The organism is Pedobacter sp. MC2016-24 (genome assembly GCF_015223055.1).
Lineage (GTDB): Bacteria > Bacteroidota > Bacteroidia > Sphingobacteriales > Sphingobacteriaceae > Pedobacter.
The window spans coordinates 345,507-403,177 of the sequence record NZ_JADFBX010000001.1 but is presented as its reverse complement, the minus strand read 5'-3'; the positions used below and the strand labels follow the sequence as shown (position 1 = coordinate 403,177).

Here is a 57,671-nt window from a genome sequence, read left to right as displayed (position 1 = left end):
TGAGAAACAATAACATCAACTTCAGTTTAGAAGGGGAAACCATGTTAAACCGGATCAAGCTGGATGGAGGGATATTTCTGACCGCTTCAAATTTTGATCAGCGTGCTGCCGCCTATAATTTCATTACAGGAAATGTGCCGCTGACCATTTCTGAAATCTCCGGCGATTATATCCAGGCAACAGGTAGTACCGATGCCAAAAACAATGCGGCACTGTATACCTACAACACGATTGAAGCCAATGATTTTAAAACTCAGGGCACCAATACCGTAGGTCGTATCAACCTGACTTACCCATATAAAATAGGGGATAATGATGCCTACTTTAAAATGGGGGCAAAAATAAAAAGGATGAACAACAAACGTTTCAGACCGGCAAGTACTTTTGTGGCCAACTATAGCGGTCCGGCAGCGACAGGTAGCCTCAACAATTTTAAAGGCGAAAACGAAGTGTCCGCCGACTTTCTGGATGACAATTTAAGTTTTGGTCTGGGGGTAAATAAGGATGCTACGGTCGGCTTTTTTGCCGCAAACCCCGCCTTGTTTACCCAAAGTGCTGATCAGGCACAGATATCCATTGATTCCTATTTTTACGATGCCCAGGAAAATGTAATTGCCGGATACCTGATGAACAGAATCCAATTTAAGAAATTTATGTTATTGGGTGGTTTAAGGGTGGAAAGAACTGCGGTTGATTACGATGCCAAATTGGTCAATCAGGATATCAATGGTAAACTCACCTCCTCTGTACCGGTAAATTCAAAATACAACTACATCAAATACCTGCCAAACCTGCAAGGTAAATATGATCTGGCTAAAAATACAGTGATGCGCGGTGCAGTATCTTTCGGTTATTCCAGACCAAATTTTAATGACCTGGTACCCAGTCGTGTAGTAAGTATCTTAAACAGAACATTAACCGATGGTAACCCCGATTTGAAACCTGCTTTTGCAACCAATTATGATTTTTCTATAGAACACTACCTCAGCAATCTGGGTATCCTTTCCATCGGTACATTTTATAAAAATATCAAAAACTTCCAGTACAACAGTGTGGTTACGCTGACAGGAAACGAATTTCCAGATGCTACCGCTTACAAAGACTATCTGTATTACAAAACTTACAATGGCGACCTGGCAAAGGTATTCGGGGTAGAAGTTAACGCGCAAACCAATTTGACATTTTTGCCGGGCATACTCAAAGGCATATCGTTATACGCCAACTATACCTACACCCGTTCAAAAGCAGATGCACAGGACAGAAAGGGCCTCCGTTTACCTGGACAGGCCGATCATACCGCCAATGGTTCTGTTTCCTACACCTTAAAAGGTTTCACCTTACAGGGCAATCTGAACTATAATGGTGCTTATACCTCCACTTTAGGTACAGACGATGCTACTGATGTGATCCGTGCCGCACGCTATCAATTGGATGTCAATGCTTCTTTCCGGATTACTAAAGGCTTAACCATTTATGCAGAAGGACTAAATCTGACAAACCAGCCGCAAATCGAATATTTTGGCGAGCGGTCACGCCTTTTTACCAAAACGTATTATGATTATTCGGCCCGTGCAGGATTGAAATACCGCTATTAAACCAAACACATGATGAAATTTTTAAAAGATAACCTACTGGTTAAAATTTATCCCAATAGGGGGGATATGGGCCTGGAAGCTGCTAAACTGGCAGCGGAACGCCTTAGTGAACTGCTGCAGCAACAAGAAGAAGTCAACATCATCTTTGCTGCGGCAGCTTCTCAAAATGAATTTTTGGAAGCGCTTACCGAAGAGGCAGGTCTGGATTGGGCGCGGGTAAATGCATTCCATATGGATGAATACATGGGGTTAGCCGTATCACATCCGCAACGGTTTGGACATTTTTTGAATCGCAAAATCTTTTCCAGACTGCCCTTTAAGCAGGTCTATTATTTGAATCCCGATGGAAATGATTCCGAAGCTGAATGCGCGCGTTATTCGGCATTGCTGGAGCAAATGCCGCCAGACCTCTGCTTTATGGGGATTGGTGAAAACACGCACCTGGCTTTTAACGATCCGCATGTTGCCCGTTTTGATGACCCGGTACTGGTCAAAATTATCGATTTGGATGAACCCTGTAAACGGCAACAGGTAAATGACGGATGCTTTGCTACGGTAGCCGAGGTACCTGCTTATGCCTACACCTTAACCATTCCGGCTTTGTTGCAGGCAAAGTACATTTTTTGTATGGTCCCGGGGCAAAACAAAGCAAAGGCGGTACAACATACACTTCAGGAAGAAATATCAGCACGTTATCCATCCACGGCCCTGAGAAATCATGCCCATGCGATTTTGTTTCTCGATCAGGATAGCGCATCACTCATACTTTAATTCCATATGGCAATGAATTTATCAAGCAAAATGCGGTTAAATATCCTGGTTACCACAGGCTTATTCCTTTTGTCTTTGCCCGTATTTTCGCAAAACAAAGAAGCTTTGGCTTTGGCTAAAAGAGTTGCGGATAAAGTCATTGCCGATACTTATTTTAGTTTCAAGCTACAGCCCCAGAAAGATGTACTGGGCTTGCAGGTCATCGATTTTCGAGGTTTAAAACCAATAAAAGGACAGTATTTGTATGGGAAAAGCCAGCTTGTCGTTGAAAAAAAAGATTCGCTGTTGAATTTTGCACTGAGCTACGGTGGCGAGGTTACCATTTGGATCAACAACATGCAGGTATATGCGGCTAAGCATGCCGGTTTACAGGTTCCGAAAGAGACTTCTTATAACCGGTTTACTTTTAGTGAGCAGTTTTCCGGTCGCTTAAAAAATGGGATAAACGAAGTGCTGATCCGGTACACCGCAGAAAAAGACGTTGATCCTGTAATCTTTCTGATGCCCGTTACCAGGGCCGGCGACCTGAATACTGCTGCCAGCTTCAATTCCGGTATGGACAATGACCTGCAAAATACAGCGTGGCTTTTATCAACCGGGCCATTTGATCGTTCAGGCTTAACTCCGCATGCCTGGTGTAAATCGCCACAGCGCTATCTTCCAGAACTGGAAACCCCCAGTCATGCGGCTTACCAGCGTGATCCTTATGCCGACTGGCATTATTCGCATGGATCCATGGTCTGGAGTATCATGGCTTTGGATACTGCGGGTAAGTATTCGGCTTTTGCCAAAAGATATGTAGAGTTTACCCTTCAGCAGATTCCCTATTTTCGCTATCAGTACGACTCCCTTTTTGCATTTAGGGGAAGTTACCACCGCATCTTCAGGCGTACCATGCTAGACGATACCGGTGCACCCGTTTTGCCATTCGCAGCATATTATCTGAAGACAAAGGACGAAGCAGTAAAAAATCTGATCCTGCCTATAGCGGCTTATGTGTCCAAAGCCCAACAGCGTCTGGACGACGGTACCTTTTGCAGGCCAGAACCTGTTGAAGCTACGGTATGGGCTGACGACTTGTTTATGAGCGTACCTTTTTTATTGCAAATGGCTAAAATTACAGGCGATGTGCAGTACTATAATGATGCAGCCAGGCAGGTGCTCAATTTTAGAAAATACCTGCTCGATCCAAAAACAGGTTTATATAAGCATGCCTGGTTTAACCTGAAGCAGGAAAGATCTGCCGCTTACTGGGGCCGTGCAAACGGATGGATTGCCTGGGCAACGGTATCTTTACTGGCAAATCTGCCCAGGAACCACCCTGCCTATACACAGGTATTGCGTAATTTCCAGGAACAGATGAAAACACTGATCCGTTATCAGGATAAAAGCGGTATGTGGCACCAGGTATTGGATCGGCCTGATGCCTATGAAGAAACGTCCTGTACCGCTTTATTTACTTTAGCGCTGGCCAGGGGAGTAAGGGAAGGCTGGTTAAATCAAGACTATAAAAAAAATGCCCTTGCCGGCTGGAATGCCCTAAAAACAAAAATTGATACCGGGGGCGTAGTCCATGGCATTTGTCGGGGTACAGACATCGGTGACGACCAGCAGTTTTATATGGATCGTAAAACGATAGCTAATGACCCCCGGGGATTGGGGGCGGTAATTACAGCGGGAATTGAAATTTCCAGGCTCCAACCTTAAAAGAACCGATATGATGAAGATATACGTATTCCTCTGTATCATTGTCCTGATGTCCTGCAATAAACATCCCGGTCACATCAATTATCTGTATGATTTTGGTACAGCAAGTTCTCCCCTTGAACAAGGATACCTCCGGGTGGATCCGGGAACACTGTACCAGGCAAAAAAGGGCTATGGATTGATGTATAAACCTACTGCTGCTTTTGATACCATCGCCGGAAAATGGAATAACGCTTTAAACAGGGATGGGCTTATTGGTAAAGACAGTTTGGTTTTTAGAACTGACCTCCCCAAAGGAGCTTATGTATTAACCATTACATTAGGTAACAATACAGAAAGTCATTTAAATCAGTCGGTGTATGTAAATGGTGTATTGATTGCCGATACGGTGGTTACGCCCTGGTATCGCATCCCGATTAAAAGCGTGAATAAAAGCATCAACGTTACCGGAGGTGCAACGTTGGTCAGAGTTGTTGCAAATGATGCTGTTGCCGCTGTTCAAAGTATCGAGTTCAGACCCATTGCTCAGATACGGTATGATTCAAAAACCGGATTTGAACCAGATACTACAAAAGTAAAACAAATGGTGGCTGATCTGGAAAGACAGCTTCAGGACCGACCCGGGCAAACCGACTTAGAGAATCAATTGAACACCGCCAACAGATATTTAAAAGCCTGCTATTATTACGATCTGGGTGCCTGGTTACGGGCGGCCAAAACATCGGGGATAAACTTCACTTTCCGGATGTACCTTGCTGCAGATCTGCTGGAGCAGGTTGCGGCTTCAAAAAAAGATCCTTTGTATGACCAGTCCATTTATTTATTGGGAAAGATTCATTATTGGTTAAACAGTGAGGATTATGATCCTTATCATGAAGCCGAATACAAAAAATACTTCAGCATTCTGAAAGCGAAATACCCGGACGCAGATTTGTTAAAAATGTACCTGGGTGAGCGGGTGCCATTTGCAATTGCCAACAGCGTTGATCCCAAAGGCGCTCCGCAATGGGCAATTGGCCAGCACGAAGCCATGCAAAGAATGTTAAAGGTGATCTATTGGTGGGTAAATGAAAGGCAGGAGGCTAACGGAGAGCTCGGCGGTAAATATGGGGATGATGTGGAGATTTTGCGGTGGTGGCTACCGGCAATTTTAGGTGCGGATGATGCTACGGCAAAAAAAGGATACCGCCGGCTGGCGGATGGCGTGTGGAACAGCGGGATCCTGGAACGCGGCTTTGCAAAAAAAATGGACGATGTAGAACATGCTGCAGAGCTGTTCAGGGATACACATCCCTCCATGTTTATGATCGATTACGGTGATCCGGAGTATGTGGAGCGCTGTCTGATCAGTATGCAAAACTTTGGCCAGGTCTGGACCGGCATAACCCCAAATGGGCACCGGCATTTTAAATCCTGCTACCTGTCGGCTACGGCAGTATTGGAAAAATCACCTATGAATGTGGACGTGCCCTTAAATGCCAGGGCGGTATTGCCAGGTTTATGGGCAGCCTGGTACAACCAAAACCCGGAATTGATCAGGCTGTTTAGTGAATGGGGAAACGCCTGGGTAAACGACGCTGACCGTGCAGAAAATGGTAAGCCCGCCGGAGTCCTGCCGGCAGCCATTGCATTTGAAAATGATGGAATCGCAGCACATACCGGAAAATGGTACGATCCGGGACTGGCCTATGATTACTACCGATGGGAAAGTCTTGGCCATGTCAATGAACTTCAGGCGCAGCTGATCGGTATGTATGCCATCACAAAAAATAAAGCTTTTTTAAAGCCACTTAACTTTTGTTATGATTTGATGATCAGTGCAGCTAAAGAAACTTTACCCGAAAATCCCGAACCAGGCTCGCTCAATTGGGTAAAGCAGGTCTTATTGAAAGGTGGCGTAGATAAAGGTGATACGGATAACCCGATGGCCGACGTTTTTGCCATGGCCAGACAGCTGAGCGGGAGCCAAAGGTATGATCAGCTGATTGAAGCGCAGGGTAGCGCTTACAACAAATACTTAATCCATGGGGACACCCAGGTCCTGAACAAAGGTCTGGAAGAGGTATTGGCATCTTTACGCTATAATTTTCCATTGTTGACCAATGAAGTGAAGTATACCGATCGGGTGTATGTGCCTGGCAGCGACTTGCTGTTTGGCATGTATACCGGTCATTTTGGTGCCGGATACGAGTATCCGGCAGTGGTAGCCACCTGGAAAAACACAGGTCCTGATCTCGGCATATTGGTACGCGGCGGTAATGCTACATCAGCCAGGGTATCTTTTTTTAATTTTGGAACTGATCGCGCTGTAACCATGCAGACCTGGCAATTGCAACCTGGGCTTTATGCATTGGAAACGGGTGAGGATCGCAATGATGATGGAATGATAGATGCCAATTTGCAGCGACAAACCCTTGAACTCAAGGAAAGGGTAAATCAGGTTGTACTCCACATACCGGCTAAGAAATCGTTCGTGGCCACACTAAACCAGATCAAAGCAGATGCTAAGCTTGCTGCGGCAGCGGATGCGGCACTTTCTGCTCATGACATTTCAATGCCCGACCGGGAGACGGTGGCTGTGAAAATTCACAACATCGGGAACCTGACCGCAAAAAATATCACTGTGGAACTTTGGGCCGGTGACGAGAAGCTTGGCCTGCAGACTATCGGCCGTATCGATGCACCAAACGATTTAGTGCCACGTGTTAAAGTGCTGACTTTTAAGTTTCCCGGACGCAAATTACCAAAAGGGATACGGGTTCAAGCCAGTATAACAGCGCCAGAAATCAGTACCTTAAATAATAAGGCAGCTTACCCTTAAAAAACGAAAACATGCAAATGAGCAATCCATGGAGATGCATTTTATTGACTGTAGCCGTATCTCTTTTTACACAATTGAACAGCACAGCGCAAAGTCTTGATCTTAAAAAAGAGTATGCAGAAACCCTGTTTAAGCTGGTTGACGCATTGCTGACTCATCAGGTTCAGGATAAAAAGAACAATGACTTTGGGGCCATCAAATGTAATTATGATGGGGTATTACATACCCGGGCTTCCGAATCGGTTTATCCTTTTGCCCTCGCGTACCAGGTTTCGGGTAATCGTAAGTACTTACAGGCGGCAATTGATACCGGAAATTGGTTGATCAAGCAACAGGAACAAAATGGCAGCTGGAAAGAAACACCGGAAGAATGGACCGGAACCACCACTGATCAGGCCTTAATGATGATGATGGCTTATGAAGTCCTCTCCAGCAAATTGAGTCCGGCAGAAAAGCTGAATTGGCGCTTAGCTATGAAAAAGGCAGTTGACTATTTACACCTGGTGATGAATCCTGAATTTGCCAGCATCAATTATGTGGCTACCACATGTGCTACATTGGCTAAAGCAGGCTTGCTTTTAAAATCGGATGCTTATTTAAAACGCGCTACGATACTGGCGCGCCGCTGTATTTCTAAGATGGATGCGGACGGTTTTTTAAATGGAGAGGGCGGACGTACTTATGCCAATAAATTGGGTGCTGATTTGGGCTATAGCATGGAGATGTCTTTATGGGGACTGGGCTTCTATGCCAGATTAACCGGGGATACCCTGGTAAATCACGAGGTAAAAAAAGCTTTGAAGAACCATTTGTATTTTGTCTATCCTGACGGCTCGCTTGACAATTCATGGGGTATTCGCTCCAACAAATGGACCACCTATGGGGGAGCAACATCCGATGGTTGTCAGGTCCTATTCTCGTTGTATGCAGATGAAGACCCCAGGTACGGAACGGCAGCTTTCAAGAACCTGGAATACCTGCGTAAAAATATTTTACCCGGCGGACTGATTGGTTACGGACCCCAACATGCGGAAGTGATGGGGGCTCCATGCATTTATCCAACCTTTACCAAGGCAAAAAACCTGGCCATGGCCTATGCCCTGGAAACCAAAAACAGCCGCGCAAGGGTCAAATTACCTACAGAAGAAATCGGCTGGATCAAGTACTTTAAAACGATGGATGTTGCCTTACTCAGAACGGATCATTTTATGGCTACAGTAACGGCTTATGGTTATAAGGATTATAAGGCTGGATCCAAAAGTAAATACATGTACAGACCGGCAGGTGGTGCAATTTCAAATTTATGGGTTAAAGATCATGGCTATCTGACAGCATCCAGTGTTACGGTATATTCGAGGCCGGAGCCGATGAGTTTCCCAGAAGCACCCGGAATTAAATCATTGACCCCACGTATTGAGTTTAGAGACAGTCTTGGCTATTTTACCAATTTATACGAATTTGATGCGAAGATGGATTATAAAAACACAAGCACCGGGAGATTTGAAGTAGATGTTTCAGGTGAGCTGAAAGATCAAAACTGGCTTGCAGCAGGTGTTGGCTATCAGATGAAGTACTTATTTACCGACAGTACTTTGACGAAATCAATTACATTGGTGTATCATGATCTGAATCCGGTCGTAAAAATTATAGAGCCGATCATCAATTACAAAGGCATGTCTTTTAAGCAGATCAATGCAAATACCATTGTTATCGAAGGTGAGCATAAAAAATTTAAGTTTGAAGTGTGTGCTGGCGATGTGAAACTTGAACTTGGACAGGATCAACAGCATTATTGGGCACCTTACCCGGCTTTGCGGGCCATGCCAATCACGCTTGAAGTCAGCCCTGTGCCCGGAGCATTTTTGCAAACGGTTACTTATCGAATCTCTATGCTTTAAAGTAGAAACAGATGCGGTGACGATAGGCATATTGATTTTGAAAAAAAGTTCATCGGATTGCATCATAGTGCAATCCGATGAACCTTACGTCACTTATTTTTTTGTATAATTTAGCCGGTACATTTGAAAGGCCAGTGAACTGACAATCAGTAATAATCCGATGTAGAAAGCGACAGACAGTTCGCGACCTTCTTTGTAGATCACAATGGCCAGCAATATGGTATACAAAGGCTCCAGGTTAAAGGAAAGGCTCACGGTAAATGAAGGGATGCTTTTCAATGCATCGGTGATTAAAAAGTACATCACTACAGTACATAAAGCCGATAAGACCAGCAGCCACCAGAAATCTGCACTGGAAGGTATGATGGTGCTAACCGGGGTGATCAGGAAAAATATGGGCATAAAAACACTCAAACCGATGCAACCGCCAATCATTTGATACAACATCACAGTTGCGCTCTCGTATTGCCGCGCTACACGCTCACTGTAAACAGTATACAATGCCGAGAAAACAGAGGAGATGACGCCAAGGATGATTCCGGTTCTGTAAGTGGCATCCATGCCAAATATCAATCCTATCCCGCAAAGGGTCAAGCTGCTGAGCAGGAGTTCCTGGTAAGAAAACTTGTTTTTATTGATGATCGGTGCCAGTATGGCATTGAAAAAACTGGTTAAGGCATAGCAAACCACGCCAACGGAAATGTTGGAATACTTGATGCTGCCGTAAAAGAACAGCCAGTGTAAGCCCAGCAAGGTTCCGGTAAATCCAATTTTAAGTTTGTCGGCATTTGAGCCGTTGGGAAATCTACCGCGAACTGCAAAGAGCAGCAACATGATAATTGAGGAAAAGAACAGTCTGTACCAACTGATCAGCCCTTCATTTAGGGTAATGAGTTTGCCAAATATGCCTGTAAATCCGGCGAGGATAATGGAGATATGTAATTTAATATAAGCCTTTTTCATTTTTTATATGCAGTATCTCTTCCGGTGCCTGATGACACATACACAGAAGGATCGTAAATCAATTTGTCATTTGATGGATATCAATAGCATGGCCATACCTATTGGAAAATAGACAAGACCGGCCAGGAGTATATCACTACTTAAGCTATAAAAAATGCGATTGGAGGAGGAAGGCAGCTTACGTTTAACATGATCTTAAAAGACCATAAATGTGCATGGCCGCTGTAAATGTAAGGAATTTAGCGGTGTTTTCAAATGACCATGGAAGGCGTAACCCCGAATTTCTCTTTAAAAGAGGAATAAAAGTGAGAGAGGTTTTCAAAGCCCAGATCCAGGTAAATGTCTGTAGGCTTTTTTTGTTTCTTTTTTAAAATATTGTACGCTTCAGAAAGCCTTTTTTCCTGCAGCCATTTGCGTGGAGAAGTTTCGAATATTTTCTGAAAATCCCGTTTAAAACTAGCCAGACTTCGTCCTGTAAGTTTTGCAAAGTTTTCAATGGGTACATTGTACTGGTAGTTCTTTTGCATAAACTCTTCGAGGTCGATTTTAAAGGGTTCAGAAAAATCGAATAAGAATGTGCTCAGCTCAGGATAAGTCTCCAGTAACAAGGTGAGTATTTCATTCACTTTTACAGTTTCCATTTGCTTACTAACCTGACTGGTCTGTTCTACATAAGGCACCAGGGATTGGAAAAAACTATCCAGGAAGGGATTGGATTGCAACAGAATATTGGGCAGGCCCTGGTATTTTTTATCTAAGGCATAGTGGTGCTCCATACCGAATTTCCGGATCCGTCCGGTATGCAACATCACTGAAAGCGACCGGTATTCTTTATTTTTAGCCGGATATTTAAATGCTTTGGCCAATTGATTGCGGTGTGAAATCATCAGCTGACCTTCTTTAAGAACGATTACACCATTCTGGTGGTCAATATGCGTTTCTCCAGAAATTTGGAAAGAAATAACATGTTCGGATACGAATTGTTCATGCCCAAATGCATTATCTACGTAGCAGGAATAGAGAAAGGCATTTCCAAAGTTAAGGTCGTCCAGGTTCATCGTCAATTTTTTTTAATTGTTCGTGGTAAATGGTGTTGCGCGCATCGGTATTGCTATCTACAGCCATTAGCACTATAGCCAGCAAGCCCAGTGTGATGCCGATTGCGCGCCAGTTGGCTGAAGATAAAAATAATATCATTAGCCCGGATAGTGCCAATAAAACGGGTAGTACCTTGAAGACTGTAGCCAGCTCTTTCTGAGATTTCGCGGTACGCTGCAATTCTTGTTTTACAAAGGCGCTGGCATCCTGGGTGGCGGCCTGTTCAAATTGAGCAATTCGTGGTTTGTTGGCGAAGAATAATCCGGCACCAACAGTCACCAGGAATAAACCGGAGACAACCAGTGGCCAGATAAAAGCCCTGGCCATAGTTGTTTTCCCCCAATACCAAAAACCAAATGCTGACATCAGTATTACGATACTGAGCAGCCCAACCATTTTTGCTGAAAAGACTTCGGCTTTGGCCCAGTCTGTACTTAATTTAAGGATTTCCATCAGTTTTATAAACCCAGTTGTTGTTTAAAATCTGTAATAAAAGCATGATCGCCTTCTTTTTCACGTTTTTCCAGTAAAACTATAGCATCTGGAGTAGCAGGATAACGTAATTTATCGCTGCCATCTGTTGCCGCTTCATATATTTTTTCTGCAACTACCCGGGCTGTTGAACTGTTTCCACTAAGATCTGCGATCATTTTCATCAATTTACCAATTAAACCCTGGTATTCTGCTATACTTTCATCATTTTTGAAATCGAAAGATCTTCCTGCAAAATCAGTTGCAGTGGCACCCGGCTCAATAATCTTGACCTTTACACCAAATGCAGCCAATTCAAAACTCAAAGATTCCGAGATGCCTTCTACGGCAAATTTTGTTCCATGGTACAAGGCTCCGAAAGGGAAAGTTAACCTGCCTCCAACAGAAGATACGTTAATGATTACTCCATCTTTATTTGCCCTGAAATGTGGCAATACTGCTTTAGTTACATCCAGTAAACCGATAACATTGGTATTGAACTGACGGATGATGTTTTCTCGTTCAAATACTTCCAACGGCCCGTAAGCACCATAGCCCGCGTTATTGACCAATACATCTATTTTACCGAAACGCGCAATACCTTCGTCAACAGCTTTTTGAATGCTTGCGGGATCAAGTACATCCAATGGGGCTAGCCACACATTTTCCAAAGCGCTAAGCCCCGTTTCTTCTTCCGGCTTGCGCATGGTTGCAATGACGTTCCAACCTTGCTCTGCAAAAAAAATAGCGGTCGCCTTGCCGATCCCGCTGCTGCTTCCTGTTATTAAAATTGTCTTGTTCATCTTGTTATTCTTAAATTTATAACTACAAATTTCAACCCTTTATCTGAGCTTTAATTTTCTCTAAGGCTCAAGTTTGATTTCCTGTATGGCTCAGCTGTTTGGTATGAATTGAAATTTTATAACTATAATTGCCCCAGGTTGTAAAAATATTTTAGAGGCATGGCGCGTAAAACCCTTCTTAACGAAACCGGGTTACTGGATCAAATCGCAGGTGGAGATGGACGGGCCTTTAGTTTGGTTTACGACTTTTATTACAACCAGATCTACACGTTTGTAGTCCAGTTGTTGAAATCCGATGTACTGGCGGAAGAGGTGGCCCAGGAAACGTTTCTTAAACTGTGGAAACAGGGATATCGGCTAAGGGAGCTGAAAAAATTGGACAGTTTTTTAATTGCGGTGGCGCGCAACAGGTCGATCGACATCCTTAGACGAAATAAACTGGAGCTTAAAACTGCCCGGACGCGCAATCAGGAATGGACCGAAATGCACAATGAAACCGAAGAAAGTATCATTTTAAGTGATACCCGGAAAATGATACAACAGGCGATTGATTTATTACCGGAACAACAAAAACAAGTTTATCAGCTCTGTCACCAGGAAGGTTTAAAATACGAGGAAGCTGCACAGCGCCTAAATCTTTCTGTTTTAACGGTACAGAGTTATATGAAATTAGCGCTTAAAAATCTGCGCAAACAACTGGCTAACCGAGCCGATCTGGCTGCCTTGCTGATTATTTTTAAATTATTTTAATTCAATACCCCCGGCAGGGGATATCTGTACGTCTATGTACTAAAAGGCCTTATTTAATGAATCAAGATTTAGCCCGTTTATGGCGTAATTACCTGGATGATGTATCAACAGCAGCCGAATTGAAGGAGTTGGAAAGCGCATTACGAAATCCGGACCTGGAAGCGGACATGAAAGCGGTGCTTGATGCGGTGTTTTATGACATCCCTGAGCAAGACATCATCGACAGGTCTGGTACAGCAGCTAAAGAAAATTCCCGCAATTACATCCTCAGTCAGCCTCAAATCAAAGCACCTCTGAACAGGTGGTTGCGTATCTCACTGGTGGCGGCTGCAATAGGGGCCATCACTTTGGGATTGTGGTTGTATACTGCCAACCCGCTTTTAAAACCCAACGCAGAGCTCGTCAATCAAAATGACGTGGCACCGGGAAGGAACTCGGCAACCATTACACTGGCCAATGGCAAGACCATTAACCTGAGTGCGCTCAAAACGGGGGTAATGGTTCAAAACTCGGGTTTGCAATACAATGATGGTAGCGCAGTTGAACCTGGTCACGAAGTGGCACCTGATGCTGGTCAGGAGGTTGTGGTCCGCACGCCGAATGGTGGTACTTACCAGGTTGAACTGCCTGACGGCACAAAGGTATGGCTCAACGCGGCATCGTCAATCCGTTTTTCAGTACAGCTTAAGACCTTGGTTAAAAGAAGTGTAGCGCTAACAGGTGAAGCTTACTTTGAGGTGGCAAAAAATCTGAAACATCCTTTTGTGGTGCGCACTAAAGAACAAAACGTGGAGGTATTGGGCACCCATTTCAATATCAACAGCTATCCGGATGAACAAACCATTAAAACCACCTTGCTGGAAGGCCGTGTCAGGCTAACCTGCTTAGCAGAAACCGCACAGAAAATTGTACTTGTACCCAATCAACAAGCCATTTTAAAAGGAAACCAGATCCAGGTAGTTCCAGCAGATCTTGAAAATGTGATGGCCTGGAAAAACGGGGATTTTGTATTCGAGGGCGAAGATTTTAAAACCACCATGCGTAAAATTGCACGCTGGTATAATGTTGAGGTGATTTATGACAGCGATTTAAATGATCACATAGAACTGGGTGGCTGGGTTTCCAGAAGCAGCAAACTCTCTGAGGTATTGCGGCGTATAGAACAGGCCAGTAACGTTCATTTTAAAATTGAAGGGAGGAGCGTGTTTGTGAAAAAATAATTACCAACCACAAAGCGGCTGAAAAAACGAATCAGAAGTGCGCGAACACTCCTGATCTGATTTTGGCTTAGATGAATTAAAATATAAATCAACGTACGCAAATGTGCCCAAGCTTCGAACCTCAAGGCACACTGCTAACCATAAACCTACACAAATGTATAAAATTTATCTCCATAAATTAATGGTCATTATGCGCCTAACCACCGTCATACTTATTGCCACGTTCGTCCAGGTGAGCGCCGCTACCTTTGGGCAGCGGGTTACCCTCCACGAACAGCAGTCTTCCATTGAGCAAGTATTAAAGAAGATACGCATCCAAACCGGCTACGATTTCTTATTTGAACGTAAACTGATCAGGGATGCCGGAACTGTCGATATTAAACTCAATAATGCCAGTTTAAATGAAGCGCTTCAATCCTTATTTAATAAACTGCCACTTACCTATACCATTGAGGGGAAGATTGTGGTTATTGAAGCCAAACAGAAATCTATGCTCGATAAGGTACTGGGTCTGTTTAATGAAATTGATATCAAAGGGCGCGTGCTGGATGAGGATGGCCGCCCATTGCGCGGAGCCAGCGTAAGCCTGATTGTTCAGGAGCGTGATGGCAGTACTCCCGATTCGAAACGGCGTAAAGTGCTGACCATGACTGATGAAGCGGGGGCATTTCAATTGCGGAATATAGACGAAAATGCAACGATAGAAATTTCTTTTACCGGTTACCGGCCGTACAGAACCAAAGTTTCCAGAGAGGTAATGGTTACGATGACGCAGGAAGTAGCCGCACTGGATCAGGTACAGGTGATTGCCTATGGCTCTGTTTCCAGGCGTCTGAATACGGCGACCGTAAGTACCGTGACTGCAGAGGTATTGGCACAACAGCCCGTAAATAATGTGTTAAATGCTTTGAATGGCCGTATGTCGGGCGTTCAGATTAGCAGTGCAGCGGGCGGATTACCCGGCGCCGGCATTTCTGTTAAAGTACGGGGCGAAAATTCCTTTGGACCCCTGGGTGCCAGTTCAACCGATCCTTTGTATGTAATAGACGGTATTCCACAGGCTTCGGGCACGCGTTATGATTCGCAAAATTTCAATTCTAAAGTAAGGGGGATGAATGGCTTTACCAATATGTTCAACTCCCTGAACATGGACGATATTGAACAAATTGACGTGCTTAAGGATGCGGATGCAACCTCCATATACGGTGCTCGCGGGGCCAATGGTGTGGTGGTCATTACCACAAAAAAGGGTAAAATGGGCCGCGTAAAAGTAAATGTCGACCTGAGTGGCGGCGCGGGTAAAGTAGGGCATTTTATTCCAATGCTAAATACCCAGCAATACCTTGACTTCAGGAAAGAGGCCTTTAAAAATGAAGCTATTGAACCGGATGAAGACAATGCGCCCGATTTAACAGTTTGGGACCAGCAGGCCAATACTGATTTTCAGCGCCTGTTGCTTGGTGGTACTGCCAGACAGCAAACGGCAAATCTAAGTGCCTCCGGAGGAAGCGAATTTGTAAATTATTATGTAGGTCTCAATTACCGTAAGGAAGGTACTGTCATTTCTAAAAATCAACATGTGAACCGTTTGGGTGGCTTGATGAACCTGGGTTTCAGTTCTGCCGACCGCAAGTTTGCTGCGCAGATTTCTACCAATTATGCCGTAGAAAAAAGTGATTTGTTGAATGAAATTTATGTTATGGACCTGATTTATACACCACCTAATTTTCCTTTATACAATGAAGATGGTAGTTTATACTGGCACAACAATGCCGATAACCCTTTGGCACAATACCTAACCAGGTACAAGGCAGATCGCAGTTTTTTTTCTGCAAATGCCAACCTGAGCTATAAACCTTTCGAGGGCTTTACCTTAAGAACTACTGCAGGTTACACCTTGAATGGTATGGAAAATAGCTCTCAGTTGCCTGCAGCAAGCAACAATCCAGCTTATCCCATGGCCAGTACAGCTTCCTTTGGCAATTCCCCAAATAGCAATTATACTCTGGAGCCTCAGGCAGAATACATCCTGAAATTGGGCGATGGAAAACTGACTGCACTTGTTGGAACTACATTTAGCGAAGCCGTTTCTAAATATACCCGATTGATCGGTGACAACTATACCTATGACAACCAGTTGGGAACCATTCAGGGCGCGGGAATTGTCAGAACCGAGTATGCGGAACAGAAATACCATTATGCTTCGCTATACAGCAGACTGAGCTATGATTTGAAGCGCAGATACCTGTTAAACCTCACCTATAGAAATGACGCCTCATCCCGCTTTGGAACCAATAACCGCCTGGCTAATTTTGGGTCTGTTGGTGCAGCATGGCTTTTTTCTGAAGAAGCCTGGACAAAGAAAATGTTGCCCTTCCTCAGCTTCGGTAAATTGAAGTTCAGTTATGGTACTACAGGTAATGACCGGATTAACAATTATGCTTATATCCGTACGTATAGTCCCGGACTTTATTACCAGGACATCCGTACCCTAAGTCCGGGCGCAACCGCAAACCCCGACCTGAAATGGGAGAATACCAAGAAACTGGAGCTTAGCCTTAGTCTGGGCTTCCTGAACGACCGCATCCTGTTTACCGGAAATGTGTACCGGAACCGTTCAGGCAATATGCTCAATTACAAGGAGCTCTCGTCTCAGACTGGCGGCGCAACCCTAATTTACAACCTGGATGCCGTGGTGCAGAACAAAGGTTTAGAGCTTGAGCTGAATACCCGAAATATCAATAGCGGTGGCTTTAGCTGGAATACGGGTTTTAACATTTCTTTTGAACGCAATGTCCTGCTCAGTTTCAATGACATCGAAAAGGTCAACAACAAGGCCTACTATAAAATTGGCTACCCGGTTACAGCGGTGCTTAACCAGGCCAAGTATAAGTTTAATGGTGCAGACCCATTAACCGGTGAACCCGTTTTGCAGGACTTTGACGGAAAACCGGGTATTGGAGCAGATGACCGCTACATAGCGGGTCTGGGCCATCCTTTTTACGGGGGCTTAAACAACAGCTTCAGTTATAAAGGACTCACACTGGATGTGTTTTTTAAATTTGAGCACAAAAGGGGAACGGTTAACCAGGTTCCATTAAGTAGTTTACCGGGGATGATGATGAACCAGGATGCCTCTGTGCTGAACAGATGGCAGGAAAGTGGGGATACAGGTAAGAAATGGCCTAGGGCGATTACCGGAAGTGAGTCGGTAAGTAACAATTATTCGCTTTTTACTTATTACTCTGATTTCAATTGGGGAAATACCAGTTACATCAAGTTGAAAACAGCCAGCTTAAGCTATAACCTTCCGCAACGCTGGATTGCACCTGCAAAATTCCACAACGTGAAATTAAGTTTGCAGGGCTTAAACCTGTTCAGCATCGCTAAAAACAAGTATGTGCTAGACCCGGAATATGGTTATAGTGCTTATCCCGGTTTACGTACCTGGATGTTTGGAATCAATTGTACACTTTAAAATGTTTGAGATGAAATCAATTTATATACTGGCCTTTCTTTTCTGTTTTTCTTCCTGTAAAAATTATGTAGACATCGCCACACCGGATGGGCTGCAGGACTGGGCCACTGTATTCAGTACAGATGGTTCTGCTACTGCGGCAGTACTGGATATTTATAGCTATTATGACAATACTACTTTTCCGACCTTCAATTACATGGGCGCCATCAGCGCTGATGAGCTTTTTACAACAACCGCTGCCTATACTGAATTTTTAAACAACAATGTGGCCATTGCCAGTACCACAAATGCCACCTCGCTCTGGAGTACACATTATATTGCCATTCGTAAATGTAACCTCGCCATTGAAGGCATCAGGTTATCTAAGGGGATGAGTGCCGCAGTAAAAGATCAATTGTCAGGTGAAGCCAGCTTCATGCGCGCAGCCTTGTTTTTTAACATGATCAACCTCTATGGAAAAGTACCGGTCCCGCTTGCGGTGGTTGAAGCGGAAAATTCTGGTTTGGCCCGTGCCGAACTGGAGGACGTATGGAGCCGGATATTTACCGATCTGCAAACAGCAAAAAGCTTGTTAAAACCCGAATACCCATCTGCTGAGCGCGCAAGGGTCAATAAATATGCTGCTTCGGCATTATTGGCGCGGGCCTATTTGTACCAAAAAGAATGGGCAAAGGCCGAGACTGAAGCTACATCGGTTATCGGATCAAACGTGTATGGCCTGGATAATCCGGCGGTTGTTTTTAAGAAAAACAGCAAAGAAACCATTCTGCAGTGTTATTCGCAAGCCGGAAGAAGTCCCCTGGCTGCCTTTTTTGTGGCCAGCGGACCTACGGTTACACCGAGGTATTATTTTAGAACGGGCTTCGACCTTGCTTTTGAGAAGAACGGCGCTGGTGCTGATGATTTGCGCAAAACCAATTGGACCGGGAAAAACAATGCCGGAATCTATTACGTAAACAAGTATAAAATAATGTCCGGTAGTGGTGATGAATATACCGTATTGTTCCGACTGGCAGAGCAATACCTGATTCGTGCGGAAGCCCGTGCCCAGCAGGATAAACTGAACGGAACAGGAAGTGCAGAGCAGGATCTGAATGCGATCAGAGGCCGCGCTGGCTTAAACGCTAAATTGGGCTTAGGTAAAGCGGCGATGCTGCTGGCCATTGAACAGGAACGCAAAGTGGAATTGTTTGCAGAATACCCACACCGCTGGTTTGACCTGAAACGCAATGCTGGCTTTTCTGATCCTTCCAAAAGTAGGGCCGATGAAGTGCTGGCTCCTGTAAAAGGATCGTTCTGGCAGTCTACCGACGTGTTATTCCCGGTACCTGCCCCTCAAATCCGGGTTAACCCGGCCTTAACGCAAAACCCGGGGTATACAAACTAGGTTAAATTAAGCCTCAATAATAAAAGTCATATCACTTTGATTATTGAGGCTTACATTTTGCCATGCATCGATAGCAGGATAGTCTATGCGATGAATTTCACGTAAATAATCAATCCAAAATACAGCACGATGGCGATACTGAAGAGCACAGCCATGATGATGCCCATAGTTTTCCAGAATCCGATTTTTTTTACAGGTGTCTGCGTATTTTTTGGGAAATAATAATTGACAACACAGGCTCCGATTACCAGCAGCAGAAAAAAAGCAGGGACATACCAGGTTCTGGATGCCCAGTCTTTCAGATGTACCCATCGGGCATGGCCTCTTTCTCCAGGCTCCAAATCCAGGTCAGTCACAAATTGATTGCCTAAAAAGGAGGTCGCTGTACTGATTTGCAAAGTCTTCTTATGCTCCAGTAAAAAAAATGTGTTTGGCCTGGCCTCAAAGGTTAAAGGTTGCTGGTTCCATAAAATAGTTACGTCGGTATGATCGAAGCCCATTTTTCGTTGAAATACCTTTTTTACCTCCAGGATCGAAACTTGCTGAACACTGATTGGCTTTAATGCCGCACTGAGCAAAAGGTCTGTTTTTAACACGACAAAAGTACCACTGATGACCAGGGCAAAGAAAGTAACAACCAGGTAGCCGATGTATCCATACCATTTTGCTCCGTTCATGGTGGCCAGACGTAAAGTGGTATACAAAACAAATGGCGCCATGAATGCAGTCACCCAAATGTATACCGGCCGGGGCGTTTGGTTGGTGTACAGCTCCAATACGTTTCTGCCAGCAAAATAAACAAGCAGTAAAATAACTAAGTAGCCAATTGCGAAGGGGATTTCGAGTTTGCGTATTTTTTCTTTGGGTATCAAAGTAGCTTATATTTTTAGGCGTTTAGTTTTGTCAGTCTGTTCAGTTCATCAAATTCGGCACTTATGGTATGCCCATTTTTTGTTCCGGTTAATTTAAGCGCCTCATCCACAATATCGTATTGTTTTGCCGACAAATAATTTAATAAAGCAGCTTTATGATTCATTTCAAACTGAGAAATCAATTGCGGAAAAACGGTTGCAATACGCAAGTGCTGATCTTTCTGGTTTTTATCCAGCGTGTTGCTCTTGATCATAACCACCATAGCACCCTGACCATAATCTGCAATATAATACGCACTGGAACCGAACATTCCAGAAGCTGTCATTCCGATCAAATGTAAATCATCCATGGTGGCATCAAATTGACTATTCCTCAATAAATCAATTTCATTTTCCTCACCATATTTTTTTAGCTGCAAGGCCTGCTGCAGGACGCTTTCAGGAAGTGCAGACTGTGTATTGGCCCAGGCCCATAACCAGGTTTCTGAAGCATGAGAAAAAGAACCAAGAACCTGAATGGGGTAGATCAGGTCTGCTCCAAAACTAATTTCTGCCTTTTGTATGTCAATGTTCCAGCCGTTGTTGCCAATAACTTCAGCAAAGTCCAGTTGTCTTTCAAATCCAATGCCTCCAAACCGCTCAATCAATTCCTGCTCAGTTTTACAAGGCTCTGAATTGCCTGGTGCTGTTGGTTCTGCAGGTTGGTTCGTGGTGTCGTCTTTTCCGAATAGTTTATTTAGAAATCCCATGTTGATCGTCTTTTTGTAAAATCATTACAAAATTTGAGCCACTGGTTTCCAGTTTGCTGAAAACTGTATTTCATCAATTTAAACTGGGCTGATGTCTGGAAATTTAAAAACGAATGGATCTCAAAAAAAACCGCCTATGATTGATCAACAGGCGGTTTTTAAAGTTATATTTATGCTCTCACTATTTTAAATGCTCCTGTAGCGTCTGATGTAAATTTTCACCCCGTAAATTCAGCGCGATGATTTTTCCGGACGGATCGATTAGGTAGTTCATTGGGATGGCATTTACGGCATAAAGTTTTCCGGCCTGATTGTCAAACCCTTTCAAATCGCTCACCTGTAACCAGGGTAATCGGTCTTCCTGGATGGCTTTAACCCAGGACTTCTTGTCTTTGTCCATGGAAATGGCAAGTATGGTGAAATTCTGGTTTTTAAATTTGTGGTAAGCTTGCAATACATTTGGATTTTCTGCCCTGCAAGGCCCACACCAGCTGGCCCAGAAATCGATAAGCACATATTTTCCCCGAAGACTTGAAAGTGCGATGCGCCGCCCGGATGTATCTTGCTGGAAAAAATCCGGGGCAATAGCACCCACGATGAGCCGACGATGTATATCTAATTCTTTCCGGAGTTTTAATCCGAGGTCATATTTACCCGCCGGTGTCTTTTCAATTAGGCGCATCAGACTGTCTGCAGTTGCTATGCGGTTGTATTTCATTAAGGTCTCCAAAAGTTCTAATGACAAGGCGCTGGAGGGATGCTTGCTGACAAAACCAGCTATCATTTCTGATACCCCATCAATCACTTTTCTGTCGGCAATTCCGCCTTCTCTTAACATTGCTGTGCTGTCGTTTTTTGCTTTGGCAGCCTGGTATGGTTTATATAAATTTGCCGTAATGGTTGCCAGGTTTTTATTGAACTCCGGCACAAAGGTGTTTAACAATGCCTGATCAGCAGATCCTGTTATTTCTGCCTTATAAAGACTATCTGCATTGCCTTTTAACGAAACAACGCTATTGTTTTCCAGGTATAAGGTAGCCATCTCGCGCATTTGTTTACGTCCTTCAATACGCAAGTTAAATAACCTGGATTCGGGGATATGACCCCGGATTGTAAAATATCCCGCCTCGTCGGTGACGGTGCTGTCTTTATAAAGTATCCCGGAAACCTTTTTGGCTTCTTCCAGGTATAGTTTCGTTTTTGGTGCATCAGAAATATGACCTTTAAGGGTAAATGAATTCTGATTTTTATGTTGTGCGTAAGCTCCGGCTGAAAATAATACCGCAAGCAGGAAGGTATACTTTGTCATGATTTTTTTTCTAATTGTATCCTGAATTTTGATCGAGGAATTTGTCTAAACCAATTTCAAATGCCGGAATGGGAAGTAATTGCTTGTAAGATTCCCATACGCCTCCTTTGGTTGGTGTGATCACTTTCATCACGTCATCTATACGGCCAGTGCGTTTCAGATCAAACCAGCGGTGGCCCTGTTCGCAAAATAACTCAACCTGCCTTTCCTTCATGACTGCATCAAGAAGACCTGACGGGGTATTTGCAGCTGTATTTCCAAGTCCGGCGCGGGCACGAATGGCGTTGATGTCTGATTGTGCACCATCAATGTTATTTTGCTGTGCGCGTGCTTCCGCACGTATCAAATACTGCTCTGCTAAACGCAACAGCGTCAGGTACTCTGGTTTAGACGCTGCCAGTGCAGCCGTGTTTGCTTTATACTTATAAGGGAAACGGTAATTTACGCCTGAAATGGTAGCTACACCTGTCCAGTTTGCTTTTCGTTGGTCATTTGTTTCAAATGCCTGTTCAAGTTGTGGACTGATGGATGCTGGATTTGAGGATGTTCCAATGGAATTTGTAAGTACAAAACTCCGGGCATCAAATGTGGCGTAATTGCTTTGACTAACGGCCTGCAGCTGAAATATAGATTCACGTGAGTTTTTCAGGAAAACCGAACTTGCCGGAACCAGAGCAAACAACCCGGTGTTACTGATCACAAGGGATGCAGCAGTTTCTGCCTTTTCCCATTGCTTACTATAGAGATAAATGCGCGCAAGCAATGCCGTAGCGGCCCAGTAGGTTGGGCGTACTCTTTCTGCACTGGCTACTGGATAAGGTGTCAATGCATCTCCATTTAAATAATCTTTACTCAGTTTAGCCTGAGCATCCAACAGGTCATTCGTGATCTGCGCGTATACTTCTGATACTTCGGCACGTTTAGCCAGGCTGTATATGCGGTAATCGGCACTGGTTAACAACGGAACTTTACCATAGGTATTGACCAGGTAATAATAGCAAAGTGCGCGCATAAATTTTGCTTCGCCCAGTAGCTGTTGTTTGAGCTGCGCATTTAACTTATTGCTATTTTCTATGCCTTCAATGGCTACGTTACAATTGTAAATCAGTGTATAGCTGGTCGACCAATAAAATTCCATATTGCTGTTCACATTATTCTGATACAATAGTGTATACTGTGAAAGGGCATTTATATAGTAATTCTTGAGTTCATCAGCAGCCATGGACAAATAAATGGTGGCATAGGAATTAATCACATTGTCGGTTTCGCTGATGCGTATATATAACCCATTCAGTACAGATGTTGCAGTTTCATTTGTTGCATAAACCGTTGAGCCCGTCAGCCTGTCGTCAGGTGGATCAAGTTCAACAAATTTCCTGCAGCTGGTGGTCACCGTACTTAACGAGATCAAAATGAGTATAAAATATAAGTATTTCATTTCCTGATATTTAAAAGTTAATTTGTACGCCCAATACAAATACTTTGAGCGGAGGTAATACTGAATAAGATTGTGTTTCGGGATCGCGGCCTTGATATGGCGTGATGGTAAAAAGGTTTTGCCCTGTCAGATTTATGTTGGCACTTTTTAACCTGAGCTTATCTTTAAAAGCCTTGGGTAGCTGATAAGAAAGCGTGATGTTCTTTGCCCGGATGTAGGAAGCATCGACATAGCTTGCATCGCTCTGCGACCAGGTACCAAAAGCCCGCAGGCCTTCGGCGGATTGTGTATAACGCTGATATTTAGCCGGGTCACCTGGTTTTTGCCACCTGTCCATAAATTCAACAGGAACATTGCTTTGGCTGACAGACAGTTGATCATATAATTCTGTGCTAAAGAATCCTGGTGCATAATTTGTCAGACTTAACCGGCCAACCTGTTTAACGAACTGCAGAAATATCGCCAATTGCAGACTTTTGTACCTGAAGGTATTGTTGAATCCTCCAAAATATTTGGGTAGGGTATTGATGGTCGTGATCTGATATTCGCTATACAAGCTTACATAACTACCTGCGTTAGAACCTACCGTACCATCCTTTTTCAGGGCCGTGTATAAACCAGTATTGGGGTCAATGCCTTTGTAGATCCATGCGTAACCTCTTCCATTAACTGGCTGACCGATTTCCAGAATGCCTGAGTAATTTGAATTGTCGAGGTTTTCAAATTTGAGCAGTTTATTGCGGTTAAATGAGATATTAAAGTCGGAAGTCCACTCAAAGCTGCCAGACACTACATTCCTGGTATTTAACGTGAACTCTAAACCCGAGTTCTGGACTGTAGCCGGAAAATTGTAGCTTGGAATACTGCTAAAGCCCGTAAATGAAGGAATGGTATAATTGATCAACTGGTTTGAACTCCGGTTCCTGTAATAGGCCGCAGAAGTAACAATCCTGTCTTTCAAAAAGCCCAGATCTACTGCAAACTCAAGTTTTGCATTTTTTTCCCAGGCCACATCCGGATTTGATAAAGAGCGTGGTGCAAACCCAGTCAGGCCCTGGTATGTGTTGGCACCTCTGCTGGTATAAAGGTCATAATATGCATAATTGCCAATGTTGTCATTTCCGCTTGTCCCATAACTCGTCCGCAGTTTACCGAGGCTAAGAAAGGGAAGGTTATTCCCAATTAGCTTTTCTGAGGAAAATATCCATGCGGCGGCAGCAGAATAGAAATTTCCAAATTGTTTTCCCGGGCCAAATTTAGAAGAACCATCTCTTCTTGCAGTAAAGTTAAGAATGTATTTGTCGGAAAGGTTTGCATTGAGCCGGCTATACACTGCGTTATATTTGTATTGGTACGAGCCGCCATCCTGTGCAGAAACCAGACCCGCATTAGATAAATTGCCGATCACCACATCGCTTACGAAATTTGTGCCCAAAAAATAGTGCCCCTCATTATCTGATTTCTGAAAGGTGGTACCAGCGAGCGCACTGAATTTGAGGTCCTTTAATTTTAGTTCGTAACTCAATTGTGGTTCTATGATCCAGGTTTTCTGCTGGTTGATCGTATTGATTAAAGTGGGAATGGAAGCTGCGGAAAGTGCTGAAAGGTATAAAGGTGAGTAAGTAGCAACAGGTTGTTTAATTTTAATATTGGTATTTAAGTTTGTGAATCCCAGATTGGCGGTAAAGGAAAGTCCTTTCGTAATCTGGTAACTTGGCTTTAAACTGACTATGGAATTGTCCGTTTTATTGCTGTAAGTGCGCAGGGTATAAGCGTAAGGGTTGTTGGCATTGTCAGAGTTCGTTCCACCAAAATTTAACGTTCCATCAGGTTTAAAAGATTCTGGTGCATTGGGTGCCCTTAGGGTATATGGGGTCAGGTCGCTTTGTGAGTTCTGATTGTTATCTTTTAGCGAGCTGCCAGAAAAATCAATTTTTAATCTTTTATTTTTTGAATAGGCTGTGATGTTAAAGTTTAATCCGCCTCTCTGGTCATCGAAGTTTCCCGGAGCCAGGCTTCCCTGCCTGTTGTAGGTACCTCTGATGGCGTATTGTACCTGCTCATTGCCGCCAGAAAGAGAAACATTGGCATTGGTATAGGCTGCAAAATTTCCCATCAATTGTTTCTGCCAGTCGGTATTTGTAACCTGGCTCCATGTTCCGTTCACATCGTAGTTTGGATCCCCAGGTGATTGCGTGATATCGGGTACAGGAACACCATCATTTTTAAAGGCTTCGCGACGCATCTCCAGATATTGCTGGGTATTCATCAGTTTTAAGGGCTTGGGTGCCTGCATAAACCCCTGGTTCATGTTTACACCGACGGACATCTGGCCAATCTGTCCTTTTTTGGTGGTAATTAAAATAACGCCGTTTCCACCTCTGGATCCATAGATCGCCGTGGCGTCGGCATCCTTCAAAACGGAGATGCTGGCAATGTCGTTCGGGTTAATGTAATTTAACGGGTTACCCTGAGGACTGCTTGCTACAACACCGTTGCCCCCGTTATTTCCAAGTGGGTCCATTAACAGTGCAGACTGATAGGGGATTCCATCAATTATATATAGCGGATTGTTGCCCACTAAATCATCCAGGGAGGATCTTCCGCGGATCAGGATATTCATCGAACCATTGGTTACACCGCTGGTCTGGGTGATTTGAAGGCCTGCAACACGTCCCTGTAAGGCAAGTAAAGGATTTATAACCGGTTGCTTTTCAATGTCTTTTGCGGTTACAGTTACCGTGTTTCCTGTTGCTAGTTTTTGCGATTCCGTATAATACCCTTTGTTCACCATAACCTCGGCGAGTTCATTGGTAGCCAAAATCATGCGGATGTTCAGTTGTGCCGCTACTTTTACTTCACGGTTAATGTAACCGATATAACTGATCAACAGCAACTCGTTTTCTTCTACGTTTTGAAGGTAGAAAAGCCCATCTTTACCTGTTGTCACAGCTCTTTTTCCGTTTTTAAGGCTTACTGTTGCACCAGTAAGCGGCTGGCCATTCTCGTCCGTAACCTTTCCGGAAACATCGATCGTTTTATAAAAATCTGTTATTTTTTCAAATATTGATTTTTCTTTTTTCCTGATGATGATTGCTTTTTCATCTATGATGTAGGCTAAAGACTGATTGGCCAGGCATTTTTGCAGCACAACCTCCAATGCTTCATTGCTCACCACAATGCTTACTGGTTTCTTGGTGTCAAGCAGATTTTTATCGTATAAAAAATCATAGCCGGTTTGGTTATGAATTTCCCTGAAGATCTTTTCAAGAGAAGTCCTTTTTTGGTTTAGCGTGACGCGCTGGGCATACATTTTGGCACTCACCTGCATCAAGGTCGCAATTAATATGACGGTAGTTAATCGCATAATCAGCCATAGTTTAGCGGTAAGCCAATTGGGCATACCTATTTTGTTAGCATAAATTTTATACATTTGCTTAGTTTGGTTCAAGCAATTGCCCTTTAGTTTCGAAGCCTTAGGCAATTGCGGTAAACAGTTGATTTAATTATTGACGATGCCAAACATCGACCATGTCCCGATCAGTATCGGGATTTGGTTTTTTAATCCCGGTTTTTCTGTCGTAAATACTTTTTCATTGAGTTGGTTTAAGTTAATGGTTAGTTGATTGGTTGTACTTATTTGCTTACATATAGTTTTTTGCCCTCGATACGGAAATGCACTGCACCAGTTTTTTCCATCAATCTAAGTACAGCTGATAAATTCCTGGTTCTGGATAAAAATCCGCCAAAGCGAAAGTTTTCGGGCGCGTTTGCTTCATAGATGACTTCTATATCATACCATCTGGCGATTTTCCGCATATTGGTTTTGAAATCATCATTTCTGAATAGAAATTCATTGTTTTTCCAGGCTACAGCTTCATCAGGATCAACCTTGCTGATGTTGATCTGGTCATTAGCCAGCATGGCCTGCTCGTTGGGTTTAAGGATTTCAGAATGACCGTTGGTACTTAATCTGATACTACCTTCCAATAGGGTAGTCTTTACTGTTGTTTCATCACCATAAGCATTGACGTTAAAATGGGTTCCAAGAACTTCCACTTCCTGCTTACCGCTACTTACAATGAAAGGATGTGTTTTATCTTTCGAGATTTCAAAATAGGCTTCACCGGAGAGTTCGACCGGGCGGTTTTTAAGTCCGGCGAAAGAAGTCGGGTATTTTAAAACAGAGGCTGCATTTAAGTATACGAGGGATCCGTCAGGCAAGCGTAGTCTGGTTTGTTCTCCACGCGCTGTGGTTAATGTATTGAACGCTGTTTTTCCCGATTTGTGGCTGATGATTTCGTAAACAATTTGCCCATCAGCAGTTTTAGAGATCCGGACACCAGATTGGCTGGCTATATTTCCCGTATTGGCATCAGTAATTGAAATTGTTTCTCCGTTGGCAAGGGTGAGTGTCGCCCGGTTTCGTCCCGGGGATACGTCCTGCTGGTAGACTGTTTGCTGCTGGTTTTTTTGATCAGTTTGGTAGAAATAGAAAGTGATGCCGGAAATGAGGACAATTGATGCGGCAGCAATAAGACGTGGCCAAAGCGTTCTTGTCTTGCCCTTTGCATGTGTTGTCTGTTTGAATACATTTTTTAACAAGACATTTCTTTGTTGATCATTTATGCCTTTCTCCTCATGTATACGCTCGTAATCGTTACCGATTAAGGCATCAATTTCGTTTGCAAATACAGGATCGTTGATATAGTCCCATAGTTCATTTTTTTCTTCTTCAGATGCCATTTTATCGGCATAGCGGTTGAAAATCTCCTGAAGTCTGTTGTTTGTCTTATCCATCAACGTAGGCATGGGTTTAGGTTCAATACTTAACCATTACTAATATGACTTGAAAAATGCCGGTACAGGGTTAGTCGAGCGATCAGATTTTTAGAAAATAATCTTAACGATCTGATTTTTAGTCGTTTTATTTGTGTAGTGCCAGGATGAGCATGGGATATAATACGGCATGTTTTCTAAAATGTGCCCTTATCTTTTGTAATGCCTGTTTCATATGGGCCCTCAGGGTTTCTGTAGAGATGTTCATTTCTTTTGCCGCTTCCTCATATTTCATACCTTCCTGGTGGCAAAGTCTGTAAGCAATTTTTTGCTGCGGGGCTAGTGCCGATAAGGCTTCATCAAGCATGTTAACGGCATCCTTGTAATCCAGCAGCTGCCTTGTAGAATCGTCAAACTCTGTACTTTCCTTTTGAAGTTTAAAGTTGGATTCTGCTTCGCGGGAAATGTGCTTCAACACATCGAATACCTGGTTGCGGACAACCCTGTTTAAGTAGGCGCCGAAATTGTCGACAGTGTTGAGCCGCTTTCTACCTGTCCATATCTTAATAAATATATCCTGAACAACCTCAAGGGCATCATCTTCAGAAGGTGTCATTCGTTTGCTATGAACAAACACATCCTTTTGGTAGTGATTGAATAAAATGGTAAATGCGTACTGATCTCCTTCAGCTATTTTAGCCAATAGTTCTTTTTCATCTTTAAGGGCTTGTACCGCCATTTATTTACCTGAATTATTAAATCCAATGATAACCAAATTTTATGAAATAGTCAGTCGAAAAATTTTCAGTTTGGATGAATCCAGGTTTTCGAAGCCAATACCGGGGCTCATGCTACGTTAAAAAATCTTTTTGTGTATTGCTTTCAAACATTTTCAGGTTGAAATTGGTTAATGGCTTGCTTTCTGGTTATTGCTTAGCTTTTTTAAGGATGTACGGAAAATCTAACTATTGTTTACCGATGCCTGGTACAGGTATTAAAATTCAGAAAAAATGGAAGAAGCATTTAACATTAAGATTGGTTTTGGCAGCAAGGAGGTTACACTAACCATACTTCATCACAAAGATTATTTCAAGGTAATTTATTTCGGTGGAATTATGGGAGCGATTAAACAAGTAGCGGGTGATTGGGAATTAATGGACCCTGAAGAAGTAGATGCAGGTGATCTTCCGCAATATACTCCGGATCTGAAAGGTGAAAGATTAGAGATTGTGCTTGACGAAGATCAGGTTGATACGATCGGTGCAGAGATTGAACACTATTATTCCGATGAAGAGGAGTAATTCAAAGAAAGGTTGGGTCAAAAGAAGAAATTGAAGGTAATAAAAAAGGCGCTGAGCGCCTTTTTTATTATAAATCTGTACCAGGTGTTGTTCCCGGTTCGTGACTGGATCCCAGTGGTTTGTGTTTCCGATCCGGCCTTGAGATCAGGTCCGTTCTGCCCAGATCTGCAACTGATGAAGTTTCCCCGTTATCAGGTTGTTTTTCATTGATGCGCTCTTCTGTCTCTTTATAGATCTTTTTCTTTGGCGCTTCGTTGCTGTTTGAATTATCCTGTTTGTTTTCCATAGTTGTAAATTTTAGTGTAGCTGTACATGATAACAATCGGTATGGATATCTGTTTTATATAATCACATTTGGGCTTTTATTCAGCCCAGGGCGAATGTAAAATGCAGTCGCAGAAATTTTTGCGATGGAAGTTTGGGATCATATAGGCACAAACATCTGCTTTGATATTTCCAAACGTCGTATCGGTTTTGTGCTCAAATCCGCTGAAAAATGTTGGAATGATGTTTTTCTTAAAGTCGTTTCTTGGAAAAGCATTTAGAATTTCAGTTCTGTTTTCATCGCTCAGGTATTCGTATCCTTCGCCCATGACATTCAGGCCAACTCCGGAATACATTAATGCGACCTCAGGTTCTTTGTGTTCTGCAATACCGATCGTGGTGTGTAAAGCGATCGTATCCCAAACCAATTGTATTGATTCTTTTGGCAAGCCATGACTTTTTAAGAAATCCCTGGCGGCATTTGCGCCGTCTACTTCAAAACGTAAGTCCGGGCTGCTGTAATGTTTGGTTAAGCCAAGGTCATGAAAAATGGCACTTACGTACAACAATTCAGGGTCGTACTTCATTTGTTTCCTTTTACCATTTAATACGGAGAAAAGAAATACCCTCAGCGAGTGGTTGTAGATGAATTCAGTTCCGTGTTCGAGTAAAAGTTCGGTTGCCTGTCTGGCAATTTTGCTGTCGGGGATAAGGATCCCGGCCACATTTTTTGATTGGTGAATTGACATATCTTTTTTGTTTGCTCAAAATTACCAAGGGCAGGGGGCACCGGGAATGTTAAATTCGGTCAATCACATGCCAATATCGTCTTTTAACAACTATCGACAGGTCTTGTCCCGGTATTACTGAGACTGATGAAATGTATCCCGATACGCTTTGGGCGAACGATTGGTATACTTTTTAAAGAAATGGCTGAATTGCTCTGCAGAATGAAATTTGAGCTGAAAGGCAATTTCCTTAATTGGTTTTAAGGAGAACTGCAGGAATCGTTTTGCCTCTGCGATGAGGTGTTCGTTAATCAGCTCTTTGGCACCTTTACCGCCGTATTGTTTCGATAAGTCTGCGAGTTTTCTTGTGGAGATACCTAAAATTCTGGCATAGTCTGCAACTTCATGTGAGGTTTGATGATGTACGGCAATCAATGCCAGGAACTGCCGGTAGATTTTGCTTTCATAACTTTGAGCGGCATCTGCAAGCGCTGCGTTTACATTGGCCATTTTGATCATGATAATCTTCAGATAAGCTGCCATCACCTCCAGTTTATTGATGTAATTGTCTTTGTCGGATTCAGTCTGCATCGCTTCAAATAGCGTATGAAGTTCCCGATCATCCACTGCCGATAAGGGGAGGAGTTGACGGATCGACGTCGCGTCAAACAAAACAGCCTTACAGTTATTTGCGCTCTGGGGGGCTCTCTCCCAAAAACAATCACCGAAACGGAGTTCATATCCGCTAAAAGAGCTGCCCTGCCGGAAGCTGATGACCTGTCCTTTAGCGATTAAATAAAGTGCCGGTGTTTCAGATTGAATTTTAAAAGATTGTTCGTCAATAAGGATTGTACCTGTACCGGAAACCATAAGAATTACCCGGTGATACGCCAACCTGTAAGTCACGCTCTTATCAAAACTTTTAGCTTTGCAATGCTGAATAGCAAACGAATCCTGAACCTCATTTTCTAAAGCGATAATTTCTGACGACTGGCTGGTTGCAACTGGCATAACTACTGGATCAGTGGTAAAGATGTTAAATTAAGTTCATTCTTTCCGCAATACGGCATGCTTCAAGAGAGTTGCTTACCCGTAGTTTTTCCAGGATATTCTGGCGATGCCTGTTTATCGTATTGATACTTACAGAAAGCAAATCTGCTATTTCCTTACTCATCTTACCTTTACGGATCAATTGTAATATTTCTTTTTCACGAACAGACAATAGCTTGTTGCTTTCCTGCGGATCGGGATTAATGGTTTTACCAGTAGCAGAATTGAAAATCAGGCCAGCTGATGCTGTAGTTTCAGCTTCATTGTAAGGAAAATGATAAAGACATAATGCAAGCCATAAACTACCATTTACGGCACTACTGACATAAAACATGCGATGTGCCATCGCGATATACTTTTCATCCCGGTTGCGCATTCGGATTCGACTTTTCACATGATAGTCAGATCTTTCCGGGATGGGCAGACTTTTCAGCATGTTGAAAAACTTAAGCTCCAGCAGGTGTTTTTCTAAAAGATCATCGGGATGAATCTTTTTAAAAATATCTTCTTCCCAGATGGAGTTGATTTCTTTCAAAGTTTCATGTTCAGTAAAGCCCAGTTCCTTAGCCACTTTTCCATTGTAAATATAACTTTTATTGGCCTTCATGTCACTTAACACGGCTATTGCATTTTCTGTCCGCGAATACATAAATGCCATGTACTGGTATTGTGACAAGCTTAAAGGGGCATTTTGTTCCTCTCCAAAAACTTGCTTCAGCAGCTTTTCATTTAGTGTATTGACGATGTTCATTTAAATATGGTTATTAATCAGTATTGGAGACCGCTATGCGTATTTTACCTTTGTAAAGTAAATATAAAAGTATGGTTATTAACTCAAAAAAGAATGAAGAAAATTATCTTAGGAATAGCGGTATTGTTGATCGGACAGAAAGGTTTTACGCAACGACTGGAGAAGATGCAGTGGTTTAACGAGCCACAAAAATGGGAAGTAAAAAATAATGCTTTCCATATGTTTGTAACCCCGCAGAGCGATTACTGGAGAATTTCTCATTATGGATTTACCGTAGACGATGCACCGTTTTATTACGGTACTTATGGCGGTGAATTTGAAGCAAAAGTTAAAATCACCGGGAATTATAAAGCGCGTTTCGATCAGATGGGATTAATGCTACGTGTTGATCAGGAGAATTACATCAAAGCCGGAATTGAGTTTGTAGATGGAAAATACAATTTAAGTACAGTTGTTACGCATAAAACGAGTGACTGGAGTGTAATTGCGTTGGATAAAACACCTGATTTTGTATGGATTAAAGCCATCAGAAGACTGGATGCGGTAGAAATATTCTATTCTTTCGATGATAAATCCTACACGATGATGCGAAATGCGCATTTGCAGGACAATGTACCTGTCATGGTTGGCTTTATGGCTGCCAGTCCGGACGGAAATGGATTTGATGCCAAATTTGAAGGCTTTGCGGTGAAACATTTACCCGATCAAAGAAGGCTGGACTGGCTAAAGAAAAACAACAACTAAATTTTCGCTCATTTTACTATTGTCCTCCCGGCCTATGCCGGGAGCTAATTCCTGAAAACAAAAGGATGGAGCTTAACGTTATTACTCGGTAAACAGAGCAACGAATCCCAATGAGTACAATTTCTGGAATAAATATATTAGCGCAACAATTAACCCCGCAGCAACTTGATCATTTACAAAAGGCTGCCGATCTACACAAAACACAATCCAATATCGAATTCAGCGTACTGAAGATCGAGGAAGGCATACTGCAAATTTTAGTGCAGCAGGGGGAACGCCCCTCTGGTAACTATGCCAGCCGCAGTACTTTGATCAAGCGTGCCCATGAGGTTTTTGACAAATGGATGCCCGCATATCTGATTCAGGTAGAAGTGGAGGAATTCAGACCTTCAATTACTGCAGTTGTCAATCCGGCCTGGCTGGAGCGGATGATGGAGGAGAAGGAAGTCCGCATTAAACAGATTGCCTTTGATACCGGTGTAGACCGCGAAAGTATCGCAGGGTGGGTTTCCGGAAAAAAGAACATGAGCCAGATCGTAAAGGCAATGTTTTATTTCTATTTTACAAGTATCCTTGTCGAAGACTGATCATGCGAAAATCACGTAACATGATTTATGGCATGATCTGGAAGGTTTAAGGTAAATTGTTGTTTCAGGGCTATTCTGCTTTTTCAATGTAAGTCCTGATCTCTGTCTCGATCCTTTTACAGGACAACAGCCATGGTTTTTTGGTGATGTTCAGGTCAACAAGATCTCCATTGATTTGATAATTCCCTGCCAGTTCAAAACCTTTGGCGGTAAAGGAGAATAGTCCGCTTGTAGTGTCACCTTCAAATAGTCCGTTAGTCTGAGATTCGATAGCGATTTGTAGCTGCTGAATCATTTCGTCTTTTGATTTTGGGTATTCAATTGTGAAATTGCACATGATGTTCCATTTGTGTAAATGACCAATTCCAGGTGTCTTTTTGTTTTGTTATAAAACAATGGATCGGGTTAAACAATTAATCGCCGGTTTTGTCTTCTTTTTCATCTTTCTGATCCGTTTGATTTTCCTGATCTGGCCCATCAGAAGTGGTTTTGGTCTTTTTCTGTTCAGTCTCGGGAGTTACAGTTTCAATTTTTGCACCAGCATCTTCGTGTGGCTTTGGGTGTTTGTTCTCCTGCTGATCGTTGGTGTTTGTATTTTCCATTTTTTATCTTTTTAAGATTAACGATTGCCAGGCCTATAATGTTTTTATTATTTCCTGAAAAATAGGCTGTGTCCCGGAATAACAGTTGGCGGGTAACTAAGCTTTCCTATCGGATAGACAAGTCGGTCATTTGATCGGTCAAATCCAGTCAAATCCGGTCAAATCCGGTCACACATTTTTAAATCAGCTGCTTTTTTGATTTTCCCATATACATTTGGTTCATGTTTGATTCTGGTCTGGATCTGGGTGGGGTCTGGCTCGTAACAAAAGGATACCAAACAGGAGTTACATAGGAGTTTCCTAGAACTCGGCTAGGACTAGAGTCCTATAACGCTCCAAGGAAATCAAAGTTTTACCCAACTGTAAGGCCTATGGTTACAAAACCAGACCAAAAGGGGGCAAGAGTCCTACAACTGGAATGCTTTTTAAAAACAATTAAATAAATAAAAACAACAAAAATGGCAAAATTAAAACATGGGACGTTCGGACCAGTGTCCGGAAAACCAGTGTACGGAAAACCAGGCTCGGTAGCGCCCAATAAATGTTTATGGACAAGCTTCAACTCACAAGCGATTTCATTACCTTAATTACCAGTTAATTTCTGTGATATTTGTCTTTTTCTGATATTGTTGAATAGTTAAAAAAACACAGGAATCTTTATCAAATGTTAAATACTTGGCAAAAAACTATTTAATAAATTTGTTAATCTAGCCAATTAATTACTAATACTACTTTTATGAGAAGTAATTCCAAAGGTACACTTGTTAAAAAAGACGCGGTCAACGCAGCCTGCTTCGGGCAGTTGTTTGAAGCCTTGTCTCAAGTGCCTTTGGATTTCGATCGATTTCATGCTTACCTCAGAAGTACCATAACAGGGCATTATACCATAGGATGTCCCATTATATTAAGGGCTGGTGATGTCAGCGACAAGGCGTGGTTTATCACAGATGGGGCAGTAGTAGCCTATTTCATAGATTGTCGTGATCGTAAAATCGTCAATCTCTTTTTTAAGAAAGGAGAATTCGTTGTACTTCCAGAAGAGTTTATGTCTGGAAATCCATCAACCAGTTTTTTAATGGCTTGTCCGAATACGCACTTGCTGGAGATTTCAGCTGAAGATGTTAAACATGCTTTTGTACTTTTTCCCGAAACTGAGCAGCAGTACCGGATGATTATCGCAAAGCAAGCTGTCAAATATAAAGAACGCGATATGCTTTTAAGCTATTTAGGCATAGATCGGGTGAGAGAATTTTTTAGAAGATGGCCGGAATTTAGAGATCCTAATCCGAAAATAATATTTTCTAACAAAATGATTTCTTCCTATTTACAAATGACGGAAATCTCCTATAGCAGGCTCCTAAAGCAAATCAGGGAGGAGGACGATGCTGAAGTATGATCCAAGTGAAACTAAACAAGAAATCCAGCGAAGGATAGTTCAGGTTATCATTATGCCTTTTATTCAAGCGGTAACAAAAACCAATCCTGAAGGATTATCCGATGCTGTAATTCATTATAGCCAGGTTGTGCATGGGCTAAAGGACCAATTTATGGAAGAGGAGGGCGCTGCTGAGGAAGGTCATCTACTGATGCTCTGCAGTGGCTTCGCGCTAAATTTTTATTACGATATCCGTTTGAATAAGTCTGTAGTTACCCATATTTTTAAAAAGTATGAGGTGATGATCGATATCAATAGTTTTTTAAACAAAAGCGATCGAAAAGGAAATCTGCAAATGCTTACAGACGGACTGATTTTTAAAATGAGTTACCATGCATTGAGATCACTGCTTGTTGATTATCCGATTTTAAATGTTGCTTTATGGCAATTTCAGGCAGAACGGGAAAAACAATATTTGTATTATCAGCATCTGCTGAAGCTCGCACTTGACGAGCGGGTCAAGGTCTATCTGGAGGATAATCCAGGTATAGCAACTCAGATCAACAACGATTGCATAGCGAATTATCTGGGAACGTGCAGATCCAGATTCAGCACGGCTTATGCCAAATACCGGGCGGCCACCTTAAAAAAACTGAGCTCGAATAAATAAAATTCCATGCTGTATTTTTTGCATTTGCAACAGTGAAATGTCGCAAATGAAACATTTAACCGGTTTGGGGTCAGGTATATTTGATCTATGAAAACACAATTGGAAATGAAAGCAATTCTTAAAAAAGCCAAAGGGATTTTGGTTGAGGTGATTGTTTATTCCTTTGTGTTGCTGTTTGTTTATACAGCCGCAAGCAAGTTGATGACGATAGATACTTTTCAGCATGTACTTACAAAGTACCCGCTAATTGGTAAGCATAGTGCTGTAATTGCCTATCTGGTTCCGATCTCAGAATTGTTGGTTGCTGCAATATTGATTGTTCCTGCAACAAAGAAATATGGTCTTGTGGTTTCTACTATATTAATGGCGCTATTTCTAGCGTATATCATCTATATGCTGGTTAGTAAAAGTTCGCTACCCTGTAGTTGCGGTGGTATTATTTCCAAGCTTTCCTGGCAGCAGCACATCTGGTTTAATTCAATTTTTCTATTACTGGCAATCATTACTTTAAAAACATATAAGAAATAAAGAGGCTTGCTTCTGCAAGGCAGGGAATACCATACCCTGGATAAAGAAATATGGTGAAACATTAACCATTTATAAAATATAATTATGAAAAAAGTATGCTTTGGCTTAGCGGTAGCAGCAGTTGCCCTAAGCGCCAGCGCATTCACGAATGCGCAAAATTTGAGGACAGATGCATATCTGTCTGATGTGAACAGTTCAGGTACAGTTTACTATTATTCATCAGGTGCTCCTAGCTGCCCTGCCGGCGACGAGCAACCTTGTCGAATTCGGACTGTAGGGGATTACCAGCTTCCAACAGATGGTACCATTTCTGCAGCTGATCTGAATAATCCGGATAAAATTACGATTCTGAGTTTCAGAGCCGCATTTTAATTGTTTGTTTAGGGGAGCCTGGATCGTGACCCAGGCTCTTTTTTGGTAGCGCTAAGTGCTACGATCAAACTTTGTTGTAAATTTAGAGCAATGCATAAATTGCTTTTAACAAGGTAGACTTTGTCCTCAGGTTTTCGGAATTAAAGAATCTAATCTTTCCTTCCTGATCTAATAAGATTAGCGAAGGGTAGCTTAAAATGCTGTTGGAGGTAATTATGGGATGTTTATCCATCTTTCCATCAGTATATAGGTTTACCGCGTCTAGTGAGGTGTATTTTCCCCCTTGAACACTTTTACTCCAGCTTTCTTTGTCCCGATCAATGGATATAGAGATGAATTTTACTTTTGGATTTTCTTTTAATTCTTCTTCAACTGCCGAGAGTACATTCTGGTAAAAATCAGCGCATGCACCGCAACCGGTATACCAAATGTCAATCAAAAGCACCTTACCCTTAAATTCCGATATCGATCTGTTTCTTCCATCAGCGTCGTGTAGAACGAATTCGCCAAATTTTACACCAGGCACACCTTTTAACAATGCGCTTATGATTTTTACGTAGGCTGGATTTTTGATTAATCCTAATGCGTCATTGTAAACAGGAGCAGGATTCTCTGAGTTGAATGTAATTCTTGTCAGCAACATCATGATCATAATGTCCCTTACTTCAGTATTAACCTGGTATCCTTTTAGGGTTTTATACATCCATTCTAAATCATATTTCTCTTGGTTAAGGAAACAGGCGGCTTGTAGCTTTCTGTTCAGGTGAATCAGATAATTTAGTGAATAAGCCAGTGCGAGGGGATCAATAGCGTAGTTGTTGGGGTAGTCGAAGGAATTCCCGAAGTGTTTGATGATTTTGTTTCGCTGGTTTTGATCCAGGTTTTTCCCGCCATTGTTCATCGCCCATGTTTTGATCTTTCCCAGCACATTAGGGTCGGCATAAAGGATGTCAGCCTTGATCACCTGATAACTGAAATTACTGATCTTGTGTACGTAAGTATTTAGAACATCTAATCGCATTAATGTATACTGTGTTGCTGAATCGAATTCAGGATAAGCTAAAATGTTTCCATTCCAGCTCCTATACAAGCTGTCCTGATGATTCCAGATCGATTGGTGGATTTGAAGCGTTGAAATTTTATACGAAGCATTATATTTCTCCGCGCCAGTTCCCGTAAACTCGCAAATGCCGTTTTGACCCGTTGGGCTGTCTTTAAAGCTGATTTTGAAGTCGATACTGTCAGATTTCTCCCAAAATAGAGGCTTGCACATTCGAATTAAATCTCCATTAATACCAGCTTTTAAAATTCTTGCTTTTGAAAGCGTAAAATATCCGTGGTCAAGCGTTACAGGAATGTTAAATCTGTAGTATCCATCGGCGCCTCGGGTTGCAGTATAGGTTTTTCCCGGGTCTCCGTTCAGGATATGAAAAACATCATCCAGTTTAACGGTCAGGGTATCGCCGGGTTTCGATTCTAAAAATCGGATATTTAAACTGATCTTTCCGCTCCGGGATGTTGTATCCGTGTTTGCCAGAATGATCAGGGGCAGGCAAACCATCATAATTATAGTAAAAATACTTTTTTTGTTGTTCATCATCTGTCGTTTTGTTGTAAGCCCACTAATCTTATTTCAGCCAAAGGGATTGGCAATACGTAACGTTTGTCATTCGGCGTTAAGGTGAATGAAAGCCCGTTTACCTGGCGCGACAATGTTTTTTGAAACTGCAACTCCTTGTTTAGGCGTCTTAAATCTTCCCATCTGCTGTTCCCTGTAAATGCCAGCTCTTTACGCCGTTCTGTTAAAACCATCGTTAAAGCCTGTTGCGTATTTGATGCCAATCTGGGTGTATATTTCCCGGTCTTATATCTTTTTAACAACAGGCTGTTTAAATCGTCCATCGCCTTGTCTGGAGCGCCCGTTCTGGCGTAACATTCAGACCGGATTAAATAGGTCTCATTAATTGCAAGGCCACAAAAATTGGTATAGTTGCCCGTATAAGTGCCACGAAATTTGATAACCTTATTTTCCTCGGCAAACAAATAGGTCTTTCGCAAATCGTCTGTTTCATATAGCTGGTAAAGTTCAGGTGAGACAATTCCCGCGGCAGAGGGATCTGCACAGGCCTCTATAAAGGCAACACTTTCTGCATACCATAAAATTTCCGGATTACCCTTTGCCAGTGTAGTAAAGCGAAACTGGTTGCTCAGACTAACCAAACTAGCGGTGTTGTAGTCCATGAGCTGAGGTTTTAACTCAATTGCACGTGTGGCATAGGCAAGCGCTGCAGGATAGTTTTCCATATGAAGGCAGGTCTTTGCCAGGAGTGCATAAGCCGCCGCCTGACTGGGCCTTTGTATAAAAGGTTGCGATGCATTCAGGAGATCAGTTGCTTGTTTTAAATCATTTAAAATTTGATCATAGGTTACCGATAAGGTGGAGCGTTGTAAGGTGATGTTTACGTCTGAGGTCAGTCTAACCGGAAGACCCAGATCTGTCCCCGCAGTTTCGGTATATTCTTTACAAAATAATTGTGCCAGTACATAATATGCAGATGCCCGATGAAATAAGGCCTGGCCTTTAATGTTGTTACATTCGGTACCTTCAAACTTTGATTTTTGCAAGCCATCCAATACTACATTTGAAAGTTCAATGATCTTAAAAAAGTCATTCCAGGTGGTGGAGCCACCACTGCCGCCCCAAATTTCCTTGTTCCAGGTATAGAGGTTGCGCTCGGTTTCACCAGCAGCCAGATACTTGACATCAGGGAGGTAAAAATCATCCGACTGTAACTGGCCGATGGTAGTATATGAATCGACAAAAGGATTTGAATTGTCCAGGATAGCCTGGAAATCAGCCAGGGTTTCAGGTACCACACTACTCTTGTTATTTTTCAATTCCAGCCATTCATTCTGTTTTTTGCATCCTGCTGCAAAGCAGCAGAGCAGAAAAATGACGGTTGTGATGCGTATTTGTGATTTTTTAATTTGTTTCATGTTCTTAAAAATTTGCGTTTAAACCAAATGACATTGAAAATGGACTTGGATACAGACTTGCGCTTCCCACTGCAGCGGGGTCTATTCCAAACTTATTTTTCCTCCAGATTATGCCGATGTTGTTGGCATAGGCGAAGACGCTAAGTTTTGACAACTTGATGGTTCGTAGTAGTTCAGCACTAAAATCATAACTCATGCGGACATCCTGCAAGCGGAGGTGGTTACCTGATGCAATCAGCACTTCTGAATTTTGGTAAAAAGAATCTCTATTGCCATTTGCCGGATAGATTAAGGAGGGGACATTGGTGCTTTTTTCATCACCAGGTTTTTGCCACCGCGCTTTATAGTCTGCATGTTGTCCGCGTAACAAAATATCTGTGTAATTTGTACTGGTGGTAGGTCTTTTAAACACATAGCCCAGTCTATATACCAGGTTTACAGAAAGGGTAAATCCTTTGTAGGAAATGTCATTGCGTATAGCTCCATACATTGTAGGTACAGCAGAACCATGAAAAACCAGGCTGTCGGGATCGAGATTGTTTTTTATAGCCGTATAGTTTTCACTTGGTTGTCCGTTTAAATAACCCATCGGGTTTCCATTTTCAGGATTTAAACCTGCCCATTTGTAGGTAAATATGGATTGTAATGGTCTGCCGACCGTAATGCTGATTAATGAACTGCGTGCGGCATCGTATCTGGTCACCTTGTCTTTAATGCCACTAAACAGGAAGCTTGTGTTCCATTTAATCGAACCTACGGTGTTCTGGCTTTGCAAGGAAATGTCAATGCCTTTTGTCTCCATGCCTGCTGTGTTGGCCTGGTAAGTTCTAAAACCAGTTTGCGGGGCAAGTTCTGTAGGTTGAATCAAATCCTGACCATTCTTTTTATAGACCTCGACCACACCATTTATTCTATTTCCCATCAGTCCAAAATCCAATCCCAGGTTTATGTTTCTCACCTTTTCCCACTGTAGTTTTGGATTTGGTGCTGTACTTACATTAATTACAGGAGCACCTGTATCTGAGTTTACGCTATAAATTCCTGTTAAGTAGGCAGTACCGCTGTCATATGTGTTTCCCTGAAATCCGTAGCTGGACCTTAACCGCAATAAATTGATCCAGCTGATTTTAAAGAAACCAGCTTTACTTATGTTCCAGCCCAGACCCGCAGACCATAAAGGCTTAATTTTGTCATTGGCCAGGGCTCCAAATAGGTTGGCTCCATCCCTACGTCCGCTGACGTTTAAAATGTACTGATCGTCATAACTGTAACTTCCCAGCATATAATACGACACATAGCGACTGGTATAGCCATATATTGCAGCTTCTGGAGCGGGTATTTTAGCAAATCCAGAAGGGTTTACAGGGTAGGAGGTATTGAAATTCAGGTTACTTGTAGCCGTACCAAACTGTTCGTTATAGCCATAAGATGTTCTGTTGTAGCCCTCTGTAATCAGTTCTCTGATTTCAGCTCCAGCTATGGCGTTCAGGTTGTGCTTGCTGAAGTTTTGATTGTAATTTAACTGTGCTCTTAAGTTATTTTGGTTCCAGCTGGTATGCGCAAGATCAAGTATTCCACCTTTTGGAAGGTTGTAGGTAATGGCGCCGGTGGCCGGGTTGTAAGTGCTAAACTTATTGATTAAATCCCGGGAATAATAGCTCTCCACCGTCCGGCTGTTTCTGCCATCAATCAGCTGCTGCTCCTTTTGATAATTTAGCTGGATACTTAATTGGGGAATAAGCTGATATTTTGAATTTAGTTGTACCAGCAGGTCGGTAATTTTTACAGTATTGTCTGCCAACCTGATTTCATCCAGCGGACGATAATACCAGTCCAGAAATCCTCGTGTTCTGGCCAGATCAAGATAGGAATTCCTGAAGCCACGAGACAAACCAGATGCAGTTCCATCCTCATTGGTGAGTTTTGCATAAGGGTAAATTTTCTCATAAGGAGCACCTATAGCTACGTTATTTCCATAAGCGAATTCATTGTTTAATAAAGATGTATTTTGACTATAGTTAATTCCGGCGGTTAACTCCAGTTTCTCAATGGGTTTATAGGTATACAATGAGTTTATCGATGAACGGCGGTAGCCATTTCTGATCAGATTGTTCGTATTGTGATCGTAACCAGCAGATAACGTATAGGACATGTTGTTGGTGCCGCCCCTTATTCCAAGCGAATACTGCTGATTTAAAGCGTTTTGATAAACGTTTTTTTGATAGTCGTCTCTCACATCTATACGCTTTAAGCCATCAAGTTGTGTTTGTATTTTTGTTTTGTCTGTTTCATTGTTTGATGCTTTATATTTAGCCATCAATTCTACCGCAGGCGAAACTGTAGGAAATGATGTGGTATTGTTCAATTGGGCGCTGAAAAATCCTTTGTCAAATAAAAATTGTTCAACCTCTATATAACTTTCGGAATCCAGAAAATTAGGAGCGTATTTCAGGTCAGGTTTGTGAATGACGGTCACATTACTGCTAAAGTCGAGTTTCATCTTCTGATTTATTTTTCCCTTTTTTGTGGTAATTACAATGACGCCGTTGCCAGACCTGGCACCCCAAATTGAAGCTGCCGAAGCGTCCTTAAGGATGGTAATACTCTCGACATCGTTAGGGTTGATGTTACGGATTTCTCCCTCGTAAGGAAAATTATCCAGGATAATTAATGGCTGCTTTGAAGCGTTAAAGGTACTTTCTCCCCTAATGGTGATCCCGAGATTCTTCGCATTTGGAAATCTGGAGATTGAAGTGGTTTGAGGATCTCTATCCTGAAAATAGAGGCCAGGTACCTGATCTTTGATGCGATCTAATATATTGGTAGAAACGGCCCTGTTTAGCAATTCATTATTGATGTGGACAAAACTCCCTGTGGCTCTTTCTTTAGGGATATTCTGGTAACCTGTACTGACGATTTCTACTTCTTTTAGCTTGTTGTCATCAGGTTGTAGGCTGATGATGAGTGGTTCTTTTAATGGAACCTGGATGTTGATGTTGCTGGTTTTGTAGCCGAGGTAGGATACGGATAAGTTATAACTGCCATTGTCGAGGGTTAGGGTAAACTCTCCTTGGTTATTGCTGATCAGGCTTTGATTGGTGGTGGCTATTTTGATTGCTGCGTTGGGTAAAGCTTCTGCAGTTGTAGCAGAGCTGACTTTGCCCAGTATGGTTTGTTTTCTTAGTGGGGGCGAGGCGTTGTGGTTTTGTGCTGTTGCTGTTAAATTTAGGCAAAGCGCAGCCAATACGATGATTTGTATCGTTTTAAACATATCTGGTTAGTATTTTTAGTAATTAAAACTGACCACAATAGGCAGGTTGGCATGTGTAAGCGCTTACACATACCTGCTTCTGCCAACGACCTGTCAGAAAAGGCCACGTGGATATTTTATGTATTAGTTGTCTTGGCGGGATAAACTGCTATGGATATGTGTTAATCAGGTGGGCACAAAATCTGGCTCATCAGAATAATGAATAAAATAAAATTAGATGGAAAAAGAATTGGTAAAGCAGCAGACGCGGACTTCTTCAGCTCATTACTGAGGCGTGAGAAACTACCCGATCTTTTATAGAAGAAGCCCGGCCCGTTGCCATACAATATTTTTGATTTGGTTGACATCCAGTTGTTTTTAGGTTTCTCAGGCCAGTAACGAGGATGTGTATAGCAAATATACCAAAAGCATATAATATTCACACATATATATGTAATTATTTAATGAGATAATGAATTTCTTAGCCTTTGTATAAATTAGATAAGCGTTGGAAGCAATAGAACAGTATGTGATTGACTTTGTGAGGGAGCTGAGAACTGAACGCAATTTGCGTCAGGAAGATATTGCCTATATTTTAGATGTGAAGCCATCATTTATTGGAAATGTAGAAAGTACCTCAAATATCGCTAAGTACAATTTAAAGCACATTAATAAATTAGCTGATCATTTTGGCTTATCGCCACAAGATTTTTTACCAAAAAAACCTTTGTAAATATATTTTAATGAGAAGAAATAAGAAATTATTAATCTAAGGAATTTATCTTCTCTTCGCAGATTGTTTTAACAATTTCCTGCATTTTAGTCACCTTGTCTATCAGTTCTTGTAGCTCTTCTTTTGTAATTAAATAATCCAGTTTGTAACGGGCATCAACGTAACCGCGCTTAAGCAGATCGAAAAGGTGAAATTCGTGTTCGTTTATGATTGGAATACGGAATATAGTATATAGATCTAAAGAAACATGCTTTGCGTAGTTCCTTAGCTTTGCAAGATTATGGGTCTTGGGTTTATAACCGGTATGAACCAATAAGGCGGCACTGTAGAAACATTCTGTTGCCTGGTGTAGTTCAAAAACACCTTTTTTATAGCTCCCTCTGTCAAACCCATTCTTTGCGTCGATTAAAAATTCGCCACCATATGGATACCAAGTATCGAAGTAATTCTGTGCTTTTTCCTTTTCTTCCTTAATGGTTAATTGAGCTGCTTCTAAAAACTGGAAATTGTCGGTATCATGCAAGAGTACGCCCTCGGTAATGATATCAGTAAAGAAATACTGACCAATACGCAAGCCTTCATTAATATATTCAATATCGTGAACAATCGGGCTAACCACATTTTTAAAATTGTTACATCGATTTTCAATGTGACTAATAATTGCTTGTTCTTTTAATTCGCCTTTTTTAATGACCACCAGAAAATCATAGTCGCTGATATAACTAAAACGAATATCGTCTTCCACATGTTCATCCTCAACCCAATTGCCTCTGGCATGACTGCCAAATAAAATCACCTTTTCAGGATTTGCTTCTTCCTTGATAATCTCAAGGATATGCGCGATCTCCTTTTGCTTTGATTCCGGTAAATGAGCGAGTGATGTTTTCATGTAATGTAAAGATAAGGAATAGTGGGGAAGCAAACCAAATGGAGGAGAGTATGTCTTGTAATGACTTCTACTAATATTCATGTAAGCCTCAACTAATTCGCACTTTCTTCGGTGCTTCTTCGGACATTCTTCGGCTAAAGCCCCTTTTAACGAAGAATCCCCGAAGAAAGTACGAATGAGGTCAGAGGAAGGTATATCGAATGTAGTCCTTGTCTTCGCCGTTGCTTACAAACTGGATATGCCATTTCTCAAGGATTATCGTCAATCATTATATCCAATTTCAAATATGAGGTTCGACTCCTGTTGAGGGATATCCGTATGGAAGTGTCTGAGAAGAAAAACGCAAAATAATTTTTGTGTCTAGACAATAAAGGTCCCGCTCAGGCGTATTTATATACGAGAGCGTTAATTTAGATGAACGGGAATGGTCGGTAGGATCATTCCCGTTTCTTTTTTAAGGTTTTTATTTTCTTGCCTTCTTAGGGGTAACAAAATCCAGTGTTGAATGATGTATGTGTAAACAAAGACAATTTAATATTACAGATCATGAAAAATTTCTTCACAATACTCGCAATACTGTTTTTAAGTTCAGGTACAATGGCCCAGTCCGTATCTTTAAGTCGGCAGACTCAGGGTGCTACTTTCGGTGAAAAAGTAAATGCCGGACTGGCTGTTGCAGCCCCGGGTCAACCCTTATGTGGAATAGTGATTAAGGGAGGTAAGTATGCTACTGCGAATACCATTTCAGTAGTTACAAATGCCGCTGGTCAATTTAGTTTTACCGTTAACGAGGGTGGAAATTATATCCTGAATTTCCAGACTGGAGAGAATCCGCTGTTTGATAATACTGGTCAGGCTGGAGCGAATCCAATACAAAGTTCCGCATTGAGAGCAACTCCTGGAACTCCCATAGGTGGAATTATAGTAAAGGGAGGGAAGAATCCGGGCGGTAGTTTCATTACTTTACATACTGACGAAAAGGGGATGCTGGAATTACCTGACTTAACACCCGGAACTTACACGTTTAAGGTTACTCCGAAGGTGGTAAAGGCTACAAGTGGTCTGAAAGATACATTGAAAACGCAGGTTTAACTAGGGATTAAGGGCGCAAAAAGTCATTTTTTATGGTGATTTTAGTGTATATTTTCTTTTCAAATTCTAGGTTTTCCTTAGCTTGGGAAAGTTCCATTTCGAGTTTTCCATAGTTGGTGAGTACTACGTGGTAATGTTCTGCCTTCAACAACATGTTAAATGCATCTTTCATTAGGTTATCTTGCTCGATCTAACAATGGCCTTTATCGGCCAATAGTCCTAACCGGAAATGATAAGGCATATAGTTATACAAGGGTAAGTTTTTTAGATCAAGATGCTCCTCTAGCCAGCCATATTCCAAACCGTAGGAATAGATATCCTGTTCTCCGATGGATAAGTCGTTCCAATTTTTGGCGACGGTATTCATATCTGTTTTTAAGGGAAATTGTTGGATCAATGGATTGGCATATTTATCCAGTGTGCGTCGTATTTCTGAAAGTTCAGCTTCTATATCCTCACCAGGAGCTTTTTCAAAAAAGTCAAAAATTCTGGTTGTGAGCCCCTTAACAAAACGCCAGTCCACGTTTACGGAAAATGAGGATATCATCTGCAGAAAAACCGCAACATTCCGGGTGTCATTAATCCTTTTTTCTAGCGTATCATTACTATTAGCCAAAAACAAAAATACAGGATTTGAGGATAAATGCGAAGCAGGCGATAACGTTCTGAAATCGGGATAATTGGTGAACAGCGAAGTTTTAGTGGATGATTAATTTTCTGATCGCGGCAAGATGGGCAAAGAGGACCAGCGGAACGATAAATGCTGGCAGCCAGCTGTAGGGGAAATTCAGGATGGCGATGTTGGGGTTGTCAAATGCGAATTGCTGGAATGGGGATGGCGTGGAGAGTACGGCGTTGATCACGATGTTGAGTAGCAGAGCCAGGCAGATGAAGTTCCAAACCAGCAGGGAGCCTTTTCTCATCTTACTTTGCCCTATACCAAAAAATCCAACAAAAGGGGCGGTGATACCGGCCAATATATCAAAGTTACGTCCTTCAAAGGTCATCAGTTCGGGAACTGCACCATTTAGGAATAATCCGTAGAGCACAAGTTCTACCGGGATGCGGACAATATGAACATAGCTGAGCATTTGCATGGACAATCGGTCTATGAACTGCTTGCCTTTTCTTGTGTTAAATAGGATGATGATGGTAATTAGAGCTGGGATTACGCCAAAGAGAATGATGTTTGGCGGAAGGGCTTGTGGGTAATCTGTGTAGACGCCGGTATAACTGAGCGAGGCCTGGATGATTAGCCAAATTACAACGGTCGCCAATATCCCGCGTGCTGTGCTTCTGGTTATGGGTTTGGAAGCGGTACGAAGTAAAAGGGCGATCATACCTGCTGACAAAAAGGTTGTGAATATAAAGCTGATGTTCAGGTATAGCGGCAGGTGGTCAAGCATGTGGTGTGAATCGATGCAGGCAAAGCTAGTAAAAAGATAGAAATACTGAGCGGAGATGGATATACTTTGATCAATTCATATATTTGTTGAGCGCTGAGGTGGTCTTTTCTATATAGATTATTTTCTTTTTTGAAGCTGAAAAGTGCTTTACATTTTAGGAATTCCATATATTGAAATGAATATAATATGGATTCTTTTTGAGCATCTACGTTTTCGAAGACACTGTAATTTTTCTGATCCTTTTCCATAGACCACATTGGCCCGGTTAAACTGATCACCTTTAGTATTGTCTATTACGATATGATCGCCAGGTTCTATTAGGATATCCCGGCCAGGGAGTTGCTTGATTTTTAGCATAAAAAATCCGCATATGCTGCGGTTTTCTAAAATATTTTAATGGTGGTATCGGTTTGTGGTTATTCCAGAATTGATTCTGGATCGATTACAGGTAAAATAATTCCATCAAGTACAGTCCCGGCTGTACGGGTCATAATTATTCCTCTTGCAGTAGAATAAACAATGCTCATCAAAGCAAGTCCCAGATCTTTTTGTATGATAATAATTGGATTTTCTTCGCTTTGATCTGGATTTTGAACGGTACGGAAGTCATCGAGATTGGTGACTATGAAATCAAATTCTATGGTGAAATTAGCAGAAATAACAGATTCTTCAGCTTCACCTTTCTTCCTGAATTCTGTACTAATGATAATTTTGCAATCGTTTGAGTCTTTTGCAAATTGTGTTTTTGTAGCTACCCTATATTCTATTTTATCCCAGCTTTCTGGAGTTTGTCCGGCTACAGCATTGACCTGTGCATTGGTTATGTTAATGCTTTGGATAAAGATCTTTTCTGGAATAACTGGTTTAGGCTGCACTTGTGTCATGATTAGATGTGTTGTCAACATATTTCACTTTTGCCGCTGTAACCTCGATTGCTGGCAAGTGTTTGTTTAAGATCATTTTCTTTTCACGTTCTATAATGATGGTTTTGCCATCTGATTTCAGGTCTAATGAGGCGTCATAGCGAATTATGGAAGGCTCATTATGAACTCGGTTCAAAACTTCTCCAACGATCTTCTTGGCCGTTATGTCAACCGATGCGCTGATTTTTTGAGTAAGTTGTCTAGGCGTTACTAAAATTTCCTGGCCCAATACGGCTTCGATTTTACTAATCGTTTGGAAAGTAAAGTTATGCATCCCTGATAGCCATTTGCTAATCTCAGATTCAGATTTGCCTAGTTCCGTTGCCAGTCTTTTTTGTGTCCAGCCTTTCTCATTCAGGATATGAAAGATCTGCTCGATAAGAGCTAGATTTTTCCTTACGAAAATTCGGTGTTCAGGCTGCACATTTTCACGTGCTTTAAGAAATCTTTCGTTAATCATTTTAATAAATTATTATTTCAGTACCATTTGCCGGAATGACCCGGCCATCATGAATTTTGTATTCAATGTTATATGCCTCTACTGCTTTCTTGACAAAATATTGAGCCTCGTGGAAAGCAATTGGAGGATTTCCCTTAGGCAGATTGTGTGCAATACCTCCTCCTAGAAGCAACCATATATTCGTTCGTAATTCAACATAATATAGCCTTAGATTGTTTCCGGTATATTCCAGGTTAATTTCTCTAATCATCTTTTCCGGTGGCAATGCAAGTGCCCTGGCCTCATCCCTAGGACGATAAATGATTTGAGAACCCTTCGCTGCTATTTCTTCAATCAAAACAGTTATATATAACACATCATCTCTAAATTCATGACCCTCTACATCGTAGCTTTCAAAGAATTTTACAGTTTCTGAAACATCTTCATCGTCGAACTTTACTGTGTAAAAATTACACCGGTTCTGTTCATCTACGTAAAATTCTTCAATTACAAAGGTCTTCACTTTTAAGTTAAGTACAAATTAAATACAATTATTCTAATTATCTATGTTTCGCTTGTCAAATTTAAATAAAAATATACCCACGGCTCGGTTATCTCGAGGTCTTTGGTCATCCAATGTGTTTATGCCTACAAAAACCACTTTTTGCTGGTCAAACTTGTCATGGAGCTTTTGTAGGTCTATCATCTGTTTTTGGCAAGGACGAATTCTTATATGGCATTTTACATTATGCCACAAAGTTCGAAATAGAAAATCACATTTACGGATTCCCGTAAAATTTTATCATTAGTAAACAATATTTTTGAAATTCATTAAACTGGAATATTATGGCAGATTGTAGAATTACTCGCATCACTAAAAAAAACCGTCAAAGTACACATGATCATATTACGCATGCCGGAAACCCACCCACATGGTATTGGAAAAGGGAAGATATTATTGCGAGCATCAACAATAAAACAAATACATTTTATGTTTTGGAAAATGGTAATCGTTCAGATGTAGGTGTTGTTAATCCAACAGATGGGCGCTCACCTTTTTTAAGAACCTATGCTGATAATGTTTGGAATGACAATTTATTAGCATTACCAGAGCATACACCTTAACGAACATCATTTTACAAGTTAAATTGGTAAGTCCTAAAAATATAGAAATACTTTTATAGAATATTTAGATATATTTAGTGGTTATGTTCGTCTTATCATCGTACAACAGGAGATAAATTCATCTTGCCATATCATTAGAAGGTTGTTTTTGATTGTTGTAAAAGTCAAAAACAACCTTATTCAACATTATTCTTTACTGAACTTTTTGAGTTAAATTTACAGATAAAAAACCCTGGCTTTTGGCCAGAGCTAAATATTTAATTGCTAAATCCCTGACACTGCTTCTTGTATCTGGTCATTATCTTCAAGACTATAAATTGTCTCTCCATTTAATAATACAATTCTAGACCTAGCGCCTCCGGAGCTATTTTGATTGAATTGATAGACTGCGACAATGTTATCCGCATTTAATAGAAATTTATTTCCTGTTTGATCACTGAGTTGAATAAGTTTAGCCATGTCTTAATTATTTTGCCGTTAATTCCTCGCCTGTTAATGCAAAATACAAAGTCCTCCCGTATATATCTTCACAATCATATAGATTCTCTAAAATATGTAAGAGGTTTCGATCAATGGTATCAAAAGAATTAGAAAGTGACTCTTCACATATGATGTCAATAGTGAAAGGATGGATCGTTAATCTAGCGGTTTCGAACTTTGATGCGGTCTGAGATTTCGAGGATTTTATCTTTAAGTGATTTTGGAGCCAATACCTTGACGTCTGCACCATAGCTTAAAATGATGCCGGTCAACTCATAGTTTACCACCAAGCGGTATTCTAATAGTAGCCCATTTTTAGGGCAATCTTCAATAATCATTTGAGATTTGTGCAGTGCTTGTGTCTTAAGATAATGACCTTGATTAGGAGTGAACAATAATCTGACAATTTCGACATTACCATCTTTTAAATCAACGCCAACACAATTTCCTAAATATTCTTTTGTATTAATCAAGGTATTGGGAATGTAGCGGGAGTTGGTGGAAAATGTCACCGATTTGATCCTATCAAATCCGTAGGTACGGATGGCCTTTTTTGATTCATTAAGACCTATTACGTACCACCGGTTTCTATATTCTTTTAAAAAATAAGGATGTACGATCTGTAACGTGGGAATGTCTGAACTAAAGCTTTGATATGACAAATTCAGTGGTTTCTTTTTTTGAATGGCATCTATAATGATATCCATATGCTCAAGTCCGAGAGCGACTGGTGTTTTTTCAAATTCTATGAAGTCTAAAATGCTTTCATGATCCGATTGCTTGGCACGATTTACAACGCGTATAATTTTATCTATTATGGCTGTAAATTCCTTCATGATGGGAATGTACTGATATTGTTTGAGTGTGGTAGCTGCTAACTCTAAAGCTACAATGTCAGCCTGATTGAGAGGCAATTTGTCAATTGAATAGTCAGAGTCTGTATAGTGGTAGCCTTTATTCCTTTTGCAATATTCAATCGGTGCATAGTATTTAAGTTGCTGACAATGGCGCATTAGATGTAAATCACCCTCTATTGACCTATCCTTAATATCTATATCTATTTCAGAGATTTTGTTGAGAAGCTGCTGTTTTGTCCAATAGCTACCTGGTCTAGATAGGCATTCGTTGATCACTTTAAACCTAGCGGTTTGTTGTCTGTTTTGAGGCATTTAATTTATGTTTTCGAAGAAAGTTAACGAAAAAAAATTACTCCGCAAATAGGTTGCGCTCTGCCACTCTAGATTTGTAATAATTAATCATTTAAATATTTAAAATATGGCAACAAATCCGCCTAAAGGCGATGGTCACAGAAACGGAGCGGTCAGGGATCGTTCTCAAACACACAACCCCAAAACAGATCAATGGGTAAAAAGGGATACCGATACAGGTAGATTTATGGATGTTAAAAAAGATGGGACTCCATTCAAGGGAGTTACAAAGGAGAAGTAGGTAATGGACAATTATTATGTAAACGACAATGCGCAGTCGACGGGTGAGCATGAAGTACACAAAGATGGATGTTATTGGTTAAGTCAGGTGAGTAGCAAATCATACCTGGGATCCTATGCATCTTGCGGACCAGCCGTTGCAAGAGCTAAAATATATCATTATAGTAATTCTGACGGATGTGCAACCTGCTGCCCGTTATGTCACACCAAGTAAAAGCTGCAAATCCCTATTGCTAAAAATTATGGAAAGAATTTGACTGCCCCTTTGAAGAAAAGGGGCTTTATTTTTTAATTTTTGAACTGGAGACTAATCGGAGAATAGCTGCATAAAAAAATCCTGAGTCAGAAATTATTGCGATTACTCAGATTATTGAAGTAGACGAATTGGGTACAGCACTTTTTGAGATAGGATCGATAGAGGCTGTTTATGGGACGGGTAAGAATTATGATAATTTAGTTGATGAAACTATTCAATATAATTGAATTATTTGTTGTTCTATCTTTTTAATACCAGCTTTTAAGTTTACCCGTCATTTTATCCTGTTCAGGTAATTCTATTTTACCGCATATCAGTTCATCAATCCCTGTGGAGATCGTGGCAGCTAGAGCCCCATGTCGAATAACGTTGATAATCCAATTGCCACCGCATAACCATGAAAACGCGAATATGTCTGTCCACCAGGGCCCTTCATTGATCAGCATAAAAACAGCCATAAGACTTGATAATATCGCTCGATTCGTAATTTGCTGTTAATGTGGTAGATAATAAGAAGATGAAACTCGATTTGTTTCAGATTTATTTTTGATTACTATTTGAAAATACATTGCGTGATCAAACTGGAAAACTTCTGTGGTGCTTTGTTTAACTAAATTAAGTAGATTAGCCCAAATGGAATGAACACACTAAATTGAATCAATGCTCAGTAATATTGAATACGTGATCTCTTCCTCTGAAGATATTGAGGAAATATTAATTGAATCGGTCAGGGAATACTTTCATCGTGAAGTATCCGAAGATCTGGATATGGAGAACATCATCGGGGAGTTTTTGGATGGTTTCAGAGATGACCTTTATTTTGTAGTAGAATATCCGTATGTAGATAAGGTTTATCGGGACAGCTACTATCATTACTACGCTTCTAAGCATTCTGCCTACCAGCGCGATTGTATCCGGGTACTGATCTTTGAAAAGGAAGTAAAGATCGCCGAATTTTCTAATCCAAAAAAAATCAAAAAGTTACAGGATGATTTTTTAGGGTATTTTGTGCTTAGGCCTCTCAGGACCATTATTGGCAGGTCTTTGATCAACCCTGCAGCATTTGAAGATAAAAATGTAAAAATCTGCCTTCAGAAAAGTGAGTGTCTAGTGTTAGGCATCAAGCTTACCGCCCAGGGATTTCCGCACAGTTCACAGGACAGTGAGACCATAACCTGCGCGGAAACTACCATTTGGTCGGCAATGGAGTATTTTGGTACTAGGTATTCAGATTATAAACCAGTGCTGCCCTCTACAATTATTAAAACAATGGAGCGGATAGCGGTTCAGCGCCAGTTGCCTAGCAATGGTCTGACAATGGAACAAATATCTTTCGCGCTAAAACAGTTCGGATTTGGAACACGTATTTATTCAAAGGAGCAATACGGTCAAGAACTTTTTGATATTATTGATACCTACATAGAATCTGGAATCCCGGTAATGACTGGTCTGGAATCTGATGAAGGTAGCTTGGGTCATGTCGTGGTACTAATTGGAAAGCAATATGAGGAAGGAGTCGAGAAATTTACCAGAATTAAACAGAGAAAGCTGACATTATCAGGCATGTCGGTCTCATACCATGATATCGTGCAATTGCCTGGTAAGTATGTTGTTCAGGATGATAATCTCGCTCCTTATCAGGTGATTACACTTGATCGGCCTGGCGCGCATTATGACGATTCAGCATCTCAGGCTTATCAGATTGATAGTATCGTGGTGCCCTTGTATCCCAAAATCTACTTAGAAGCTTATGTCGCGAAAAATTTGATACTGCAAATATTGAAAGATTCGGTACTTGGATTCCAATTTAATAATGGGTTTGTATTGAGGTGTTTCCTGGCTTCAAGCAGGTCTTTTAAGAATCATATTGCCAAATCAACGGCGATTGGTGAAGATATTAAAGGGACTATTCTGGTCTCAAAGATGCCGAAATTTATATGGGTAGCAGAGATTTACGATAAAAATGCATATGTTCCTTTCACAGGAGAAGCTAAAGGTCTTGTTGTTCTTGATGCTACTGAAGCCAATTCAACTAGTATTGATACACTTATTCTTGCTGCTTATCCTGATAGAGCTATTGCAATAGATCAAAATAAATTCATAACTTTGGAACATAAGTTGCAGAACTATAATTATTACAGTAACTTACAATAAGAAAGATCATGAATAAAAGGATAAAGTTTTCATTCAGTTCCGTTAATAGCGGTAAGATGACTGCTATTAAAGCAGAAGATATTGCTGCGTCCAGTCAAAGGATCAAGGAGGAGATGAAGCCAGTAGTGAGAAGATATAAGAGAAACGAGACTGCTTCTGTTAAAGATGCCCGCAGGCTGGTACTCAACGCGTAGTAATCTTAAGTTTTATTGTTTTTAGTGCATTGCTCAACTTATTCCTTACTGTTTTATCAAACACTTTCATTAAAGCTGCGATTTCTTTGTTACTGAGATTTTCAAGTTTATTAAATTCAAATATTCTTTTCATCTTTTTTAGGAGACTTGCGATTGCTTTGTCGCAGTTTGTAACTCTTTTTCACGTATCTTTTTGTCTGCGGTAAAATTGCCTTGTTCGATGAAGGTACTCAGTGAAGCAATGTACTTGTCTTGTAATTTCGACGCTCGATATAGGTAAGCTAACATTTCAGCACAGGTTCGATTTCCTGCAGCTCTTTCCATCGGTGTGGTAAAAGATCTTGGATTTGGTCTGTGTGTTGATTATTGATTTTTTCAAATCAAGCATTTCGATGGAAGGGAAGATATTAAAGTCCCATGTCTTTGGTCATACAAAAATCACCAAATTTTTCTTTGGCTTGCTCTGAGTTGTATTGGTAGAAGTCATACCCACCTCTGTCATTTAAAAACCCGTCATAGATTGGCCGGAACTGAAATGCACTATTTAAACTGGGTGGTCCTAATTGACAAACCATTATACCACAGAATTTCAGATTTTCCCTGGCTTTGTTTGCACTAAAACATATGTTGAATCCTAGGTTCTGCTGCGTTTTTATGGACGGATAGGTGAAGCCGTCAATTTCCGGACTATTGAAAAACTTGTGGAAGATAGTAATTGAGCTCTTATAGTTATATTCTTGACCTGATATAACAATTTTTGTGAATTCCCCCAGCAAGAAGTTATGCAAATGGTCAGCTTTGCATTTTCAAGTTCGTCGAATTCATCTATATGCGGAGTATAATGAATCTGTGATAAACGCATTTGCTTCTATTCATATGATCCCAGCAAAAATACCGTTGTACAAGTGCTGCTTTATTATGATAATGAGATTCATCGCAAAAACACAACTATAATGGAGTCTTGCTTAAGTAGCCAATATAAATGCACGGATGGAGAACGAATAAAAAAAATAATCGGTTTATATGAAAGTCCGAAAACTATGAATCATATGTTTGATGAATACTGGTTTAGGACGTGCAATGATGTATACCTAAATAGACTTCGGAACCCCTGAAATATTCGGAACACTAGTTACTTTGTTCCACTAACACCGCAGAAATCGCAGCCTGATTCGGAAAAGTCTGTGTTGCATCACCCACCTGATACATGTGTTTTAAAATCTGCATTTCTGTTACACCGATGGCACTGGAATTCTTCATACTCAAGAAAACAGATCCACACCTGTTCAGATTTTCGTAATTCTCCTCAATATTTTGCTTCGCCATCATCACAGATATCAATTTTTTTAACACCTTCTTATCAGGATTACCTTCAAAAACAACATGCAGCATTTCATAAGCTTCATCTGTACTATTACCTGTGTTTATAATTGCAGATTGGTCAACAGTTTCACTGCTAACTAAATCGGTATCTGATGATTCAGCGCTCCTAATGTCATTACTACGAGAAGCGGATAACAAGACAGAAGTACACAAGATCTTTAATAATTTTTTTTCATGAGCTATTTAAATTAATATGGTCGAAAGTATAAAAATCTGATAAAAAGTCTTTACGGTAAACCGTAATAATTCATGCAGATAGCTAACTACATTTGAAAAATAAAACTAATAATATGGGAACTATTGGAATCATACGATATCAACAAATCATACAAACTGAAATATGCCAAAATAGAAGTAGAACTTTGGTAAGATATATAGATCGTTGATTTTGAAGAGTTTATGAGAGGATTTATATTACAGATCCAATCTGCTGCGAAGGAATCGTTGTGGCAAGATATTAACATTTGTTAAAAGAAATTTAAGTGGTTTTTTAGTACCTAAGATAGTTGTTATATAACATGCCTTAATTTACTCGAATGTCAAGTTAGTAAATGTTTTACTGATAAAAAATTCAAAAAAATACCAATTAATAATACAAGTATTATCGGTCAAATAGTTGTGGTGATCAAATTTAAATAATGAATCGATCGTTTTTAATTAACAATTATAAGGACAATCGGTTAAAATACATATCAGTTAGATGGAGCAAACAGATGAGTTATTTCAAAAATTATTCAGCAGAATCAAAGATGATTCGATATTGTTTTTTGATCTAGATGGAACGTTGGTTCATACAGACCACGCAAATTTACTTTCATATATTAAAGCAATACAAATGGAAAATCCAAGTGGCACAAATTTGACCTATAATCCACTGTATCGCATAAATAGAACTACTCTCAATAATATAATTCCAAATTTATCTGAAGACAAATACCAGAGTATAGTACGAAGCAAAGAGGAATGCTATAAAAACTTTCTACACGAAACTAGATTGAATCATCGAGTTTCCAATATACTCTCTGTTTACTCCGATATCACTAGGACCGTTTTAGTCACAAACTGTAGAGAGGAAAGAGCAAAATTGATACTTAATCATCATGGTCTGACTGACAAATTTGATGATTGTTTTTACAGGGGTCTCAATAAAACTGGTAATAAAATTAACAAATTTCTGAATGCAATCGACGCCATTGGAATATCTGCAGAACACATTATTGTTTTTGAAAATGAACAAAGTGAAATGGATGATGCTGTTTCAGCAGGAATAAACCCTTCTAACATTATAAATGTAAATATATGAAAAACCTAGAAATTGAAATAAATGACTATTTACGACGAAATGTAGTCGCATATTACCATGGCCATCACAAAGCTTGGCATACTACTCAGGTCGGGTTTATCAATACGTTAAAAAATGATAAGGCAGACTTCACTAATCTGAAAAAGGATTTTGGCTTTACTTTGAAAGGGGCACAACAAAGTCTATATTCAGTATTAAGCGAGGATTTGCCAATTATAGCCGATAGTGTTAGCAATAAATTAACGGTCTGCGTGATCCCAAGATCAAGAAGGAATGAAGAATATAAAGCGTCTCAATTACTATTTACATCTACTGTAAAGGAGTTTGTTTTGGATAATCTAGACTTATTTAACGATGGATCTGACTATATTATTAGGACTAGGAATACTCCAACTACGCATACTACACGTGACTATAATTCGGTAAAAGTTGGACTGACATTAGAAACTTGCAATATCTCGGACGATATTCGTGGTAAAGATATTCTGCTTATTGACGATATTTACACTAAATCCGTA

At 41.1% G+C, this 57,671-nt stretch carries 57 protein-coding genes (2 of these 57 cut by a window edge); 26 read left to right on the top strand and 31 right to left on the bottom strand.

Translation table 11 applies throughout. The features are described 5' to 3' along the window. The 5 genes in view from IM797_RS01970 to IM797_RS01950 are tightly spaced (at most 12 nt apart) and all read left to right on the top strand, a layout consistent with a single transcriptional unit that may run on beyond the window. On the top strand, nt 1–1,595 hold the 3' portion of the coding sequence (locus IM797_RS01970) for a TonB-dependent receptor (RefSeq protein ID WP_194125411.1). It extends 1,234 nt beyond the left edge of the window; the window shows 1,595 of its 2,829 coding nt (coding positions 1,235–2,829); its start codon lies off the left edge, out of view; it ends in the stop codon at nt 1,593–1,595. A gap of 9 nt (nt 1,596–1,604) precedes the next feature. Next, complete coding sequence (locus IM797_RS01965) at nt 1,605–2,366, top strand: glucosamine-6-phosphate deaminase (RefSeq protein ID WP_194125410.1); 762 nt, start codon at nt 1,605–1,607, stop codon at nt 2,364–2,366. A 12-nt stretch (nt 2,367–2,378) separates the two neighbouring features. After that, a complete protein-coding gene (locus IM797_RS01960; protein WP_194125409.1) occupies nt 2,379–4,073 on the top strand; it encodes a glycoside hydrolase family 105 protein in 1,695 nt (564 codons plus the stop codon). 10 nt (nt 4,074–4,083) lie between these two features. After that, a complete protein-coding gene (locus IM797_RS01955; RefSeq protein WP_194125408.1) occupies nt 4,084–6,894 on the top strand; it encodes a hypothetical protein in 2,811 nt (936 codons plus the stop codon). A gap of 11 nt (nt 6,895–6,905) precedes the next feature. Further along, complete coding sequence (locus IM797_RS01950) at nt 6,906–8,792, top strand: hypothetical protein (protein WP_194125407.1); 1,887 nt, start codon at nt 6,906–6,908, stop codon at nt 8,790–8,792. Nucleotides 8,793–8,885: 93 nt separating this feature from the next. Here IM797_RS01950 and IM797_RS01945 read toward each other — a convergent pair whose 3' ends face one another. The 4 genes from IM797_RS01945 to IM797_RS01930 all read right to left on the bottom strand — a co-directional run bounded on the left by IM797_RS01945 (nt 8,886) and on the right by IM797_RS01930 (nt 12,127). After that, nucleotides 8,886–9,755 carry a DMT family transporter gene (locus tag IM797_RS01945; protein ID WP_194125406.1) on the bottom strand — a complete coding sequence of 290 codons (870 nt, stop codon included), beginning with the start codon at nt 9,753–9,755 and terminating at the stop codon, nt 8,886–8,888. A 251-nt stretch (nt 9,756–10,006) separates the two neighbouring features. Then, the gene (locus tag IM797_RS01940; protein WP_194125405.1) at nt 10,007–10,813 is read right to left on the bottom strand and encodes an AraC family transcriptional regulator; all 807 of its coding nucleotides are present in this window, start codon (nt 10,811–10,813) and stop codon (nt 10,007–10,009) included. Then, a complete protein-coding gene (locus IM797_RS01935; RefSeq protein ID WP_194125404.1) occupies nt 10,794–11,306 on the bottom strand; it encodes a hypothetical protein in 513 nt (170 codons plus the stop codon). Before IM797_RS01935 ends, IM797_RS01940 begins: the two co-directional genes overlap by 20 nt. Nucleotides 11,307–11,311: 5 nt before the next feature. Continuing rightward, entirely contained in the window at nt 11,312–12,127 is an 816-nt protein-coding gene (locus IM797_RS01930) for an SDR family oxidoreductase (protein ID WP_194125403.1), read from the bottom strand. Nucleotides 12,128–12,286: 159 nt separating this feature from the next. On the opposite strand from IM797_RS01930, the gene IM797_RS01925 reads away from it, so the two are divergent. The 4 genes from IM797_RS01925 to IM797_RS01910 all read left to right on the top strand — a co-directional run bounded on the left by IM797_RS01925 (nt 12,287) and on the right by IM797_RS01910 (nt 18,962). Next, nucleotides 12,287–12,877 carry an RNA polymerase sigma factor gene (locus tag IM797_RS01925; RefSeq protein WP_194125402.1) on the top strand — a complete coding sequence of 197 codons (591 nt, stop codon included), beginning with the start codon at nt 12,287–12,289 and terminating at the stop codon, nt 12,875–12,877. Between the two features lie 56 nt (nt 12,878–12,933). Further along, nucleotides 12,934–14,097, top strand: coding sequence for a FecR family protein (locus IM797_RS01920; protein WP_194125401.1), 1,164 nt, complete (start codon nt 12,934–12,936; stop codon nt 14,095–14,097). Between the two features lie 154 nt (nt 14,098–14,251). Next, nucleotides 14,252–17,575 (top strand): SusC/RagA family TonB-linked outer membrane protein, encoded by a 3,324-nt coding sequence (locus IM797_RS01915; RefSeq protein ID WP_194125400.1) that lies wholly within the window; start codon nt 14,252–14,254, stop codon nt 17,573–17,575. 10 nt (nt 17,576–17,585) lie between these two features. Further along, nucleotides 17,586–18,962 (top strand): RagB/SusD family nutrient uptake outer membrane protein, encoded by a 1,377-nt coding sequence (locus tag IM797_RS01910; protein WP_194125399.1) that lies wholly within the window; start codon nt 17,586–17,588, stop codon nt 18,960–18,962. Between the two features lie 83 nt (nt 18,963–19,045). Here the strand turns inward: IM797_RS01910 and IM797_RS01905 are convergent, their stop codons facing one another. From IM797_RS01905 to IM797_RS01875, 7 genes are all read right to left on the bottom strand, one after another. Beyond that, the gene (locus tag IM797_RS01905; RefSeq protein WP_194125398.1) at nt 19,046–19,834 is read right to left on the bottom strand and encodes a hypothetical protein; all 789 of its coding nucleotides are present in this window, start codon (nt 19,832–19,834) and stop codon (nt 19,046–19,048) included. A gap of 14 nt (nt 19,835–19,848) precedes the next feature. Next, complete coding sequence (locus tag IM797_RS01900; RefSeq protein WP_194125397.1) at nt 19,849–20,583, bottom strand: DUF6882 domain-containing protein; 735 nt, start codon at nt 20,581–20,583, stop codon at nt 19,849–19,851. A gap of 181 nt (nt 20,584–20,764) precedes the next feature. Further along, entirely contained in the window at nt 20,765–21,892 is a 1,128-nt protein-coding gene (locus IM797_RS01895) for a TlpA disulfide reductase family protein (protein WP_194125396.1), read from the bottom strand. Between the two features lie 10 nt (nt 21,893–21,902). Further along, on the bottom strand, nt 21,903–23,330 hold the full coding sequence (locus tag IM797_RS01890) for a RagB/SusD family nutrient uptake outer membrane protein (protein WP_194125395.1): 1,428 nt from the start codon (nt 23,328–23,330) through the stop codon (nt 21,903–21,905). A 10-nt stretch (nt 23,331–23,340) separates the two neighbouring features. After that, entirely contained in the window at nt 23,341–26,763 is a 3,423-nt protein-coding gene (locus IM797_RS01885; protein ID WP_194125394.1) for a SusC/RagA family TonB-linked outer membrane protein, read from the bottom strand. A 203-nt stretch (nt 26,764–26,966) separates the two neighbouring features. Then, entirely contained in the window at nt 26,967–28,130 is a 1,164-nt protein-coding gene (locus IM797_RS01880) for a FecR family protein (RefSeq protein ID WP_194125393.1), read from the bottom strand. Between the two features lie 127 nt (nt 28,131–28,257). Further along, nucleotides 28,258–28,848, bottom strand: a complete 591-nt coding sequence (locus IM797_RS01875; protein WP_194125392.1) for an RNA polymerase sigma factor — start codon at nt 28,846–28,848, stop codon at nt 28,258–28,260. A 271-nt stretch (nt 28,849–29,119) separates the two neighbouring features. Between IM797_RS01875 and IM797_RS01870 the strand changes: the two genes are divergently transcribed. After that, nucleotides 29,120–29,410 (top strand): hypothetical protein, encoded by a 291-nt coding sequence (locus tag IM797_RS01870; protein ID WP_194125391.1) that lies wholly within the window; start codon nt 29,120–29,122, stop codon nt 29,408–29,410. A gap of 67 nt (nt 29,411–29,477) precedes the next feature. Here IM797_RS01870 and IM797_RS01865 read toward each other — a convergent pair whose 3' ends face one another. The 4 genes from IM797_RS01865 to IM797_RS01850 all read right to left on the bottom strand — a co-directional run bounded on the left by IM797_RS01865 (nt 29,478) and on the right by IM797_RS01850 (nt 32,203). After that, nucleotides 29,478–29,696, bottom strand: coding sequence for a hypothetical protein (locus tag IM797_RS01865; RefSeq protein WP_194125390.1), 219 nt, complete (start codon nt 29,694–29,696; stop codon nt 29,478–29,480). A gap of 76 nt (nt 29,697–29,772) precedes the next feature. Next, nucleotides 29,773–30,423 carry an HD domain-containing protein gene (locus IM797_RS01860; RefSeq protein ID WP_194125389.1) on the bottom strand — a complete coding sequence of 217 codons (651 nt, stop codon included), beginning with the start codon at nt 30,421–30,423 and terminating at the stop codon, nt 29,773–29,775. A 114-nt stretch (nt 30,424–30,537) separates the two neighbouring features. Then, nucleotides 30,538–31,413 carry an AraC family transcriptional regulator gene (locus tag IM797_RS01855; protein WP_194125388.1) on the bottom strand — a complete coding sequence of 292 codons (876 nt, stop codon included), beginning with the start codon at nt 31,411–31,413 and terminating at the stop codon, nt 30,538–30,540. Between the two features lie 25 nt (nt 31,414–31,438). After that, nucleotides 31,439–32,203: a response regulator transcription factor gene (locus IM797_RS01850; protein ID WP_194125387.1), complete on the bottom strand. Its 765-nt coding sequence runs from the start codon at nt 32,201–32,203 to the stop codon at nt 31,439–31,441. Between the two features lie 93 nt (nt 32,204–32,296). Here IM797_RS01850 and IM797_RS01845 point away from each other — a divergent pair, with 93 nt between their 5' ends. Then, entirely contained in the window at nt 32,297–32,947 is a 651-nt protein-coding gene (locus tag IM797_RS01845; protein WP_194125386.1) for a DUF1349 domain-containing protein, read from the top strand. Nucleotides 32,948–33,057: 110 nt separating this feature from the next. Further along, nucleotides 33,058–33,534, top strand: coding sequence for an XRE family transcriptional regulator (locus IM797_RS01840; protein ID WP_194125385.1), 477 nt, complete (start codon nt 33,058–33,060; stop codon nt 33,532–33,534). 70 nt (nt 33,535–33,604) lie between these two features. On the opposite strand, the gene IM797_RS01835 is transcribed toward IM797_RS01840, so the two are convergent. Further along, complete coding sequence (locus IM797_RS01835) at nt 33,605–33,871, bottom strand: hypothetical protein (RefSeq protein ID WP_194125384.1); 267 nt, start codon at nt 33,869–33,871, stop codon at nt 33,605–33,607. A gap of 76 nt (nt 33,872–33,947) precedes the next feature. Then, nucleotides 33,948–34,136: a hypothetical protein gene (locus tag IM797_RS01830; RefSeq protein ID WP_194125383.1), complete on the bottom strand. Its 189-nt coding sequence runs from the start codon at nt 34,134–34,136 to the stop codon at nt 33,948–33,950. Between the two features lie 458 nt (nt 34,137–34,594). On the opposite strand from IM797_RS01830, the gene IM797_RS28490 reads away from it, so the two are divergent. The 5 genes from IM797_RS28490 to IM797_RS01810 all read left to right on the top strand — a co-directional run bounded on the left by IM797_RS28490 (nt 34,595) and on the right by IM797_RS01810 (nt 37,081). Next, the gene (locus tag IM797_RS28490) at nt 34,595–34,723 is read left to right on the top strand and encodes a hypothetical protein (RefSeq protein WP_255526720.1); all 129 of its coding nucleotides are present in this window, start codon (nt 34,595–34,597) and stop codon (nt 34,721–34,723) included. 149 nt (nt 34,724–34,872) lie between these two features. Continuing rightward, on the top strand, nt 34,873–35,532 hold the full coding sequence (locus IM797_RS01825) for a Crp/Fnr family transcriptional regulator (protein ID WP_194125382.1): 660 nt from the start codon (nt 34,873–34,875) through the stop codon (nt 35,530–35,532). After that, entirely contained in the window at nt 35,519–36,181 is a 663-nt protein-coding gene (locus IM797_RS01820; RefSeq protein WP_194125381.1) for a hypothetical protein, read from the top strand. The genes IM797_RS01825 and IM797_RS01820 overlap by 14 nt, the downstream gene beginning before the upstream one ends. Before the next feature lie 87 nt (nt 36,182–36,268). Further along, nucleotides 36,269–36,709 (top strand): MauE/DoxX family redox-associated membrane protein, encoded by a 441-nt coding sequence (locus IM797_RS01815; protein ID WP_194125380.1) that lies wholly within the window; start codon nt 36,269–36,271, stop codon nt 36,707–36,709. A gap of 84 nt (nt 36,710–36,793) precedes the next feature. After that, nucleotides 36,794–37,081 (top strand): hypothetical protein, encoded by a 288-nt coding sequence (locus tag IM797_RS01810; RefSeq protein WP_194125379.1) that lies wholly within the window; start codon nt 36,794–36,796, stop codon nt 37,079–37,081. Nucleotides 37,082–37,163: 82 nt separating this feature from the next. Here the strand turns inward: IM797_RS01810 and IM797_RS01805 are convergent, their stop codons facing one another. The 3 genes from IM797_RS01805 to IM797_RS01795 are packed head-to-tail and all read right to left on the bottom strand — an operon-like array spanning nt 37,164 to nt 43,349. Then, nucleotides 37,164–38,681: a TlpA disulfide reductase family protein gene (locus IM797_RS01805; RefSeq protein ID WP_194125378.1), complete on the bottom strand. Its 1,518-nt coding sequence runs from the start codon at nt 38,679–38,681 to the stop codon at nt 37,164–37,166. Further along, nucleotides 38,678–40,078 (bottom strand): RagB/SusD family nutrient uptake outer membrane protein, encoded by a 1,401-nt coding sequence (locus IM797_RS01800; protein ID WP_194125377.1) that lies wholly within the window; start codon nt 40,076–40,078, stop codon nt 38,678–38,680. Before IM797_RS01800 ends, IM797_RS01805 begins: the two co-directional genes overlap by 4 nt. A 4-nt stretch (nt 40,079–40,082) precedes the next feature. Continuing rightward, on the bottom strand, nt 40,083–43,349 hold the full coding sequence (locus IM797_RS01795) for a SusC/RagA family TonB-linked outer membrane protein (RefSeq protein ID WP_194125376.1): 3,267 nt from the start codon (nt 43,347–43,349) through the stop codon (nt 40,083–40,085). Between the two features lie 487 nt (nt 43,350–43,836). Here IM797_RS01795 and IM797_RS01790 point away from each other — a divergent pair, with 487 nt between their 5' ends. Then, a complete protein-coding gene (locus tag IM797_RS01790; RefSeq protein WP_194125375.1) occupies nt 43,837–44,061 on the top strand; it encodes a helix-turn-helix domain-containing protein in 225 nt (74 codons plus the stop codon). Between the two features lie 31 nt (nt 44,062–44,092). On the opposite strand, the gene IM797_RS01785 is transcribed toward IM797_RS01790, so the two are convergent. After that, nucleotides 44,093–44,950, bottom strand: a complete 858-nt coding sequence (locus tag IM797_RS01785; protein ID WP_194125374.1) for a HEPN domain-containing protein — start codon at nt 44,948–44,950, stop codon at nt 44,093–44,095. Nucleotides 44,951–45,496: 546 nt separating this feature from the next. On the opposite strand from IM797_RS01785, the gene IM797_RS01780 reads away from it, so the two are divergent. Continuing rightward, entirely contained in the window at nt 45,497–46,042 is a 546-nt protein-coding gene (locus IM797_RS01780; RefSeq protein ID WP_194125373.1) for a hypothetical protein, read from the top strand. A 190-nt stretch (nt 46,043–46,232) separates the two neighbouring features. Here IM797_RS01780 and IM797_RS01775 read toward each other — a convergent pair whose 3' ends face one another. The 5 genes from IM797_RS01775 to IM797_RS01755 form a co-directional block, all read right to left on the bottom strand. Beyond that, nucleotides 46,233–46,658, bottom strand: coding sequence for a hypothetical protein (locus IM797_RS01775; RefSeq protein ID WP_194125372.1), 426 nt, complete (start codon nt 46,656–46,658; stop codon nt 46,233–46,235). 82 nt (nt 46,659–46,740) lie between these two features. After that, nucleotides 46,741–47,448 (bottom strand): hypothetical protein, encoded by a 708-nt coding sequence (locus IM797_RS01770; protein ID WP_194125371.1) that lies wholly within the window; start codon nt 47,446–47,448, stop codon nt 46,741–46,743. Nucleotides 47,449–47,864: 416 nt separating this feature from the next. Continuing rightward, nucleotides 47,865–48,332, bottom strand: coding sequence for a hypothetical protein (locus tag IM797_RS01765; protein ID WP_194125370.1), 468 nt, complete (start codon nt 48,330–48,332; stop codon nt 47,865–47,867). Next, nucleotides 48,313–48,831 carry a helix-turn-helix transcriptional regulator gene (locus IM797_RS01760; protein ID WP_194125369.1) on the bottom strand — a complete coding sequence of 173 codons (519 nt, stop codon included), beginning with the start codon at nt 48,829–48,831 and terminating at the stop codon, nt 48,313–48,315. Before IM797_RS01760 ends, IM797_RS01765 begins: the two co-directional genes overlap by 20 nt. A gap of 1 nt (nt 48,832) precedes the next feature. After that, entirely contained in the window at nt 48,833–49,333 is a 501-nt protein-coding gene (locus tag IM797_RS01755; RefSeq protein ID WP_194125368.1) for a hypothetical protein, read from the bottom strand. A 323-nt stretch (nt 49,334–49,656) separates the two neighbouring features. Between IM797_RS01755 and IM797_RS01750 the strand changes: the two genes are divergently transcribed. Continuing rightward, the gene (locus tag IM797_RS01750; RefSeq protein ID WP_194125367.1) at nt 49,657–49,935 is read left to right on the top strand and encodes a DUF3892 domain-containing protein; all 279 of its coding nucleotides are present in this window, start codon (nt 49,657–49,659) and stop codon (nt 49,933–49,935) included. Between the two features lie 264 nt (nt 49,936–50,199). On the opposite strand, the gene IM797_RS01745 is transcribed toward IM797_RS01750, so the two are convergent. Next, nucleotides 50,200–50,394, bottom strand: coding sequence for a hypothetical protein (locus IM797_RS01745; protein ID WP_194125366.1), 195 nt, complete (start codon nt 50,392–50,394; stop codon nt 50,200–50,202). Nucleotides 50,395–50,576: 182 nt separating this feature from the next. Continuing rightward, nucleotides 50,577–51,584 (bottom strand): YafY family protein, encoded by a 1,008-nt coding sequence (locus IM797_RS01740; protein WP_194125365.1) that lies wholly within the window; start codon nt 51,582–51,584, stop codon nt 50,577–50,579. Nucleotides 51,585–51,690: 106 nt separating this feature from the next. On the opposite strand from IM797_RS01740, the gene IM797_RS01735 reads away from it, so the two are divergent. Both IM797_RS01735 and IM797_RS01730 read left to right on the top strand, forming a co-directional pair. Beyond that, nucleotides 51,691–51,864: a hypothetical protein gene (locus IM797_RS01735; RefSeq protein WP_194125364.1), complete on the top strand. Its 174-nt coding sequence runs from the start codon at nt 51,691–51,693 to the stop codon at nt 51,862–51,864. Between the two features lie 3 nt (nt 51,865–51,867). After that, nucleotides 51,868–52,077, top strand: coding sequence for a hypothetical protein (locus IM797_RS01730; protein ID WP_194125363.1), 210 nt, complete (start codon nt 51,868–51,870; stop codon nt 52,075–52,077). A 290-nt stretch (nt 52,078–52,367) separates the two neighbouring features. On the opposite strand, the gene IM797_RS01725 is transcribed toward IM797_RS01730, so the two are convergent. After that, complete coding sequence (locus IM797_RS01725) at nt 52,368–52,577, bottom strand: hypothetical protein (protein ID WP_194125362.1); 210 nt, start codon at nt 52,575–52,577, stop codon at nt 52,368–52,370. Nucleotides 52,578–52,779: 202 nt separating this feature from the next. On the opposite strand from IM797_RS01725, the gene IM797_RS01720 reads away from it, so the two are divergent. Together IM797_RS01720 and IM797_RS01715 are read left to right on the top strand one after the other, a co-directional pair. Continuing rightward, the gene (locus IM797_RS01720) at nt 52,780–54,273 is read left to right on the top strand and encodes a papain-like cysteine protease family protein (RefSeq protein ID WP_194125361.1); all 1,494 of its coding nucleotides are present in this window, start codon (nt 52,780–52,782) and stop codon (nt 54,271–54,273) included. 8 nt (nt 54,274–54,281) lie between these two features. Beyond that, nucleotides 54,282–54,467, top strand: coding sequence for a hypothetical protein (locus IM797_RS01715; protein WP_194125360.1), 186 nt, complete (start codon nt 54,282–54,284; stop codon nt 54,465–54,467). Here IM797_RS01715 and IM797_RS28625 read toward each other — a convergent pair. After that, nucleotides 54,457–54,621: a sigma factor-like helix-turn-helix DNA-binding protein gene (locus IM797_RS28625; RefSeq protein WP_370583066.1), complete on the bottom strand. Its 165-nt coding sequence runs from the start codon at nt 54,619–54,621 to the stop codon at nt 54,457–54,459. The genes IM797_RS01715 and IM797_RS28625 overlap by 11 nt on opposite strands. 974 nt (nt 54,622–55,595) lie before the next feature. Next, nucleotides 55,596–56,003 carry a hypothetical protein gene (locus IM797_RS01705; protein ID WP_194125358.1) on the bottom strand — a complete coding sequence of 136 codons (408 nt, stop codon included), beginning with the start codon at nt 56,001–56,003 and terminating at the stop codon, nt 55,596–55,598. 547 nt (nt 56,004–56,550) lie between these two features. Here IM797_RS01705 and IM797_RS01700 point away from each other — a divergent pair. Together IM797_RS01700 and IM797_RS01695 are read left to right on the top strand one after the other, a co-directional pair. After that, complete coding sequence (locus IM797_RS01700; RefSeq protein WP_194125357.1) at nt 56,551–57,153, top strand: HAD family hydrolase; 603 nt, start codon at nt 56,551–56,553, stop codon at nt 57,151–57,153. Further along, nucleotides 57,150–57,671: the 5' portion of a phosphoribosyltransferase gene (locus tag IM797_RS01695; RefSeq protein WP_194125356.1), read on the top strand. It continues 84 nt past the right edge of the window; the window shows 522 of its 606 coding nt (coding positions 1–522); it begins with the start codon at nt 57,150–57,152; its stop codon lies off the right edge, out of view. The genes IM797_RS01700 and IM797_RS01695 overlap by 4 nt, the downstream gene beginning before the upstream one ends.

Excerpts from the sequence above, each read along its gene's own strand:
- IM797_RS01895 (WP_194125396.1), bottom strand. The coding sequence starts at position 21,892 with ATGACAAAGTATACCTTCCTGCTTGCGGTATTATTTTCAGCCGGAGCT.
- IM797_RS01745 (WP_194125366.1), bottom strand. The coding sequence starts at position 50,394 with ATGGCTAAACTTATTCAACTCAGTGATCAAACAGGAAATAAATTTCTA.
- IM797_RS01840 (WP_194125385.1), top strand. The coding sequence starts at position 33,058 with ATGAGTACAATTTCTGGAATAAATATATTAGCGCAACAATTAACCCCG.
- IM797_RS01910 (WP_194125399.1), top strand. The coding sequence starts at position 17,586 with ATGAAATCAATTTATATACTGGCCTTTCTTTTCTGTTTTTCTTCCTGT.
- IM797_RS01930 (WP_194125403.1), bottom strand. The coding sequence starts at position 12,127 with ATGAACAAGACAATTTTAATAACAGGAAGCAGCAGCGGGATCGGCAAG.
- IM797_RS01740 (WP_194125365.1), bottom strand. The coding sequence starts at position 51,584 with ATGCCTCAAAACAGACAACAAACCGCTAGGTTTAAAGTGATCAACGAA.
- IM797_RS01735 (WP_194125364.1), top strand. The coding sequence starts at position 51,691 with ATGGCAACAAATCCGCCTAAAGGCGATGGTCACAGAAACGGAGCGGTC.
- IM797_RS01715 (WP_194125360.1), top strand. The coding sequence starts at position 54,282 with ATGAATAAAAGGATAAAGTTTTCATTCAGTTCCGTTAATAGCGGTAAG.
- IM797_RS01795 (WP_194125376.1), bottom strand. The coding sequence starts at position 43,349 with ATGTTTAAAACGATACAAATCATCGTATTGGCTGCGCTTTGCCTAAAT.
- IM797_RS01915 (WP_194125400.1), top strand. The coding sequence starts at position 14,252 with ATGTATAAAATTTATCTCCATAAATTAATGGTCATTATGCGCCTAACC.
- IM797_RS01955 (WP_194125408.1), top strand. The coding sequence starts at position 4,084 with ATGATGAAGATATACGTATTCCTCTGTATCATTGTCCTGATGTCCTGC.
- IM797_RS01825 (WP_194125382.1), top strand. The coding sequence starts at position 34,873 with ATGAGAAGTAATTCCAAAGGTACACTTGTTAAAAAAGACGCGGTCAAC.
- IM797_RS01805 (WP_194125378.1), bottom strand. The coding sequence starts at position 38,681 with ATGATGAACAACAAAAAAAGTATTTTTACTATAATTATGATGGTTTGC.
- IM797_RS01815 (WP_194125380.1), top strand. The coding sequence starts at position 36,269 with ATGAAAACACAATTGGAAATGAAAGCAATTCTTAAAAAAGCCAAAGGG.
- IM797_RS01890 (WP_194125395.1), bottom strand. The coding sequence starts at position 23,330 with ATGAAATACTTATATTTTATACTCATTTTGATCTCGTTAAGTACGGTG.
- IM797_RS01965 (WP_194125410.1), top strand. The coding sequence starts at position 1,605 with ATGATGAAATTTTTAAAAGATAACCTACTGGTTAAAATTTATCCCAAT.
- IM797_RS01765 (WP_194125370.1), bottom strand. The coding sequence starts at position 48,332 with ATGACACAAGTGCAGCCTAAACCAGTTATTCCAGAAAAGATCTTTATC.
- IM797_RS01760 (WP_194125369.1), bottom strand. The coding sequence starts at position 48,831 with ATGATTAACGAAAGATTTCTTAAAGCACGTGAAAATGTGCAGCCTGAA.
- IM797_RS28490 (WP_255526720.1), top strand. The coding sequence starts at position 34,595 with ATGGCAAAATTAAAACATGGGACGTTCGGACCAGTGTCCGGAAAACCA.
- IM797_RS01960 (WP_194125409.1), top strand. The coding sequence starts at position 2,379 with ATGAATTTATCAAGCAAAATGCGGTTAAATATCCTGGTTACCACAGGC.
- IM797_RS01770 (WP_194125371.1), bottom strand. The coding sequence starts at position 47,448 with ATGCTTGACCACCTGCCGCTATACCTGAACATCAGCTTTATATTCACA.
- IM797_RS01865 (WP_194125390.1), bottom strand. The coding sequence starts at position 29,696 with ATGGAAAACAAACAGGATAATTCAAACAGCAACGAAGCGCCAAAGAAA.
- IM797_RS01720 (WP_194125361.1), top strand. The coding sequence starts at position 52,780 with ATGCTCAGTAATATTGAATACGTGATCTCTTCCTCTGAAGATATTGAG.
- IM797_RS01885 (WP_194125394.1), bottom strand. The coding sequence starts at position 26,763 with ATGTATAAAATTTATGCTAACAAAATAGGTATGCCCAATTGGCTTACC.
- IM797_RS01830 (WP_194125383.1), bottom strand. The coding sequence starts at position 34,136 with ATGGAAAATACAAACACCAACGATCAGCAGGAGAACAAACACCCAAAG.
- IM797_RS01700 (WP_194125357.1), top strand. The coding sequence starts at position 56,551 with ATGGAGCAAACAGATGAGTTATTTCAAAAATTATTCAGCAGAATCAAA.
- IM797_RS01820 (WP_194125381.1), top strand. The coding sequence starts at position 35,519 with ATGCTGAAGTATGATCCAAGTGAAACTAAACAAGAAATCCAGCGAAGG.
- IM797_RS01855 (WP_194125388.1), bottom strand. The coding sequence starts at position 31,413 with ATGCCAGTTGCAACCAGCCAGTCGTCAGAAATTATCGCTTTAGAAAAT.
- IM797_RS01945 (WP_194125406.1), bottom strand. The coding sequence starts at position 9,755 with ATGAAAAAGGCTTATATTAAATTACATATCTCCATTATCCTCGCCGGA.
- IM797_RS01810 (WP_194125379.1), top strand. The coding sequence starts at position 36,794 with ATGAAAAAAGTATGCTTTGGCTTAGCGGTAGCAGCAGTTGCCCTAAGC.
- IM797_RS01875 (WP_194125392.1), bottom strand. The coding sequence starts at position 28,848 with ATGGCGGTACAAGCCCTTAAAGATGAAAAAGAACTATTGGCTAAAATA.
- IM797_RS01940 (WP_194125405.1), bottom strand. The coding sequence starts at position 10,813 with ATGAACCTGGACGACCTTAACTTTGGAAATGCCTTTCTCTATTCCTGC.
- IM797_RS01880 (WP_194125393.1), bottom strand. The coding sequence starts at position 28,130 with ATGGATAAGACAAACAACAGACTTCAGGAGATTTTCAACCGCTATGCC.
- IM797_RS01725 (WP_194125362.1), bottom strand. The coding sequence starts at position 52,577 with ATGGCTGTTTTTATGCTGATCAATGAAGGGCCCTGGTGGACAGACATA.
- IM797_RS01920 (WP_194125401.1), top strand. The coding sequence starts at position 12,934 with ATGAATCAAGATTTAGCCCGTTTATGGCGTAATTACCTGGATGATGTA.
- IM797_RS01750 (WP_194125367.1), top strand. The coding sequence starts at position 49,657 with ATGGCAGATTGTAGAATTACTCGCATCACTAAAAAAAACCGTCAAAGT.
- IM797_RS01900 (WP_194125397.1), bottom strand. The coding sequence starts at position 20,583 with ATGGGATTTCTAAATAAACTATTCGGAAAAGACGACACCACGAACCAA.
- IM797_RS01835 (WP_194125384.1), bottom strand. The coding sequence starts at position 33,871 with ATGTGCAATTTCACAATTGAATACCCAAAATCAAAAGACGAAATGATT.
- IM797_RS01925 (WP_194125402.1), top strand. The coding sequence starts at position 12,287 with ATGGCGCGTAAAACCCTTCTTAACGAAACCGGGTTACTGGATCAAATC.
- IM797_RS01785 (WP_194125374.1), bottom strand. The coding sequence starts at position 44,950 with ATGAAAACATCACTCGCTCATTTACCGGAATCAAAGCAAAAGGAGATC.
- IM797_RS01935 (WP_194125404.1), bottom strand. The coding sequence starts at position 11,306 with ATGGAAATCCTTAAATTAAGTACAGACTGGGCCAAAGCCGAAGTCTTT.
- IM797_RS01845 (WP_194125386.1), top strand. The coding sequence starts at position 32,297 with ATGAAGAAAATTATCTTAGGAATAGCGGTATTGTTGATCGGACAGAAA.
- IM797_RS01870 (WP_194125391.1), top strand. The coding sequence starts at position 29,120 with ATGGAAGAAGCATTTAACATTAAGATTGGTTTTGGCAGCAAGGAGGTT.
- IM797_RS01730 (WP_194125363.1), top strand. The coding sequence starts at position 51,868 with ATGGACAATTATTATGTAAACGACAATGCGCAGTCGACGGGTGAGCAT.
- IM797_RS01950 (WP_194125407.1), top strand. The coding sequence starts at position 6,906 with ATGCAAATGAGCAATCCATGGAGATGCATTTTATTGACTGTAGCCGTA.
- IM797_RS01800 (WP_194125377.1), bottom strand. The coding sequence starts at position 40,078 with ATGAAACAAATTAAAAAATCACAAATACGCATCACAACCGTCATTTTT.
- IM797_RS01780 (WP_194125373.1), top strand. The coding sequence starts at position 45,497 with ATGAAAAATTTCTTCACAATACTCGCAATACTGTTTTTAAGTTCAGGT.
- IM797_RS01860 (WP_194125389.1), bottom strand. The coding sequence starts at position 30,423 with ATGTCAATTCACCAATCAAAAAATGTGGCCGGGATCCTTATCCCCGAC.
- IM797_RS01850 (WP_194125387.1), bottom strand. The coding sequence starts at position 32,203 with ATGAACATCGTCAATACACTAAATGAAAAGCTGCTGAAGCAAGTTTTT.